Annotated in this window: 47 protein-coding genes, 1 tRNA gene and 2 pseudogenes (2 of these 50 running past the window's edge); 35 read left to right on the top strand and 15 right to left on the bottom strand. The window is 68.5% G+C overall.

Translation table 11 applies throughout. From position 1 onward, the window contains the following. A protein-coding gene (locus ABD210_RS26335; RefSeq protein WP_344115110.1) for an AAA family ATPase crosses the window boundary here: on the bottom strand, positions 1-21 show its beginning. 933 nt of this gene lie to the left of the window's left edge; the window shows 21 of its 954 coding nt (coding positions 1-21); its start codon is at positions 19-21; the stop codon falls past the left edge of the window. Positions 22-322: 301 nt separating this feature from the next. On the opposite strand from ABD210_RS26335, the gene mraZ reads away from it, so the two are divergent. The 18 genes and pseudogenes from mraZ (at position 323) to ABD210_RS26245 (ending at position 20,374) form a co-directional block, all read left to right on the top strand. Next, complete coding sequence (gene mraZ, locus ABD210_RS26330; protein WP_344114810.1) at positions 323-754, top strand: division/cell wall cluster transcriptional repressor MraZ; 432 nt, start codon at positions 323-325, stop codon at positions 752-754. A 310-nt stretch (positions 755-1,064) separates the two neighbouring features. Beyond that, entirely contained in the window at positions 1,065-2,039 is a 975-nt protein-coding gene (rsmH, locus tag ABD210_RS26325) for a 16S rRNA (cytosine(1402)-N(4))-methyltransferase RsmH (RefSeq protein ID WP_344114808.1), read from the top strand. Next, the gene (gene ftsL, locus ABD210_RS26320; protein WP_344114806.1) at positions 2,039-2,701 is read left to right on the top strand and encodes a cell division protein FtsL; all 663 of its coding nucleotides are present in this window, start codon (positions 2,039-2,041) and stop codon (positions 2,699-2,701) included. The genes rsmH and ftsL overlap by 1 nt, the downstream gene beginning before the upstream one ends. A gap of 271 nt (positions 2,702-2,972) precedes the next feature. Continuing rightward, positions 2,973-5,006, top strand: a complete 2,034-nt coding sequence (locus ABD210_RS26315; protein WP_344114805.1) for a peptidoglycan D,D-transpeptidase FtsI family protein — start codon at positions 2,973-2,975, stop codon at positions 5,004-5,006. 50 nt (positions 5,007-5,056) lie between these two features. After that, positions 5,057-6,580, top strand: coding sequence for a UDP-N-acetylmuramoyl-L-alanyl-D-glutamate--2,6-diaminopimelate ligase (locus ABD210_RS26310; RefSeq protein ID WP_344114803.1), 1,524 nt, complete (start codon positions 5,057-5,059; stop codon positions 6,578-6,580). 68 nt (positions 6,581-6,648) lie between these two features. Further along, positions 6,649-7,983, top strand: coding sequence for a UDP-N-acetylmuramoyl-tripeptide--D-alanyl-D-alanine ligase (locus ABD210_RS26305; RefSeq protein ID WP_344114801.1), 1,335 nt, complete (start codon positions 6,649-6,651; stop codon positions 7,981-7,983). Beyond that, entirely contained in the window at positions 7,980-9,041 is a 1,062-nt protein-coding gene (gene mraY, locus ABD210_RS26300; protein WP_344114799.1) for a phospho-N-acetylmuramoyl-pentapeptide-transferase, read from the top strand. Before ABD210_RS26305 ends, mraY begins: the two co-directional genes overlap by 4 nt. After that, positions 9,038-10,486, top strand: coding sequence for a UDP-N-acetylmuramoyl-L-alanine--D-glutamate ligase (murD, locus tag ABD210_RS26295; RefSeq protein WP_344114797.1), 1,449 nt, complete (start codon positions 9,038-9,040; stop codon positions 10,484-10,486). Before mraY ends, murD begins: the two co-directional genes overlap by 4 nt. A 15-nt stretch (positions 10,487-10,501) precedes the next feature. Beyond that, the gene (gene ftsW, locus ABD210_RS26290; RefSeq protein ID WP_344114795.1) at positions 10,502-11,788 is read left to right on the top strand and encodes a putative lipid II flippase FtsW; all 1,287 of its coding nucleotides are present in this window, start codon (positions 10,502-10,504) and stop codon (positions 11,786-11,788) included. A 5-nt stretch (positions 11,789-11,793) separates the two neighbouring features. Then, positions 11,794-12,882 (top strand): undecaprenyldiphospho-muramoylpentapeptide beta-N-acetylglucosaminyltransferase, encoded by a 1,089-nt coding sequence (gene murG, locus ABD210_RS26285; RefSeq protein WP_344114793.1) that lies wholly within the window; start codon positions 11,794-11,796, stop codon positions 12,880-12,882. Between the two features lie 7 nt (positions 12,883-12,889). Further along, positions 12,890-14,329, top strand: a complete 1,440-nt coding sequence (gene murC, locus ABD210_RS26280) for a UDP-N-acetylmuramate--L-alanine ligase (RefSeq protein WP_344114791.1) — start codon at positions 12,890-12,892, stop codon at positions 14,327-14,329. 21 nt (positions 14,330-14,350) lie between these two features. Continuing rightward, positions 14,351-15,091: a cell division protein FtsQ/DivIB gene (locus tag ABD210_RS26275; protein ID WP_344114789.1), complete on the top strand. Its 741-nt coding sequence runs from the start codon at positions 14,351-14,353 to the stop codon at positions 15,089-15,091. A 224-nt stretch (positions 15,092-15,315) separates the two neighbouring features. Next, positions 15,316-16,518: pseudogene (gene ftsZ / locus ABD210_RS26270) on the top strand (cell division protein FtsZ); the annotation flags it as partial. Between the two features lie 513 nt (positions 16,519-17,031). Beyond that, entirely contained in the window at positions 17,032-17,763 is a 732-nt protein-coding gene (gene pgeF / locus ABD210_RS26265) for a peptidoglycan editing factor PgeF (protein WP_344114788.1), read from the top strand. Further along, a complete protein-coding gene (locus tag ABD210_RS26260) occupies positions 17,760-18,470 on the top strand; it encodes a YggS family pyridoxal phosphate-dependent enzyme (protein WP_344114787.1) in 711 nt (236 codons plus the stop codon). The genes pgeF and ABD210_RS26260 overlap by 4 nt, the downstream gene beginning before the upstream one ends. 71 nt (positions 18,471-18,541) lie before the next feature. Next, entirely contained in the window at positions 18,542-19,063 is a 522-nt protein-coding gene (locus ABD210_RS26255; RefSeq protein WP_344114786.1) for a cell division protein SepF, read from the top strand. 37 nt (positions 19,064-19,100) lie between these two features. Beyond that, positions 19,101-19,406, top strand: a complete 306-nt coding sequence (locus tag ABD210_RS26250; protein WP_344114784.1) for a YggT family protein — start codon at positions 19,101-19,103, stop codon at positions 19,404-19,406. A gap of 197 nt (positions 19,407-19,603) precedes the next feature. After that, positions 19,604-20,374 (top strand): DivIVA domain-containing protein, encoded by a 771-nt coding sequence (locus ABD210_RS26245; protein ID WP_270130925.1) that lies wholly within the window; start codon positions 19,604-19,606, stop codon positions 20,372-20,374. A gap of 143 nt (positions 20,375-20,517) precedes the next feature. On the opposite strand, the gene ileS is transcribed toward ABD210_RS26245, so the two are convergent. Next, a complete protein-coding gene (gene ileS / locus ABD210_RS26240; protein ID WP_344114783.1) occupies positions 20,518-23,700 on the bottom strand; it encodes an isoleucine--tRNA ligase in 3,183 nt (1,060 codons plus the stop codon). Positions 23,701-24,029: 329 nt separating this feature from the next. Between ileS and ABD210_RS26235 the strand changes: the two genes are divergently transcribed. After that, the gene (locus ABD210_RS26235) at positions 24,030-24,305 is read left to right on the top strand and encodes a DUF167 domain-containing protein (RefSeq protein ID WP_344114781.1); all 276 of its coding nucleotides are present in this window, start codon (positions 24,030-24,032) and stop codon (positions 24,303-24,305) included. A gap of 161 nt (positions 24,306-24,466) precedes the next feature. Here ABD210_RS26235 and ABD210_RS26230 read toward each other — a convergent pair whose 3' ends face one another. Continuing rightward, the gene (locus ABD210_RS26230; protein ID WP_344114779.1) at positions 24,467-24,628 is read right to left on the bottom strand and encodes a hypothetical protein; all 162 of its coding nucleotides are present in this window, start codon (positions 24,626-24,628) and stop codon (positions 24,467-24,469) included. Between ABD210_RS26230 and ABD210_RS26225 the strand changes: the two genes are divergently transcribed. The 7 genes from ABD210_RS26225 to ABD210_RS26195 all read left to right on the top strand — a co-directional run bounded on the left by ABD210_RS26225 (position 24,627) and on the right by ABD210_RS26195 (position 33,816). Further along, positions 24,627-25,082 (top strand): TraR/DksA family transcriptional regulator, encoded by a 456-nt coding sequence (locus ABD210_RS26225; protein WP_344114778.1) that lies wholly within the window; start codon positions 24,627-24,629, stop codon positions 25,080-25,082. The genes ABD210_RS26230 and ABD210_RS26225 overlap by 2 nt on opposite strands. Then, positions 25,055-25,855 carry a signal peptidase II gene (lspA, locus tag ABD210_RS26220; protein WP_344114777.1) on the top strand — a complete coding sequence of 267 codons (801 nt, stop codon included), beginning with the start codon at positions 25,055-25,057 and terminating at the stop codon, positions 25,853-25,855. The genes ABD210_RS26225 and lspA overlap by 28 nt, the downstream gene beginning before the upstream one ends. Before the next feature lie 20 nt (positions 25,856-25,875). After that, positions 25,876-26,784 (top strand): RluA family pseudouridine synthase, encoded by a 909-nt coding sequence (locus tag ABD210_RS26215; RefSeq protein ID WP_344115108.1) that lies wholly within the window; start codon positions 25,876-25,878, stop codon positions 26,782-26,784. A 48-nt stretch (positions 26,785-26,832) separates the two neighbouring features. Then, positions 26,833-27,390, top strand: a complete 558-nt coding sequence (locus tag ABD210_RS26210; RefSeq protein WP_344114775.1) for a hypothetical protein — start codon at positions 26,833-26,835, stop codon at positions 27,388-27,390. A gap of 129 nt (positions 27,391-27,519) precedes the next feature. Continuing rightward, the gene (gene dnaE, locus ABD210_RS26205) at positions 27,520-31,065 is read left to right on the top strand and encodes a DNA polymerase III subunit alpha (protein ID WP_344114773.1); all 3,546 of its coding nucleotides are present in this window, start codon (positions 27,520-27,522) and stop codon (positions 31,063-31,065) included. Positions 31,066-31,111: 46 nt separating this feature from the next. Next, entirely contained in the window at positions 31,112-31,816 is a 705-nt protein-coding gene (locus tag ABD210_RS26200) for a hypothetical protein (protein ID WP_344114771.1), read from the top strand. Between the two features lie 47 nt (positions 31,817-31,863). Next, positions 31,864-33,816: a DUF3352 domain-containing protein gene (locus ABD210_RS26195; protein WP_344114769.1), complete on the top strand. Its 1,953-nt coding sequence runs from the start codon at positions 31,864-31,866 to the stop codon at positions 33,814-33,816. 74 nt (positions 33,817-33,890) lie between these two features. On the opposite strand, the gene ABD210_RS26190 is transcribed toward ABD210_RS26195, so the two are convergent. Beyond that, entirely contained in the window at positions 33,891-34,730 is an 840-nt protein-coding gene (locus ABD210_RS26190) for a CPBP family intramembrane glutamic endopeptidase (RefSeq protein WP_344114768.1), read from the bottom strand. Between the two features lie 320 nt (positions 34,731-35,050). Here ABD210_RS26190 and ABD210_RS26185 point away from each other — a divergent pair, with 320 nt between their 5' ends. Both ABD210_RS26185 and ABD210_RS26180 read left to right on the top strand, forming a co-directional pair. Next, positions 35,051-36,781, top strand: a complete 1,731-nt coding sequence (locus ABD210_RS26185) for a sensor histidine kinase (protein WP_344114766.1) — start codon at positions 35,051-35,053, stop codon at positions 36,779-36,781. After that, positions 36,772-37,416, top strand: a complete 645-nt coding sequence (locus tag ABD210_RS26180; protein WP_344114764.1) for a response regulator transcription factor — start codon at positions 36,772-36,774, stop codon at positions 37,414-37,416. The genes ABD210_RS26185 and ABD210_RS26180 overlap by 10 nt, the downstream gene beginning before the upstream one ends. 108 nt (positions 37,417-37,524) lie before the next feature. Here ABD210_RS26180 and ABD210_RS26175 read toward each other — a convergent pair whose 3' ends face one another. The 4 genes from ABD210_RS26175 to ABD210_RS26160 all read right to left on the bottom strand — a co-directional run bounded on the left by ABD210_RS26175 (position 37,525) and on the right by ABD210_RS26160 (position 41,682). Beyond that, positions 37,525-38,289, bottom strand: coding sequence for an SDR family NAD(P)-dependent oxidoreductase (locus ABD210_RS26175; protein WP_344114762.1), 765 nt, complete (start codon positions 38,287-38,289; stop codon positions 37,525-37,527). A 236-nt stretch (positions 38,290-38,525) separates the two neighbouring features. Further along, positions 38,526-40,373, bottom strand: coding sequence for a DNA helicase RecQ (gene recQ, locus ABD210_RS26170; RefSeq protein WP_344114760.1), 1,848 nt, complete (start codon positions 40,371-40,373; stop codon positions 38,526-38,528). Between the two features lie 26 nt (positions 40,374-40,399). Next, a complete protein-coding gene (locus ABD210_RS26165) occupies positions 40,400-40,846 on the bottom strand; it encodes a VOC family protein (RefSeq protein WP_344114759.1) in 447 nt (148 codons plus the stop codon). Next, positions 40,843-41,682 (bottom strand): AraC family transcriptional regulator, encoded by an 840-nt coding sequence (locus ABD210_RS26160; protein WP_344114757.1) that lies wholly within the window; start codon positions 41,680-41,682, stop codon positions 40,843-40,845. The genes ABD210_RS26165 and ABD210_RS26160 overlap by 4 nt, the downstream gene beginning before the upstream one ends. Before the next feature lie 178 nt (positions 41,683-41,860). On the opposite strand from ABD210_RS26160, the gene ilvD reads away from it, so the two are divergent. Then, complete coding sequence (gene ilvD, locus ABD210_RS26155; protein ID WP_344114755.1) at positions 41,861-43,711, top strand: dihydroxy-acid dehydratase; 1,851 nt, start codon at positions 41,861-41,863, stop codon at positions 43,709-43,711. Between the two features lie 1,110 nt (positions 43,712-44,821). On the opposite strand, the gene ABD210_RS26150 is transcribed toward ilvD, so the two are convergent. After that, entirely contained in the window at positions 44,822-45,190 is a 369-nt protein-coding gene (locus ABD210_RS26150; RefSeq protein WP_344114754.1) for a hypothetical protein, read from the bottom strand. Positions 45,191-45,211: 21 nt separating this feature from the next. On the opposite strand from ABD210_RS26150, the gene ABD210_RS26145 reads away from it, so the two are divergent. Further along, on the top strand, positions 45,212-46,648 hold the full coding sequence (locus ABD210_RS26145) for an HNH endonuclease signature motif containing protein (protein WP_344114753.1): 1,437 nt from the start codon (positions 45,212-45,214) through the stop codon (positions 46,646-46,648). 345 nt (positions 46,649-46,993) lie between these two features. Here ABD210_RS26145 and ABD210_RS26140 read toward each other — a convergent pair whose 3' ends face one another. From ABD210_RS26140 to ABD210_RS26120, 5 genes are all read right to left on the bottom strand, one after another. Further along, positions 46,994-47,302, bottom strand: coding sequence for a type II toxin-antitoxin system PemK/MazF family toxin (locus ABD210_RS26140; protein WP_344114752.1), 309 nt, complete (start codon positions 47,300-47,302; stop codon positions 46,994-46,996). After that, entirely contained in the window at positions 47,302-47,538 is a 237-nt protein-coding gene (locus ABD210_RS26135) for a ribbon-helix-helix domain-containing protein (RefSeq protein ID WP_344114751.1), read from the bottom strand. Before ABD210_RS26135 ends, ABD210_RS26140 begins: the two co-directional genes overlap by 1 nt. Before the next feature lie 516 nt (positions 47,539-48,054). Next, on the bottom strand, positions 48,055-50,031 hold the full coding sequence (locus ABD210_RS26130) for a SelB domain-containing protein (protein WP_344114750.1): 1,977 nt from the start codon (positions 50,029-50,031) through the stop codon (positions 48,055-48,057). A 4-nt stretch (positions 50,032-50,035) separates the two neighbouring features. Further along, entirely contained in the window at positions 50,036-51,328 is a 1,293-nt protein-coding gene (gene selA / locus ABD210_RS26125) for an L-seryl-tRNA(Sec) selenium transferase (RefSeq protein WP_344114749.1), read from the bottom strand. A 20-nt stretch (positions 51,329-51,348) separates the two neighbouring features. Continuing rightward, positions 51,349-51,443 (bottom strand) — tRNA-Sec (locus ABD210_RS26120). A 132-nt stretch (positions 51,444-51,575) separates the two neighbouring features. On the opposite strand from ABD210_RS26120, the gene ABD210_RS32580 reads away from it, so the two are divergent. The 5 genes and pseudogenes from ABD210_RS32580 (at position 51,576) to selD (ending at position 57,553) form a co-directional block, all read left to right on the top strand. Continuing rightward, positions 51,576-52,136, top strand: coding sequence for a hypothetical protein (locus ABD210_RS32580; RefSeq protein WP_486326948.1), 561 nt, complete (start codon positions 51,576-51,578; stop codon positions 52,134-52,136). Between the two features lie 12 nt (positions 52,137-52,148). Continuing rightward, positions 52,149-54,770, top strand: a pseudogene (gene fdh / locus ABD210_RS26115) (formate dehydrogenase); the annotation flags it as partial. Continuing rightward, positions 54,757-55,650: a 4Fe-4S dicluster domain-containing protein gene (locus tag ABD210_RS26110; RefSeq protein WP_344114747.1), complete on the top strand. Its 894-nt coding sequence runs from the start codon at positions 54,757-54,759 to the stop codon at positions 55,648-55,650. The pseudogene fdh and the gene ABD210_RS26110, both read left to right, overlap by 14 nt. Next, positions 55,647-56,564 carry an NrfD/PsrC family molybdoenzyme membrane anchor subunit gene (gene nrfD, locus ABD210_RS26105; protein WP_344114746.1) on the top strand — a complete coding sequence of 306 codons (918 nt, stop codon included), beginning with the start codon at positions 55,647-55,649 and terminating at the stop codon, positions 56,562-56,564. Before ABD210_RS26110 ends, nrfD begins: the two co-directional genes overlap by 4 nt. Positions 56,565-56,569: 5 nt before the next feature. Beyond that, the gene (selD, locus tag ABD210_RS26100; RefSeq protein WP_425552745.1) at positions 56,570-57,553 is read left to right on the top strand and encodes a selenide, water dikinase SelD; all 984 of its coding nucleotides are present in this window, start codon (positions 56,570-56,572) and stop codon (positions 57,551-57,553) included. Here selD and ABD210_RS26095 read toward each other — a convergent pair whose 3' ends face one another. Beyond that, positions 57,554-57,671, bottom strand: partial view of an LON peptidase substrate-binding domain-containing protein gene (locus ABD210_RS26095; protein WP_344114744.1) — the final stretch only. The gene runs 551 nt beyond the window's last position; only the last 118 of its 669 coding nucleotides appear in the window; the start codon falls outside the window, past its right edge — the gene reads right to left on this strand; the stop codon is at positions 57,554-57,556.

Here is a 57,671-nt window from a genome sequence, read left to right as displayed (position 1 = left end):
CGTCAGCTCGTCGAAATCCATGGCCGAGCTGGTCGCGGTGGTGCTCACCCTAGGTCCTCCCCATTGGTTGATGGCCGAATCATTCTGACCCGCTGCCGGGGTCGGGCCTAGACCCCCGGGCTTTTCGTTACCAGTCGTTTCGGAGTTCATCGAAATGGCCCTCACCCGCCGTTGCCGATCCGTGACCTCCAGCTTACGGGGGAGCGAAACGGGGCGAATTTGGTTGACGGTGGGGCAAAGTGGAGTAAGGTGGAGCGCAGTGGTACTGAAATGGTGGAGACAGCTCACCTGAGACGGCGAGTCCGCAACGGGGAGGTGGAGCGTGTTCCTCGGAACTCACTTCCCCAAGCTCGACGACAAGGGGCGGCTGTTCCTGCCGGCGAAGTTCCGGGAGGAGCTCGCTGAGGGCCTGGTGATCACGCGCGGACAGGAGCGTTCGCTGTTCGTGTGGCCCGAAGCCGAGTTCGTCCAACTGACCGAGCAGCTGAAGCAGGCACCGATCACCAACAAGGGTGCGCGGGACTACCTGCGGATGTTGTTCGCCGGCGCCTCGAACGAGGTACCGGACAAGCAGGGCCGGGTCACCATCCCGCCGATGCTGCGCGATTACGCGGGACTGGATCGCGACTGTGTCGTCATCGGGGCGATGAACAGGGTGGAGATCTGGAACACGGAGAGCTGGAACCGGTACTCCGAGGAGCAGGAGCAGGCGTTCGCCGACCTGTCCGAGGAGGTCCTGCCCGGCATCTTCTGATCCCGCGACAGCTACAACCGCACGAACCGCAGTCGCACGAGCCGGAGCAGTCCGTCCGGTGAGATCACGGGTCCGACTTCCGACCTCGGTGTTGGCGCCACTTCCCCGGCGCCAAGACGAAGAGGTACTTCCCCGGAAGGCGTACCCGCGATCTGACCGGACGAACTCCGCACACTCCACTCACCGCCCCACCGCAGGACCGAACGGCAAGGCAGTCACAACCTGCGGGGGCAGGGTCGCTCCCGCGGCTATCGGAGGGTCGAGATGAGCGGTGCTGAGCGCGGTGCGCAGGGATCGGTGGGCTGAGCCCATGCCGAACCCCGACCCGTCCTCGCGCCACGTCCCGGTGATGCTCGACCGCGTCGTCGCCCTGCTGGGCCCCGCGCTCGAACGCCCCGGTGCCGTCCTCGTCGACGCCACCCTCGGCCTCGGCGGTCACTCCGAGGCCTTCCTGCAGACCTTCCCCCAGGCGCGGTTGATCGGCCTCGACCGGGACCCCGAAGCCCTGCGCCTGGCCGGCGAGCGTCTCGCGCCGTACTCCGAGCGCATCACCCTCGTGCACGCCGTGTACGACGAACTGCCGCGAGTGCTCGACGAGCTCGACATCCCCGCGATCGACGGGATCCTCTTCGACCTGGGCGTGTCCTCGATGCAGCTGGACGAGGCCGACCGCGGCTTCGCCTACGCGCAGGACGCGCCGCTGGACATGCGGATGGACAACACCGCGCCGACCACGGCCGCGGACATCCTGAACTCCTACAGTTCGGCCGAGCTGGCCCGGATCCTGTTCCAGTACGGCGAGGAGAAGTTCGCCCGGCGGATCGCGGACCGGATCGTGCGCGAACGCGAGATCGAGCCCTTCACCAACAGCGCCCGGCTGTCCGAGCTCGTCCGCGACTCGATCCCGCAGGCGGCCCGCCGGACCGGGGGCCACCCGGCCAAGCGGACCTTCCAGGCGCTGCGGATCGAGGTCAACGGCGAGCTGGACGTACTGCGGCGCGCCCTGCCCGCGGCGGTCGAAGCACTCGCGCTGCACGGCCGGATCGTGGTGATGAGCTACCACTCGCTGGAGGACCGGATCTCCAAGCAGACGCTCGCGGCCGGCACCAAGTCCGACGTACCCGACGACCTGCCGGTGATCCCGGCCGGTCACGAGCCCTACCTGAAGTTGCTGACCCGTGGCGCCGAGAAGCCCACAGCTGAAGAGGTCGCGGCGAATCCGCGGGCTGCTTCCGCGCGCGTCCGGGCGGCCGAGCGGGTGCGGGAGAAGGGACTGGTGGCCTGATGAGCACAGTCTTCAGTCCGTCCAAGGCGCGGGTCACTCCCGCGCCGACACAGCGGCCCGAGCCGAAGCTCCGGGTCGTCTACGGCGCGCCGTTCCGGCCGCCGCGGATGCCGTTCGTCATCTTCGTGGTGTCGCTGCTCGCGGCCGGCCTGGTCGGCCTGCTGCTGCTCAATACCGAGCTGCAGCGCGGCACGTTCCAGGTGACGGCACTGAACCAGCAGGCAGGCCAGCTGCGGGACCAGCAGGAACAGTTGGAGCGTCAGGTCCGCACGTTGGAGTCGCCGCAGAACCTGGCCGACCGTGCGCTGCGGATGGGAATGGTGCCGAACCCCAACCCGGTGTTCCTGCGGCTGTCCGACGGCCAGGTCCTGGGCGTGCCGGCCGAGGGCAAGGCCGGAACCGGTACGGCGATGTTCGGCCCGGGCACTCCGACAGGGGCCAAGCCGGCCACCCCGAAGCCGCCAGTAGCGCCTCCCGCCGGCACTCCGGGGACGCCGAAGCCGCCGGCAAACACGACCAAGCCGCCGGCAAACACGACCAAGCCGCCCGCGAACACGACCAAGCCGCCGGCCAACACCACGAAGCCGCCGGCCAACTCGACCAAGCCGCCGGCGAACACCAAGCCGCCGACGACGGGAAACATCACACCGACCGGGGGATGATCGGATGACGGAGCGACGGGGAAGTGAACCGCCACGCAGACGTGGCGGTGAACCGGAGCGGGATAGCCCGCCCCGCAAGTCTCCGTCCCGTCGTCCGGCCGCTACCGACAGCGGCCGCTCCAGCTCCCAGCGTCCCGCCGACCGCGGCGCCCGCCCACGAAAGGCCGCGCCCCAGACTTCCGAAACGCGTAAGGCCGCGCCGCGGACTCCCGACACGCGTAAGGCCGCGCCGCGCAAACCCGACCTACGCAAGGCGGCGCCCCGCAAGGCGGTGCCTGCCGACCCGCGGCCGCGGAAGACAGCAGTCGGCGATCCCCGGCGTGCGGCGAAGAAGGCTGCTGCCAGTCCCCGCAAGGCCGCAGGTGCTGGCAGCGCCCGCCCGGCGCTCCGGCGTACGGGTCCTGATGGCAGGCCGTTGAAGGCGGTTGCCAAGAAGGGGGTTGCCAAGAAGGCGGTTGCCAAGAAGGCCGCGGCGCCCCGCAAGCGGCCGCCGCAGAACAGGCGACCACCAGTGCCCCGGAAGCCCAAGCCGAAGCGGCCGCCGAGGACGCTGAAGCTCGGTCGTCCCGCGCTGCGGCTGCGGGTGACGTTCGGCGTGATGGCGTTCGTGCTGTCGTTGTTCGCGGGCCGGCTGATTCTGCTGCAAGGTGTCGACCCGAACTCGTACGCGCTGGCCGCGACCAAGGAGAACACCAAGCCTTTCGTTCTGCACGCCTCGCGCGGCGACATCGTCGACCGCAACGGCGTTCCGCTGTCGGTGTCCGATGACGCGGTGGCGATCACCGCGGACCCGTCGCAGACCAGCAAGGTCGCCGGCGACCTGGCTGCCATCCTGTCGCCGAAGCTGTCCGGTACGACGTACGACAAGTTGGTCGCGACGTTGAGCCGCAAGGGCCGGTTCGTCTACGTGGCCCGGCAGGTCAGCCCGCAGACGTGGAATCAGATCGACGCCGCGATCAAGGCCCAGAACAATGACCGGGCGAAGGCCAAGCAGCCGCTGCTGGTCGGGCTCTACACCGAAGCGGACCCGGTCCGCAACCACCCGAACGGCACCATCGCCGCGAACGTCGTCGGCGTCGTCAGCGCCGAGGGCAAGGGCCAGTCCGGGCTGGAGCAGGGGCTGAACGACAAGCTGTCCGGACAGGACGGCAAGGCGATGTACGAGGTCGATGCCAAGGGCAACAAGATCCCGAACGCCGACCACACCGTCGAGGAGCCGAAGCCCGGCGTCGGCGCGCAGCTCACCCTGGACGCCGACCTGCAGTGGTTCGCCGAGAAGCGGATCGAGCAGGCGGTCAAGCAGTACAAGGCGGAGTCGGGCGCGGTGGTCACGATGGACGTCAAGTCCGGCGAGATCGTCGCGATGGCCAACTACCCGACCTTCGACCCGAACCAGCCGGTCAAGGCGGACGCGCTGAAGAACCCCGCGCTCGAGCAGGTCTACGAGCCGGGCAGTGTGCAGAAGGTGGTCACGATGGCGGCGCTGGCCGACGCCGGGCTGATCTCGCTCGACACCAAGCTCAAGGTGCCGGGCGGCATCTCGGTCCAGCGCCGGACCATCAGGGACCACTTCGACCACGGCGTGCTGAACCTGACCATCGCAGGCGTGATCGCCAAGTCGTCGAACGTCGGCACCGTCATAGCTTCCCAGCAGATGCCGATCCAGGACTTCGTCCACTACCTGAAGAACTTCGGCTTCGGCGAGAAGACCGGGCTGAACTTCCCCGGCGAGAGTCGCGGCCTGATGCCACCAGGTGACGAGTGGAGCGAGCTGACCCGGTCGAACGTCGCATTCGGCCAGGGGCTGTCCGCGAACGCCGTCCAGATGACCGCCGCGGTCAACGCGGTCGCGAACGGCGGCGTGTACGTGCCGCCCAAGCTGGTGAAGAACTACGTCGACGCGAACGGGAACTCGATCCCCAACCCGTCGGGCGCGTCCCGCCGGGTCGTGAGTGAGTCCGCCGCCAAGCAGGTCTCGACGATGATGGAGGCCGTCACCGCCAAGGGCGGCACCGCCACCCAGGCCGCGATCCCGGGCTACCTGGTGGCAGGAAAGACCGGTACGGCGCAGGAGGTGGACTCGTCCTGCGGCTGCTACCGCAAGTGGGCGACCTCTTTCGCCGGATTCGCCCCAGCGGACAACCCGCGCTTCGTTACCTACGTCGTACTCCAGAACCCGACGAACGGGCGTGGCGGTGGTTTCCAGGGAGGTCCGGTGTTCCACGATGTGATGAGTTACGCGCTGCAGAAGTACGCCGTACCGCCTACCGGTGCGAAGCAGCCCGTCGTCCCGCTCACCTGGTGACGCAGGGTCAGGTAGGTGTCACAGGGCCCGGAGCGGTAGCCTCTGGGCCCGTGTCCACCCCTACCGCCGCAGGCGGAGCCGTAGCCGCGATCAGGCCGCGGCACACTGTGCCGATCAGCCTCGCCGATCTGGCCGCGACCGCCGGTGCGCGGGTCCCGGCGGCCGGCGTCGAGGTGACCGGTGTGTCACTCGACTCGCGCTCGATCCTCCCCGGCGACCTGTACGCCGCGCTGCCCGGCGCCGTCACTCACGGTGCCGCCTTCGCCGAGAAAGCACGGGCCGCGGGAGCGGTCGCAGTACTGACTGATCCCGCCGGTGAGGAGCGAGCCCGAGCCGGCGGCCTGCCGGTCCTCGTGGTCCCGAAGCCGCGCGACGTGCTCGGAGCGGTGGCGTCCAAGATCTACGGCGAGCCCACCAGCGAGCTGCGGCTGCTCGGGGTGACCGGCACCAACGGCAAGACCACGACGAGCTATCTGCTCGATTCCGTACTACGCACGCTCGGTGAGGCGGCGCTGATCGGCACGATCGAGACGCGGATCGGGGACGAGGTCGTCAAGAGCGTCCGGACCACGCCGGAGGCCACCGATTTGCAGGCGCTGTTCGCGGTGATGCGGGAGCAGGCGGTCGCCTGGTGCGCGATGGAAGTGTCGAGCCACGCACTGGCGATGGGCCGGGTGGACGGCGCCCGGTTCGCGGTCGCCGGGTTCACCAACCTGACCCAGGACCACCTGGACTTCCACAAGACTTTCGAGGACTACTTCGCGGCGAAGGCCTCGCTGTTCACCCCGGAGCGGTGCGAGCTGGCGGTGGTGAACATCGACGACGAGTACGGCCGCCGCCTCGCCGCCCAGACGGTGGTCCCGCTCGTCACGGTGTCGACCACGGGTGACGCGGACTGGAAGGTGAGCTCGGCACACCAGTCCGAGCACGGCACCACGGTCCTCGACATCGAGGGGCCGGAGGAGTCTCTGACGGTCGAGATCTCGCTGCCCGGCGACTTCAACGTTGCCAATGCCCTGCTGGCGGTCGCGATGCTGCGGCAGGTCGACGTACCGGCTGCCGTGATCGCGGCCGGGCTGCGGACGGCCAGCGTGCCGGGGCGGATGGAGACCTTCACCCGGGTGGACGGACTGACCGTGATCGTCGACTACGCGCACACGCCGGACGCTGTCGAGCTGGCCCTGCGCGCGGCCCGTGGCGCGACCAAGGGCAGACTGTTCGCGGTGGTCGGCTGCGGAGGAGATCGGGACCCGGGCAAACGACCCGCGATGGGAGCGGCCGCGGCCCGGGCGGCGGACGTGGTGATCGTGACCGACGACAACCCGCGCAGCGAGGATCCGGCGGCGATCCGTGCCGCCGCGATCGAGGGCGCGCGGGCCGCGGTACCAGAGGTGGACCTGCGCGAGGTCGGCGACCGACGTGCGGCGATGGCCACGGCGATCGAGCTGGCCGGTCCCGGGGACACCGTCGTGGTGCTGGGAAAGGGCCATGAGACAGGCCAGGAGATCGACGGCGTGATCCACCCGTTCGACGACCGCGAGACCGTGCGTGAGCTGTTGGAGGCAACCCGGTGATACCCCTCAGTTGCGGCCAGATCGCTGAAGCGGTCGGCGGTGAGCTCGTCGGCGTCGACCCTGCCGCCATGATTCGGGCCACAGGGGACGCGGCAGTCGTGATCGACTCGCGCAAGGTCACGCCGGGGGGCCTCTTCGTCGCGCTGCCGGGCGAGAACGTGGACGGCCACGACTTCGTGCCGGCGGTCACCGAGGCCGGCGCGACCGCCTCGCTCACCACGCGGCCCATCGAGGGCAGCCCGTGCATCGTGGTGGCCGACGCCCAGGCGGCACTCGGCGAGCTGGCGCGGCTGGTGATCTCGCAACTGCCCGAGCTGGTCGTGATCGGGTTGACCGGCTCGCAGGGCAAGACCAGCACGAAGGACCTGATCGCCCAACTGCTCAAGCCGTACGGCGAGACGGTGGCGCCGGTGGGTTCGTTCAACAACGAGCTCGGCCATCCCCTCACCGCGCTCCAGGCGGACCTGAACACCCGCTTCCTGGTCGCCGAAATGGGCGCCCGGCACGTCGGCGACATCACCTACCTGTCCCGGATCACGCCGCCCAAGGTCGGCCTGGTCCTCAATGTGGGCTACTCGCACATCGGCGAGTTCGGCAGTCAGGACGCGATCGCCGTCGCCAAGGGCGAGCTGATCGAAGCGGTCCTACCCGGCGGGACCGCGGTGCTCAACGCCGATGATCCCCGCGTCGCCGCGATGGCGAGCCGGACCCAGCAGACGGTGAAGACCTTCGGTGAGGCCCCCGACTCCGATGTCCGGGCCAGCGGCATCAAGCTCGATGCCGGCGGCCGCCCCGGCTTCACGCTGCACATCGACGGCACCGAGCACCAGGTCCAGTTGCAGTTGGTCGGCGAGCACCAGGTGTCGAACGCCCTGGCCGCCGCGGCCGCAGTACTGGCTGTCGGGTTGACGCCGGAGCAGGTGGCCGAAGGGCTGAACGCCGCGACCACCGTCTCCAAGTGGCGGATGGAGGTCACCGAGCGCGCGGACGGCGTGACGGTGATCAACGACGCGTACAACGCCAACCCTGACTCGGTGAAGGCGGCGCTCAAGGCGCTGGTCGCGATCGGCCGGACCAGGCGAGCACGGACCTGGGCGGTGCTCGGCGAGATGCGCGAGCTCGGTGACACCGCGATGCAGGAGCACGACGCGGTCGGGCGCCTCGCAGTACGGCTGGATGTGAACCGGCTGGTCGCGGTCACGCCGGCAGCCCGGCCGATCCATCTCGGCGCCTCCCTGGAAGGATCGTGGGGCAACGAGTCGGCGTATGCCGAGACCATCGACGAAGCGCTCGACCTGCTTCGCAAGGAACTGCAGCCGGGTGATGTGGTGCTGGTGAAGGCCTCTCGCGCGGCCGGTCTGGAGAGACTGGCCGCGGCCCTGCTCGAGGAGGCTTCGCAGTGATCTCGATCCTGCTCGCGGGTGCCGTTTCGATGGTGCTCACGCTGTTGGGGACCCGGCTGGCGATCAACCTGCTGTCCCGGCGCGGCTACGGCCAGCTGATCCGCGACGACGGCCCGACCTCGCACCACACCAAGCGCGGCACCCCGACCATGGGTGGTGCGGTCTTCATCATCGCCACCATCGTCGGTTACTTCGCGGCGAAGCTGTTCACGATGACGACGCCGACCGCCTCGGCGGTGCTGGTGCTGTTCCTGTTCGCGGGGATGGGCGCGGTCGGTTTCCTGGACGACTTCATCAAGATCTTCCGGCAGCGCAGCCTCGGTCTGCGAAGCAAGGCGAAACTGGCCGGCCAGACGCTGGTCGCGGTCGCGTTCGCGGTGCTCGCGCTGCAGTTCCCCGACGAACGTGGTCAGCGCCCGGCCTCGCCGTTCATCTCGTTCATCCGCGACATCAGCTGGCTGCACCTGGTGCCCGTGCTGGTGGTCATCTGGGTGCTGCTGCTGATCGCCGGCATGTCGAACGGGGTGAACCTGGCCGATGGCCTGGACGGGCTGGCGACCGGCGCCTCGATGATGGTGTTCGGCGCCTACACGCTGATCTGCATCTGGCAGTTCAACCAGAGCTGTGCGACCTCGCCAGGCGCGAAATGCTACGAAGTACGAGATCCGCGTGATCTCGCGGTGGTGGCAGCGGCACTCACGGGGGCGTTGTTCGGCTTTCTGTGGTGGAACGCATCGCCGGCGAAGATCTTCATGGGTGACACCGGTTCGCTGTCGCTCGGCGGGGCGCTGGCCGGAATGGGCATCATGACCCGGACCGAGCTGCTGGTGCTGCTGCTCGGCGGCCTGTTCGTGATCATCACCGCCTCCGTCATCCTGCAGGTCGGCTACTTCAAGCTCACCAAGGGCAAGCGGCTGTTCCGGATGGCGCCGCTGCACCATCACTTCGAGATGCTCGGCTGGGAACAGGTGAACGTGGTGATCCGGTTCTGGATCATCTCCGGTCTCTGTGTCGCCACCGGCCTCGGTCTGTTCTACGCGGAATGGGTGGCCACATGAGCCTCGCGACACGCACCGACGACGGCTGGTCGACGACCCGCTTCGTCGTCCTCGGCTTCGGTACCGCGGGTTACGCCTGCGCGGATTCGCTGCTGCAGGCCGGGGCCGAGTTCGTCACCGTGCTCGACGACCGGGACACCGAGGCGCTCCGGGAGAAGGCGCAGATCCTCGAGACGCTGGGTGCCACCATCAAGCTCGGCCCGGGCAGCACCGCCGAGCTGCCTGCTGAGGTCGATGTCGTCGTCACGTCACCGGGGATTCCGCCGCACGCGCCGCTGCTTGCTGCCGCGGCTGAACGCGACCTCCCGATCTGGAGCGAGATCGAGCTCGCCTGGCGGCTGCGCGACCCAGCCAACGCAGCTCCCTGGCTGTGCGTCACGGGTACCAACGGCAAGACGACGACCGTCCAGATGCTGACTTCGATCCTGCAGGCGGCCGGTCACCGAGCCGTTGCCGCGGGCAACGTGGGGCTGCCGCTGCTGGAAGCCGTGATGGATCCCGAGCCGTACGACGTGATCGCGGTCGAGCTGTCCAGCTACCAGCTGCACTTCACCCACTCGATGTCGGCGCATTCGGCGGCAGTGCTGAACGTCGCGCCGGACCACGTCGACTGGCACGGCTCGATGGAGGCGTACACCGCCGACAAGGGCAGGATCTACGAGAACTGCCAGATCGCCTGCGTCTACAACGTGGCCGACCCGGCGACGGAACAGTTGGTGATGGACGCGGACGTGATCGAGGGCTGCCGGGCGATCGGCTTCACCCTCGGTACGCCCGAGATCTCGATGGTCGGGCTCGTCGACGAACTGCTGGTCGACCGCGCCTTCGTGGAGCAGCGCGCGTCCTCGGCGCTCGAGCTCGCCACGCTCGACGACATCACCCCGGCGGCTCCGCACAACGTGGCGAACGCCCTCGCGGCGGCCGCCCTGGCCCGGGCGTACGGCGTACCGGCGATGGCTGTCCGCGACGGGCTGCGGAGGTTCCGGCCGGACGCGCACCGGATCGCGCACGTCGCTGAAGTTGCCGGGGTCAACTATGTGGACGATTCCAAGGCGACCAACCCGCATGCGGCGCAGGCCTCGCTGCTCGCCTACGACCATGTCGTGTGGATCGCGGGCGGTCAGGCGAAGGGCGCGACCTTCGACGACCTGGTGATCGCGGTGGCGCCCCGGCTGCGAGGTGTGGTGCTGCTCGGGCAGGACAAGCTGCTGATCGCGGAAGCACTTGCCCGACACGCACCGGATGTGCCGACGATCACTGTGGAGACCGCAGACACTGGACCTGTGACCAATATGGAGACCGTGGTGGGGGAGGCTGCGAAGCTCGCACAGGTGGGGGACACCGTGCTGCTCGCACCTGGCTGCGCTTCTTGGGACATGTTCGCCAACTATGGAGCCCGCGGAGACGCCTTCGCCGAAGCCGTCCGTCGGCTGGGCGACAGCTGACCCGGAGGTGATCGCATGACGACGATCACTGACAGGCCGGACGACCGGGCCGCGCGCGAGTCGGAAGGCACCGGATGGCTGGCTTCGGTGAAGAACGTGCTCGACCGCCCGCTCACGTCGTACCACATCCTGCTCGGCGCCACCGGCCTGCTGCTGGTGCTCGGCCTGCTGATGGTCCTGTCGGCGTCCAGCGTGTTGTCGTACAAGGTCAACCACGGCAACCAGTACGCGATCTTCTACCGCCAGCTGATCTGGGTCAGCGTCGGCCTGCCGATGGCGTACGTCGCCTCGCGGATGACGCCGCGGCACTTCCGGATGCTCGCGTACGTCGCGTTGCTGGGGTCGGTGTTCCTGCTCGTCCTCACCTATGTGCCGGGCCTGGGCAAGAACGTGAACGGCAACACCAACTGGCTGTCGTTCGGCGGTCCGCTGCAGATCCAGCCGAGTGAGTTCGCGAAGCTCGCGCTGGTGATGTGGTGCGCCGACCTCTACGCCCGCAAGCAGAAACTGCTGACCCAGTGGAAGCACCTGCTGGTCCCGATGGTGCCGGTGTGTGGTCTGGTGATCGCGCTCATCATCGGCCAGCACGACCTCGGCACCTCGCTGGTGTTGATGGCCGTCATGATCGGGATGATCTGGATCGTCGGCGCCCCGACCCGGTTGTTCGTCGTGCTGCTCGCGTCGGTCGGCACGATCGGCGGGTTCTTCGTCAGCCAGGAGAGCTACCGGATGCAGCGGGTCGCCCAGTTCATGGACCCCTTCGCGGATCCGAGCGGCGTCGGCTGGCAGGCGTACCACGCGTTCTACGCGCTCTCCACCGGAGGCTGGTGGGGGGTCGGGATCGGCAACAGCCGGCAGAAGTGGGGCAACCTGCCCGAGGCGCACACCGACTTCATCTTCGCGGTGATCGGCGAGGAGCTCGGGCTGATCGGGTCACTCACCGTGCTCGCCCTGTTCCTCACCCTGGCGTACGCCGGTGTCCGGATTGCGACCAGGACGACCGAGCCGTTCGTCCGCTACGCCGCGGCCGGGATCACGGTCTGGATCATGGCCCAGACGCTGGTCAACCTGGGTGCCGTGATCGGACTGCTACCCATCGTGGGTATCCCGCTCCCGCTTTTGTCGTACGGTGGGTCCGCACTGCTGCCGACGCTGATCGCGATCGGCATGCTGTTGTCCTTCGCGAAGGCCGAGCCCGGCGCGCAGGCCGCCCTGAAGGAGACCCGGCGGCCTCTGCTCGGGTGGATGTCTTCGTGGCGTACACCTGGCCGAACCGGCCGCGAGAACACGCGGGAGCGTTGAAAGCTGTGCCCAGCATCGTCCTGGCCGGCGGCGGTACCGCCGGCCACACCTCACCCCTGATCGCCACCGCCGACGCCCTGCGGCGGATCGACCCGACCATCGAGATCATCGCCCTCGGCACCGAGCGCGGTCTCGAGACGCGGGTCGTCCCCGAGGCCGGGTACAAGCTGGAGCTGATCCCGCCGGTCCCACTGCCGAGGAAGCCGACGCCCGCGTTGTTCGCAGTACCGGGCAAGATGCTCAGCTCGGTGAACGCGGCCCGCAAGGTGCTCGACGAGGCGAAGGCCGACGTGCTGGTCGGTTTCGGCGGCTACGTCTCGGCCCCCGCGTACGTCGCCGCGTGGCGCCGCAAGACGCCGATCGTCGTGCACGAGGGCAACGCCGTGCCAGGGATCGCGAACAAGTTCGCGGCTCGCTACTGCACGCAGAACGTCGCCACCTCGTTCCCCGGCACCGACCTCCCGCACGCCTCGTACGTCGGGTTGCCGATCCGCCGGGCCATCTCCACGTTGGACCGGGCGGCTCGCCGGGCCGAGGCGCGGGAGTTCTTCGGCCTGGACCCGGCCGCGCCGACCTTGCTGGTGACTGGTGGTTCGCAGGGCGCCCAGCGGCTGAACGAGGCCTTCGCGGGCGCGGCCGGCGACCTGCAGGCCGCCGGCATCCAGGTGCTGCACGCGATCGGGCCCAAGAACACACTTGAAGTTTTGCCGACTGGGAACCTTCCTTATGTGGTGCTTACCTACGTCGACCGGATGGACCTCGCCTATGCCGCCGCGGACCTGGTGGTCTGCCGCTCGGGTGCGAACACGGTCACCGAGGTCTCCGGCGTCGGACTGCCGGCCATCTACGTTCCGCTGCCGCACGGTAACGGTGAGCAGGTACTGAACGCGAAGTCGGTCGTGGAGGCGGGCGGCGGGCTCCTCGTCGACAACGCGACGGTCACCGCGGACTGGGTGCGGGCGATCGTTCCGCAACTCCTGCACGACTCCGAGCGTCTAGCTCGTATGTCCACCGCAGCACAGGGCCTGATCCGAACCGATGCCGACGACCGGTTGGCGCGGATCATCCTCGATGTGGTGAGGTCTGCCTCGTGATCGTCCAATGATTGTTTCAGGCCCTGACACTAACTTCCCCGCGGAGAAGCTGGGCAGGGTGCACTTCGTAGGGATCGGCGGGGCCGGTATGTCCGGGATCGCCCGGATCATGGCGTCCCGCGGCATCGAGGTGTCCGGCTCCGACGCCAAGGACGGCACCGTGCTGGCGGCGCTCCGCGCTCTCGGTGCCACCTGCTGGGTCGGTCATGCCGCCGAGCAGGTGGCCGAGGCGGACACCGTCGTGGTGTCCACCGCGATCCGCGAGACCAACCCCGAGGTGGTCGCCGCCCGCGAGGCGGGGATCCCGATCCTGCCGCGCGCTGCCGCGCTCGCCTCGGTGATGGTGGGCCGACGGACCTTGGCTGTCGCCGGGACCCACGGCAAGACCACCACCACCTCGATGCTGACGGTCGCGCTGCAGCACTGCGGCGTGGACCCGTCGTACGCGATCGGTGGCAACCTGAACGAGTCCGGCTCGAATGCCCACGACGGCAACGGCGACCTGTTCGTCGCGGAGGCGGACGAGTCCGACAAGTCGTTCCTGACGTATGGCCCCGAGGTGTCGATCGTCACGTCGGTGGAGCCGGACCACCTGGACAACTACGGCGACGAGGCGAGCTACCGGCTCGCCTTCGAGGAGTTCTGCGACCGCGTCCTGCCCGGCGGGTTCATGGTGATCTGCTACGACGACCCGGGCGCGCGCCGGCTGGCGGAGTTCGCCCGCAACCGCGGCATCGACGTCCGCACGTACGGCGAGTCCGCGGACGCGGACACCCGGGTCACCGAGATCACCGCGACCGGGGCGACGCAGTCCTTCGTGCCGGTGTTCCGCGGCCGGAAGTTGCCGGTCGTCCACCTTCAGCAGGCCGGTAAGCACAACGCGCTGAACGCATCGGCCGCGCTGACCGTCGGACTCGGTCTGGGCTTCTCCGGTGCGGATCTGGCCGAGGGGCTCGCGTCCTTCACCGGCACCGGCCGGCGGTTCGAGTTCAAGGGCCAGGAGGACGGCGTCCGGGTCTTCGACTCCTACGCGCACCACCCGACCGAGCTGGCGGTGGACCTGACCGCGGCCCGGCAGGTGGCGGGGGAGGGGCGCGTGATCGCGTGTTTCCAGCCGCATCTGTTCAGCCGGACGCGGATCTTCGCGACCCAGTTCTCCGAGGCGCTCGCGCTGGCGGACGAGGTCGTGGTGATGGACGTGTTCGCGGCCCGCGAGGACCCCGAGCCCGGCGTCACCGGAGCCCTGATCGCCAACCACGTGCCGCTCAAGCCCGACCAGGTCCGGTTCGAGCCGTCCTGGTCGGCGGTGCCCCGGGTGGTCGCGGATCTCGCCGTACCGGGTGATCTGGTGGTCACGCTGGGTGCGGGCGACGTGACCCTGATCGGCCCCGAGGTGGTCGGCCTGCTGGCCGAGCGGGCGGCACTGAACGCCGCGATGATCGAGTGACCCGAGGGTGGGCTTGAGCCGATGAGTCAGAGCACTGACCTGGCCCGGGCACAGCAGCGGTTCGCGCGCCGGCAACGGTTGGTGCGGTGGCGCGGCTGGTTGCCCTGGGCGGTCGGCGGCTTCGTGGTGCTGCTCGGCGGGCTGACGGTGTGGATCTTCTACTTCTCGTCGGTGCTGGCGGTGACGGGCGTCAAGGTGACCGGGATCGATACGGTGCCTGAGGCAACGATCAGGCAGGCGGCGGCCGCCCCGATCGGTACGCCGTTGGCGAAGGTCGACCTGACGGCCATCGCGGACCGGGTCCGCACGGTCCAGGCCGTCGCCGACGCGCAGGTGACCAGGGCGTGGCCGAACCAGCTGGTGATCGTGGTCACCGAGCGGGTGCCGGTCGTCGTGGTGACGGACGGCACCAACTTCGAACTGGTCGACGCGACCGGGGTTTCCTTCAAGAGCGTGCCGACCAGACCCGAGGGGTTGCCCGAGGCTTTGGTGGTCGGCGCCCGGCGGGACGTCACGATCCGTTCCGTGGTGACGGTTTCGGCAGCACTGCCGGTCGCCTTGCGCGGCGAGGTGGCGTCGATCTCGGCGGCCTCGCCGGACTCGATCACCCTCAACCTCGGGTCGGGGGTGAAGGTCGTCTGGGGTAGCTCCGATGACAGTGCGCGCAAGGCCGAAGTACTCAGCGTGCTGATGCGCCGGAAAGCCAAGGTCTACGACGTGTCCGCGCCCGATCTTCCTGTCACCAAAGGCGAAAAGAAGTGACGAGTTACATCCGGAGACACGGCGGCGAGGCGCGTGGACATTGCCGGATCGACTCCGTAGCGTCGTGCGTAATCTAAAGTTGACATAACTCTAACCATCCACTTGAGGTTCAGGCTTTTCCGTGCCGGACAACGGGGATCGGTGTACGGAAGGGTCCGGGAGCAGGCGCAGCTCGGGCGGCCAACTGGCCATAACGGGAACAGAACGAGGCGAGAGGCGCGGACGTGGCGGCACCGCAGAACTACCTGGCACTCATCAAGGTCGTCGGCATCGGCGGAGGCGGCGTCAATGCCGTGAACCGGATGATCGAGCACGGTCTGAAGGGCGTTGAGTTCATCGCCATCAACACCGACGCGCAGGCGCTGTTGATGAGCGACGCGGACGTCAAGCTCGACATCGGCCGCGAGGAGACCCGCGGCCTCGGTGCGGGTGCGAATCCGGCCATCGGCCAGAAGGCCGCCGAGGACCACTCGGAGGAGATCGAGGAGGCGCTCAAGGGTGCCGACATGGTCTTCGTCACCGCGGGCGAGGGCGGTGGCACCGGCACCGGTGGTGCGCCGGTGGTGTCCCGGATCGCCCGCTCCCTCGGGGCGCTGACCATCGGTGTGGTGACCCGGCCGTTCTCGTTCGAGGGCAAGCGCCGGGCGACCCAGGCGGAGGACGGCATCGCCGCCCTCCGTGAAGAAGTCGACACCCTGATAGTCATTCCGAATGATCGCCTCCTGACCATCTCCGACCGGGCGGTGTCCGTGCTGGACGCCTTCAAGCAGGCCGACCAGGTGCTGCTGCAGGGTGTCTCCGGCATCACCGACCTGATCACCACGCCCGGCCTGATCAACGTGGACTTCGCCGACGTGAAGGCGGTCATGTCCAACGCAGGCTCCGCGCTGATGGGCATCGGCTCGTCCCGCGGTGAGGACCGCGCGGTCGCCGCGGCCGAGGCGGCCATCTCCTCGCCGTTGCTGGAGGCAAGCATCGAGGGCGCGCACGGCGTGCTGCTGTCGATCGCGGGTGGCTCCGACCTCGGCCTGTTCGAGATCAACGAGGCCGCTCAGCTGGTCTCGGAGTCCGCGCACACCGACGCGAACATCATCTTCGGCGCGGTCATCGACGACGCCCTCGGCGACGAGGTCCGGGTCACGGTGATCGCGGCCGGTTTCGACGGCGGGATGCCCAAGCGGCGCGAGCAGGCGATGAACCAAGCCCGCCCGCAGACCCGCCCGGGCAGCGACGTGGCAACGCCCGGCGCGTCGCGGCAGGCCATACCCGCACCGGACGCAGGCGGCTACGCCAACCCTCCGGTCACGCAGCAGCCGCCTTACAGCACCGGAGTTCCGCAGCAGCCCCAGTCGCAGCAGCCCGTTGCCGGTCAGCCTGTCGGCGGCGCACCTGTCCAGGCGGCACCGGTTCAGGGTGCACCGGTTCAGGGTGCACCGGGTCAGGGCGCACAGGGTCAGGGTGGGGCGCAGGGGGTTCAGCCCCCGGCCGGGACTCCGATGACGGATGACACCGTGCCGGTGCCGACCACCGACCAGGGTCGTCCGGGTGGAGGCACCACCCACTCGGCGCGTCCGCAGACAGGTGAGCCGGTCCGCACCGCGCACCAGCCGTCCAGCCAGCCGCCGGTCCCGGCATCCCCTGCGCCGACGCACGCCTGGCCGACCCAGGGCCCGAGCAACTCGCCCGCGTCGCAGCCCGCTGCGCCCCAGCGCCAGCCCCGCAGGCCCGACAATGACGACGACGACCTGGACATCCCCGACTTCCTGAAGTGAGTCGGGCCAACCCCGGCGGATGATGTCCGGGGTGCGCTCTGAGCAGAGCAGCACGCTGCCCCCGCCGACCGTGAGGCCGCGATACCGCTCGGCTGGCAACGGCGGGCCGTGAACGAGGAAGCGCGGGCGGCTCTCGAGCTCGTTGCCGTCGCTGGATAGCCTTTGGGCGTGTTCGGTTATGACGAGGTTCTCGACGGTGTCCGCTTCGCCTTCACCGATCGGTTCGGGGGAGCCAGCCAACCGCCGTACGGCGAACTGAATCTCGGCAGCGCGGCGGGGGACGAGGCAGCGGCGATCGCGGAGAACTTCCGCCGCGTCTCCGCCGAGTTCGAGGTCGAGCCGGACGCGGTGGTGCGGGTCAGCCAGGTGCATGGGCGCGACGTCCACGTGGTTGGCGCCGGGGACGAGCTGCCCCAGAAGCCGATGCCGCGTGCGGATGCCTTGGTGACCACCCGGACAGATGTCGCCCTCTGCGTTCGCGCGGCGGATTGTCTGCCGGTTCTGCTGGCCGATCCGGTCAACGGTGTGATCGGCGCCGCCCATTCCGGACGACGCGGACTGTACGCCGGCGTCGTACCGGCTGCGGTGGAGGCGATGCGCGAGCTCGGGGCCGGGCGGATCACCGCTGTGCTCGGGCCGTATGCCTGCGGCGAGTGCTACGAAGTCCCCGCGGAGATGCGGGCGGAAGTCGCCGAGCGCGCGCCCGCGTCGTACGCCGAGACGAGCTGGGGGACGCCGTCGATCGACGTGGCGGCAGGAGTTGCCGCCCAGTTGGCCGAGCTGGATTGCGACGTGATCGACGTGACGAGCTGCACGATCGAGTCGGAGGCCCTGTACTCGTATCGACGCGAGGGACCCGTGAGTGGACGGATGGCCGGCCTGGTCAGGCTGGTCCGGTGATCCGCGAGGACGAACTGCGGGACAACCTGCAGAAAGTGCGCGAGCGGATCCAGACGGCCTGTGTGGCGGCTGGAAGGCCCGAGGATGCCGTCACCCTGGTGGCGATCACCAAAACCTTCCCAGTCAGCGACGTGCACGCTCTGGCGGCGCTGGGAGTGCGTGAGGTGGGGGAGAACCGCGAGCAGGAGCTGCGGGTGAAAGCTCCCGAGTGCCCGGAGGTCGTGTGGCACTTCGTCGGGCAACTGCAGTCGAACAAGGCGCGCTCTGTGGTTCGACACGCCCAGGTGGTGCATTCGGTGGATCGGTCGTCACTGGTCTCGGCCTTGTCCAGGGCGGCCGTGGACGAAGGCCGCGTACTACGGTGCCTGCTGCAGGTGAGCTTGGCCTCGTTCGGATCGGCCGAGGCGGCTACCGGAAGGAGCCGGGGCGGGGTTGCGCCGGCCGACGTACCGGCTCTTGCCGCGGAGGTGGCGGCGGCGGACGGGCTGGAACTGGGCGGGCTGATGGCCGTCGCGCCGTTGGGCTCCGACCCCGACCAAGCGTTCGCGGGACTCGAGTCGGTAGCCTCCCGGCTACGCTCCGAACATGCCGGCGCGGACTGGATCTCCGCGGGGATGTCCGGTGATCTGGAGGCCGCGATCAGGCATGGAGCGACACACGTTCGCCTCGGGCGCGCATTACTCGGTACGCGTCCTCCTCTGGGCTAGTGTCGACATCGAGCAGAGTTTCGACTCGCTCTCGTTGACGTAACAAGACCGGACCGAGGGGCTGGAGGGCCATGAGCGGCGCGTTGCGCAAGATGGGTGTGTACCTCGGCTTGGTCGAGGACGGCGAGCGCTACAACGCGCGCTATGACGACGAGTACGACGACGGCTACGAGGAGTACGAGGACGAGGCCGTCGACGGGGAGTCCCACGAATCCAACGCGCCCGAGCCGGCGCCGGTTCGCGACGAACAGGTCGGCACGGTCAGCAAGTTCCCAGATCGGCGTGGAGTCTCACCTTCCCCGGAGGTTACCGAGTTGGCCCGCATCACCACCGTGCACCCGCGCAGCTACAACGAGGCGCGCGTGATCGGTGAGCACTTCCGCGACGGCACGCCCGTCATCATGAACCTGACCGAGATGGACCACGCGGACGCCAAGCGGCTGGTGGACTTCGCGGCCGGCCTGATCTTCTGCTGCCGTGGCTCGATCGAGCGGATCACCACGAAGGTCTTCCTGGTGTGCCCGCCGAACGTGACCGTGGCCGCCGAGGAGAAGGAGAAGATCGCCGCGGACGGGTTCTACAACCAGAGCTGAGGCCCGGTTTCGCCGGTCTTCTACACTCATCGTTGACATGGTTGCTCTCGTGCTGGTCCTCAGTGTTCTCAGCTGGGTGTTGCTCGCCTTCTTCCTGATGTTGGTGGCGCGCTTCGTGCTCAGTCTGATCGTCATGTTCGCGCCGCAGTGGCACCCGAAAGGGCCGCTCCTGTTGCTGTTCGAGCTGATCTACTCGGTCACCGACCCGTTCCTGCGGCCGCTGCGGCGGATCCTGCCGCCGATCGGAGCCGGTGGCATCCGGATCGACCTGTCCATGCTGATGTTGTTCGTGCTCGTCACGTTGGCGATGTCGATCAACTCGACCGCGATCAACTCGCTGTGATCGCGGCGTGAGACGGTGATCACGAGCGTGAGGACGGGACCAGCTGGGTAAGACCAGACCGGACATCGGGGCAGCCGAGCACCGTTATCGCCCGCCCGGATTCCGTCAGAACACAACGAAGCGATAACGTGATCTACTGAGTCGCCGAGGTCAAGGCCACGGGGACTCCGCCAAGACACAGACAAACGAGGTGAAAGATGCCGCTGACGCCGGATGACGTCCGCTCGAAGCAGTTCACGCCCGTCCGATTGCGGGAGGGCTACGACGTCACAGAGGTCGACTCCTTCCTCGACGAGGTGGAGGCCGAGCTCGAGCGACTTCTCGCCGAGAACGAGGAGCTCCGCGCCAAGCTAGCGGCGGCCCAGCGCGCCGGAAGCGGGCAGGACCGCCCGGTGGTCGACCAGACCGCCGCGCTGCCGCCCGTGGTGCAGCAGCCGAAGCCGGCCCCAGTCGTTGTCGAGAAGCCGGAGGAGAAGCCGCCGCCAGTCGTCGCTCCCCCTGTAGCGGCCGCGGGGGCTGCTGCGGCAGCAGGAACCGTCGGCGACGCGTCCAGCTCGGCCGTGCGGCTGCTGGAGATGGCGACCAAGCACTCCGACGACCTGGTCCAGGAGGCGAAGGACACCGCCGACAAGATCATCGGCGAGGCCCGCGCGAAGGCCGAGCGACTGGAGAACGAGGCTCGCGGCAAGGCCGACCGGATGACCGGCGAGGCCCGTGCTCGCGCCGAGAAGCTGGACGGCGAGATCGCCGAGCGCCGCGCCCAGATGCTGGGCACGCTGGAGAAGCAGAAGGGTCAGCTCGAGCGCACCATCGATGACCTGCACGCTTACGAGCGTGAGTACCGCAGCCGGTTGAAGACGTACTTCACCGAGCAGCTGAAGGCACTCGGCAACGGCGATGACACGCTGAGCCCGCGCAACGGCTTCCGCCCGGAGGCCCGCGCCCAGGCTCACGGCCACGGCGTCTAAAAACCACAGACTCAGAGGCGGTGCTAATCCGGCAGCACCGCCTCTTCGTCATGTCCGGACAAAATTGACGGACAGTGGTCCCCCGATGACGTTGCGTCCGAAGGACCCGGGGTCAGACCCCACGGTCCTTCGGACGCAAGGATTCAGGCCTTCGTCAGCCAGTAGGTGAGGCCGAGGTCGGGGTCGGTGCCGGTGGCAAGGTTGTCGGTTGCCGAGGGCTCCGACTGGGTCAGCGAGGTGGCGAGGACCTCGCGGGCGATCTCGTCGGCATGCTTGCCGAGGGCATCGGCGAGTTCACCGTCCGTCGCGCTCAACCAGACGGTGATGCGGTCCGACACCTCCAGACCCGCGTTCTTGCGGGCCTCCTGAAGGGTCCGGACCACCTCGCGGGCCAGGCCGGCCCGCCTGAGCTCCGGGGTCACCTCCAGGTCGAGCGCCACCGTCTCACCCTGCTCGTTCACCACGGACCAGCCCTCGCGCGGGCGCTCCGACAGCAGCACCTCGTCAGAGCCGACCTCGACGTTCTCGCCGTCGACCACCACGGTCGCCGTACCGGTGGCCTTGATCGACGCGGCCAGTTCGGCGGCGTCGGCGGCGGCGATCGCGCCGGCGACCACCGGCGTCTGCTTGGCGAAGCGCTTGCCGAGCTCGCGGAAGTTGCCCTTGGCGGAGTACTCGACCAGGTCCGCGCCTGCCGAGGAGAGCGGTTCGACCGAGCCCACGTTCAGCTCATCGGCGATCTCCTTCAGCAGTTCGTCGTCCAGGTCCGCGATCGCCGCGGAGCCCACCAGCGCGCGGCCGAGCGGCTGCCGGGTCCGGACCTTCGCCTCGGCCCGGGCCGACCGGCCCAGCTCGACGACGCGCCGGGCCATCGACACGTGCACCGCGAGGGTGTCGTCGATCAACGACTCGTCGTACTGCGGGAACGTGGTCAGGTGGACCGACTCGGCCAGGTCGGGCGTGACCGGGCGGAACACGTCCTGCCAGACCCGCTCGGTCACGAACGGCGTGAGCGGCGCCATCAGCCGGGTCAGCACCTCCAGGGTCTCGTGCAACGTGGCCAGCGCACCCGCGTCGCCCGCCCAGAACCGACGGCGCGAGCGGCGTACGTACCAGTTGGAGAGCACGTCGATGAACTGACTGATGACCGAGCCGAGCTTCTGCGTGTCGTAGTTGGTGTAGGCCTCGTCCGTGTCCCGGACCAGCCGGTGCGTCTCGCTGACCAGCCAGCGGTCCAGCACCGAGCGCTCAGCGACCGGCGGCGCCTCGGCCGTCGGGTCCCAGTCGGCCAGCCGTGCGTAGAGCGAGTGGAAGGCGACCGTGTTCCAGTACGTCAGCAGCACCTTGCGAACGATCTCGTTCAGCACGGTCGGCCCGATACCGCGCGCCTTCCACGGCGAGCCGGAGCAGGCCATGAACCAGCGCACCGCGTCAGCGCTGTAGGTCTCCAGCAGCGGGATCGGCTCGAGGATGTTGCCCAGGTGCTTGGACATCTTCCGGCCGTCCTCGGCCATGATGTGCCCGAGGCAGACGACGGTCCGGTACGACGACTCGTCGAACACCAGCGTGCCGATCGCCATCAGCGTGTAGAACCAGCCGCGGGTCTGGTCGATCGCCTCGGAGATGAAGTCGGCCGGGTAGGCCCGCTCGAACTTCTCCTTGGACCCCTCGACCCACGGGTAACCCCACTGCGCGAACGGCATCGAGCCGGAGTCGTACCAGGCGTCGATCACCTCGGCGACCCGGCGCGACTCCTCGCCGCAGGTCGGGCAGGCGAAGGTGATGTCGTCGACGAACGGGCGGTGCGGATCCGTCGAGCTCACGTCCCGGCCGGCCAGGTCGCTGAGTTCGGCGAGTGAGCCGACGCAGACCTGGTGGTCCTCGGCGCAGCGCCAGATCGGCAGCGGAGTACCCCAGTAGCGTGACCGGGAGACCGCCCAGTCGATGTTGTTGCGCAGCCAGTCGCCGTACCGGCCCCACTTCACCGACTCGGGGATCCAGTTGGTCTTCTCGTTCTCGCGAAGCAGCGCGTCCTTCACCTGGGTGGTGCGGATGTACCAGGACGGCAGCGCGTAGTACATGACCGGCGTGTGGCAGCGCCAGCAGTGCGGGTACGGGTGCTCGTAGGGCACGTGCTTGAACAGGACGCCTCGCGCGGCGAGATCCTTGACCAGGTCCTCGTCGGCCTTCTTGAAGAACTGCCCACCCACCAGCCCCACGTCGGTCGCGAACCGCCCGTCGGGCTCGACCGGGTTCACCACCGGCAGGTTGTAGGCCCTGGCCACCTGGAGGTCGTCCGCGCCGAACGCGGGGGACTGGTGAACCAGACCGGTGCCGTCCTCGGTGGTCACATACTCGGCCAGTACGACGTAGTGCGCCGGCTCGGGGAACTCCACCAGCTCGAACGGGCGCTGGTAGGTCCAGTACTCCATCTCGCGACCGGTGAACCGCTCGGTGATGGTCCAGCCCTCGCCCAGAACGCTGCTGAACAGCGGCTCGGCCACCACCAGCGACTCGTTGCCGTCGGTTGCGACCACATAGTCGACGTCGGGGTGCACCGCGACGGCGGTGTTGGAGACCAGCGTCCACGGGGTGGTCGTCCAGACCAGCAACGACACAGGCCTGCCCGCGCCGTCGGCCAGTGGCCCGGAGGTCAGCGGGAACCGCACATAGACCGAGGGGTCGACCACGGTCTCGTAGCCCTGGGCCAGCTCGTGGTCGGACAGGCCGGTGCCGCAGCGCGGGCAGTACGGCGTGATCCGGTAGTCCTCGACCAGCAGACCCTTCTCGTGGATCTGCTTCAGCGACCACCAGACCGACTCGATGTACTGCGGGTCCATGGTCCGGTAAGGGTGTTCCAGATCGACCCAGTAACCCATCCGGGTGGTCAGCTCGGCGAAGGCGTCGACGTGCCGCAGTACGGACTCGCGGCACTTCGCGTTGAACTCCGCGATGCCGTAGGCCTCGATGTCCTTCTTGCCGTTGAAGCCGAGCTCCTTCTCCACCGCGACCTCGACCGGAAGGCCGTGGCAGTCCCAGCCGGCCTTGCGCTCGACCCAGTGCCCCTTCATCGTTCGGTAGCGGGGGAACACGTCCTTGAAGACGCGGGCCTCGATGTGGTGGGTGCCGGGCATGCCGTTCGCGGTCGGCGGCCCCTCGTAGAAGGTCCAGGGTTCGCCGCCGGCCGACTGTTCGAGGCTCTTGGCGAAGGTGTCCTGCCCGTCCCAGAGCTGGAGCACCTCGCGCTCGATCGCGGGCAGGTCGACCTGCGCCGGGACCTGCTTCCACGGTGTCTTAGCGGTTGGCGTGCTGGAGTTGTCCGCCATCTGTTCGTCCTTCGTCGCCGAGCCTGTCGCTTGCTGACGAAGGGACGAGGCGCCGGCGCTGTCGCCGGGCTCCGCGGTACCACCCTCCTTGGTGAGCCTGACCGGATGATTTCGCCCTACCGCCCCGGTCAAGGGGTCACCCACTTCGTTTCGCTCCGCTGCCGGTTCTACTGAGTCCTGACGGACCGTTCTTCCGGCGGCTCCGGGGTGATGGCCCCATCACTGCCTTGCGGTGACAAGTCTGAAGTGTACGACTTCGTTCCACTGCACTACGAATCGTTAATGGCGGTTAATGGGGGTTAGTGGGGTGGTCAAGGGAGAATTCCTCCGTGAGAATTCTGGTGCGGGTGAAGCCGGGGGCTTCCAGAACGCAGGTCGGCGGCCGGTACAACGGTCCGTCCGGGGCGGCGCTGGTGGTCGCGGTGGCGGCCCGCGCGGTCGAGGGACAGGCAACGAAGGCTGTCCTGGTGGCGGTGGCGGACGCGCTGGGGGTCAGACGCTCGGCGATCACGCTGGTGCATGGGACAACCAGCCGCGACAAGCTGCTGGAGGTGGTCGGTGATGAGGCCGAGATCGGGTCGAAGCTGAAGCAACTGCTTGCGTGAATGGTGTCCGAAATATGGCCGTGACGCGCGGAACATCGAGTGGGCTTGAAGAACCGACTACCGTATGTCCACGGTCTGCGCGTCGGGCTGGCACGTGGCCTCCACGTGACCTACTGTCTTGCGACCAGTCCACTTCAGTCCCCGACGAAGGCAGGGGGTAGTCAGACAATGGCTACATCGGCTCCGAAGAAGTCCGCCCCCCAGCGATCCGCCGCGGCCGAGAAAAGTGCCGCCAAAAACGCCGCGAAGTCCACCGAGCCGGCCAAGAAGGCACCGGCGAAGAAGAGCCCTGCCAAGCAGACATCGACGAAGAGGGTGGCCATGAAGACGAACGAGAACCGCGCCCCGGCGACGGCGCCGGCCAAGGCGCCCGTGAAGAAGGCAGAGACCCTCACGGTCAAGGAAGGTGAGACTCCCTGGACCGCCGCGGAGATGGAAGAGCTGCGCGGTGAGCTGGAGGCCGACGCGGTGCACCTGAAGGAGGAGATCCGCGGCGCCGAGCAGGAGATCGTCGGACTGCTCCGCGACGGTGGCGACGGAGCCGGCAACGACCAGGCCGACGTCGGCTCGACCACGCTCGAGCGCGACCACGAGATGTCGCTGGCGAACAACGCCCGGGACATGCTGGACCAGATCGAGCGGGCGCTGTCCCGGATCGACGACGGCACCTACGGCGTCTGCGAGAGCTGCGGCAAGGCGATCGGCAAGGGGCGGTTGCAGGCGTTCCCGCGTGCGACACTGTGCGTGTCATGCAAAGAACGCGAAGAACGCCGCTGAACGAACCAGAGCCGTCCCGCCTGCCAGGGGACGAGTCAGCTGAAGACCTGACGGAACCGGCCGACCTCGAGTCGGCCGGTTCTCCGTCGTCTCAAGACACTCCCGCCGCCTCCGCTCCCGCGCCGGGGTCCGACTCCGCCGGGACCGATTCGGCTCACAGCGGCACGGCCGAGGGTGTCACGGGTGAGGCGGTGGCCGAGCGGCCGCGGGCGCGGCGGCTCGTGTTGCTGTTCGCCGGCGTCGGGCTGGTGGTGCTCGGGCTGGACCAGTTGACCAAGGCGCTGGCGCTGCAGCATCTGACCCCGGGTGAGCCGGTGAACGTGATCGGTTCGTTGCTCAAGTTCAACCTGATCCGCAATCCGGGCGCCGCCTTCAGCCTCGGTACCAGCTACACCCCGGTGATCAGCGCGATCCAGATCATCGTCGCGGTCGGCGTGGTCTGGCTGTCCCGCAAGCTCGGCTCGGTCGGCTGGGCAGTCGCCTTCGGCTTCCTGTTCGGCGGCGCGGTCGGCAACATCACCGACCGCATCTTCCGCGAGCCGTCGCCGTTCCACGGCCACGTGGTGGACTTCCTGCAGACGCCGCACTGGGCGATCTTCAATGTCGCCGACATGGCTGTCACTTCCGCGGCCGCATTGCTGGTGATCCAGACCCTGCGAGGCGTCCACCTGGACGGCACCAAGGACAGCACGAAAGGCGCTGCCAAGAAAGCCGCACAGGACAGTGCTGGAGACGGCAGCGAAGACGGCGCGCGGGGGCGGGCGGAGAAGTGAGCGGCGATTCGCGGACGGTGATGGTGCCGGACGGCCTGGCCGGGGAGCGCCTCGACGCGGCCCTGTCCCGCCTGTTCGGGGTCTCCCGAACGAAGGCCGCCGAGCTGATCGAGTCCGGACTGGTCCAGGTCGACGGAGCCACGGCGCTCAAGTCGGCCCGCGTCTCGGCCGGAGTGATGCTGGACGTCGAACTGCCTCCGCCGCCTGGTGAGATCACCGTCGTACCGCAGACCGTCGACAACCTGCGGATCGTGCACGACGACGACGAGATCGTGGTGGTCGACAAACCCGTCGGAGTGGCGGCCCACCCGTCCCCGGGCTGGACCGGACCGACCGTGATCGGTCACCTGGCCGGCGCCGGCTTCAACATCTCCACCAGCGGCGCCGCTGAGCGCAAGGGCATCGTGCACCGGCTCGACGTCGGCACCTCCGGGCTGATGGTGGTGGCGAAGACGGAGTACAGCTACACCGTGCTCAAGCGCGCCTTCAAGGAGCGCACGGTCAAGAAGATCTACCACGCCCTCGTGCAGGGTCACCCCGACCCGTTCACGGGCACGGTGGACGCGCCGATCGACCGGCACCCGCACCACGACTACAAGTTCGGCGTCGTTGCCGGCGGCAAACCGAGCGTCACGCACTACGAGACGCTCGAGGCGTTCCGGTTCGCGACGCTGCTGGAGATCACCCTCGAGACCGGGCGGACGCATCAGATCCGCGTCCACATGTCGGCGATCGGGCACCCCTGCTGCGGCGACCTCACCTACGGCGCCGACCCTGTGCTCGCCGAGCGCCTCCAGCTGTCGCGGCAGTGGTTGCACGCTATGCGCCTCGGCTTCACCCATCCGGGTTCCGGCGAGTATGTCGAGTTCACCTCGGAGTACCCGGCCGACCTCGACCACTCCCTGGACCTCCTCGCAGACGCCCAGTAATGACGCCCAACAATGACGCCCAACAATGACGCCCGGTAAAGACGCCGCGTGAAGCTCTACCTCTCGTCCTTCCGCCTTGGTGATCACCCGGAGCGCCTGGTCGACCTCTTGCCCGCCTCGCCGCGGGTGGCGGTGATCGCGAACTCCATCGACAACGAGGACCCCGAGCTTCGGGGGGAGAAGGTCGCGGCCGAGCTCACCGGGCTGACCGACCTCGGCCTGCGCGCCGACGAGCTCGACCTGCGGGACTACTCGGGCGACTCAGCTGGGTCCGGCGGCCCGGGCGACTCGGCCGTGTCAGCCGGCTCGGGTGACGAGCTGAGGGCCCGGCTTAGGCAGTACGACGGAGTGTGGGTGCGTGGCGGGAACGTCTTCGTACTACGGGTCACCTCGATTCGCCGGGGCATCCGGAGACGGAGCTGCTGGACAAGGTCGTCGACCTGTACGACCGGACCGGCGTGGCCTAGCTGCCGATGCGTGACGGTCAGGCCCTTGTCGTCGACGGGCCCACTCGCGAACTCGTCCAGTGAGTGCGCCCGGGACGGGACCGGAACATTTCTTCGGGATCGCTCACTCCTGGCGGTCCGCTCAGCCGCGGTGGGCTGAGTTCGACCGGATATCGGGCAGCCGGAGTGGCCGTCGGAGAGGCGCTTCGGAAACTGTCCCAGCCGCCGATTAGGCTGACCGGCAGCTTCACCGTCCCGCTCACTCACGCCCTGGGAGGTCTGCGAAGACATGGCGTCCAGCGACAGTTTCGTGCATCTACACGTGCACACCGAGTACTCCATGCTGGACGGCGCCGCGCGGATCGACGAGTTGTTCAAAACCGCCCAGGAAATGGGCATGCCGGCGATCGCGACCACCGACCACGGCTACGTCTTCGGGGCGTATGAGTTCTGGAAGACCGCGAAGAAGTACGACGTCAAGCCGATCATCGGCGTCGAGGCTTACCTGACTCCGCACACCCACCGCAGCGAGCGGAAGCGGGTCAAGTGGGGCGACGCGAACTCCGGCCGCGACGACGTCTCCGGCAGCGGTGCGTACACGCACATGACGCTGCTCGCGAAGAACACCAGCGGCATGCACAACCTGTTCAAGATGTCGTCGCTGGCCAGCCTCGAGGGCTACTACTTCAAGCCCCGGATGGACCGCGAACTGCTGCAGACCTACGGCAAGGGCCTGATCGCGACCACCGGCTGCCCGTCGGGTGAGGTGCAGACCAGGCTGCGGCTGGGGCAGTACAAGGAGGCGGTCGAGGCGGCCGCGGAGTTCCGCGACATCTTCGGCGCGGAGAACTACTACTGCGAGTTGATGGACCACGGGCTCGGCATCGAGCGCAATATCCAGGGCGACCTGCTGAAGCTGGCCAAGGAGCTCGGTCTGCCGCTGGTCGCCACCAACGACCTGCACTACACCAAGCCCGAGGACGCGGTCGCACACGCGGCGCTGCTGTGCGTGCAGTCCGGCTCGACGCTGTCCGACCCGAACCGGTTCAAATTCGACGCGAACGAGTTCTACGTCAAGACCGCCGCCGAGATGCGCGAGGTCTGGAAGGACCTGCCGGAGGCGTGCGACAACACGCTGCTGATCGCCGAGCAGTGCGAGGTGACGTTCACCGAGGGCGAGGGCCGGTTCATGCCGCGCTTCCCCTGCCCGGACGGCCACAACGAGGAGTCCTGGTTCATCGCCGAGGTCGAGACCGGCCTGCACAAGCGCTATCCGGCCGGTGTGCCGGACCACGTGCGGAAGCAGGCGGAGTACGAGATCGAGGTCATCGTCTCCAAGGGGTACGCGGGCTACTTCCTGGTTGTCGCGGACTTCATCAACTGGGCCAAGAACAACGGCATCCGGGTTGGTCCTGGCCGTGGCTCCGGCGCCGGCTCGATGTGCGCGTACGCGATGCGCATCACGGACCTGGACCCGCTGCGCCACGGTCTGATCTTCGAGCGGTTCCTGAACCCGGAACGGATGTCGATGCCCGACTTCGACATCGACTTCGACGACCGTCGCCGGCCGGAGGTGATCCGCTACGTCACCGAGAAGTACGGCGACGACCGGGTCGCAATGATCGTCACCTACGGCACGATCAAGGCCAAGCAGGCGATCAAGGACGCCGGCCGGGTGCTCGACTACCCGTTCGCGATGGGCGACCGGATCACCAAGGCGATGCCGCCCGCGGTGATGGGCAAGGACGTGCCGTTGTCCGGCATCTTCGACCCGGAGCACAAGCGGTACTCCGAGGCCGGCGAGTTCCGTCAGCTGTACGAGTCGGACGCCGACGTGCGCAAGATCGTCGATACCGCGCGCGGGCTGGAGAACCTGAAACGCCAGTGGGGGGTGCACGCGGCCGGTGTGATCATGTCCAGCGAGCCGTTGATCGACCTGATCCCGATCATGCGCCGCGACCAGGACGGCCAGGTCATCACCCAGTTCGACTACCCGAGCTGCGAGACGCTCGGCCTGGTCAAGATGGACTTCCTGGGCCTGCGGAACCTGACGATCATGGACGACGCGGTCAAGAACATCGAGGCCGCGCGCGGCTTCACTGTCGACCTGGACGCGCTCGGCGACACGCTGGACGACGCCCCCACTTTCGAGTTGCTGGGGCGTGGCGACACGCTCGGTGTCTTCCAGTTCGACGGTGGCCCGATGCGGGCGCTGCTGCGGCTGATGAAACCGGACAGCTTCGAGGACATCTCCGCCGTCGGCGCGCTCTACCGACCCGGCCCGATGGGCGCGAACTCACACACGAACTACGCGCTGCGTAAGAACGGCCAGCAGGAGATCACCTACCTGCACCCGGAGCTGGAGCAGGCGCTGGAGCCGATCCTCGGTCCGACGTACGGGCTGATCGTCTATCAGGAGCAGGTGCTGAAGATCGCCCAGGAGCTGGCGGGCTACAGCCTGGGCAAGGCGGACCTTCTCCGCAAGGCGATGGGCAAGAAGAAGAAGGAAGTGCTCGACGCCGAGTACGTCGGCTTCGAGGCCGGCATGAAGGATCACGGCTTCAGCGCCGCCTCGATCAAGGCGCTGTGGGACGTTCTGGTCCCGTTCTCCGACTACGCGTTCAACAAGGCCCACTCCGCGGCGTACGGGCTGGTCTCCTATTGGACCGCCTACCTGAAGGCGAACTACCCGGCGGAGTACATGGCCGCGGTTCTGACGTCCGTGAAGGACGACAAGGACAAGATGGCCATCTACCTGAACGAGTGCCGCCGGATGGGCATCAAGGTGCTGCCGCCGGACGTGAACGAGTCCGACTCGAACTTCACCCCGGTCGGCACCGACATCCGCTTCGGCCTGTCCGCGATCCGCAACGTCGGCGTCAACGTGGTGGCCGAGATCGTCGCGGCCCGCGAGTCCGACGGCCGGTTCACCGACTTCGTCGACTTCATCGACAAGGTGCCGTTGCCGGTCTGCAACAAGCGGGTCATCGAGTCACTGGCCAAGGCCGGCTCGTTCGACTCGATGGGGCACGCTCGGCGCGCGGTAGTCGCGGTGCACGAGCAGGCCGTGGACGAGGCGATCGACCTCAAGCGGAACGAGGCGCACGGGCAGTTCGACCTGTTCAGCATGGGTGACGACTCCGGCGAGGGCGAAGGCAACAGCCGGCTGACCGTGACGGTCCCGGAGATCGAAGAGTGGGACAAGGCGACCAAGCTCGCGCACGAGCGCGACATGCTGGGGCTGTATGTGTCCGACCACCCGCTGTTCGGCGTCGAGCACGTGCTCACCAACGGCACCGACTGCACGATCGGCCAACTGCTCGCCGACGAGGACCGCCCGGACGGCACCCAGGTGACCATCGGCGGGCTGGTCACCGCGGTGCAGCGCAAGGTGAACAAGCGGGGCGACATCTACGCGATCGTCACCATCGAGGACCTGGAAGGTTCGATCGAGGTGATGATGTTCTCCTCGGCGTACCAGCTCGCCGCCCACCTGCTGACGAACGACGCGATCATCCTGATGAAGGGCCGGCTGCGCCGCCGCGATGACCGGGTCGAGCTGAGCGGGTCAGACGTGACCGTGCCCGATCTGACCGAGGGCCCGAGCGGTCCGGTCGTGATCTCCATGCCGGTCAACCGCTGTACTCCGCCGCTGGTCGACCAGTTGCGTGACGTGCTGCAGGCTCACCCGGGGATGACCGAGGTCCAGTTGCGGCTGCAGGCCCGGCAGAAGACGACGGTGATGCGGATCGGCGATCGGTTCCGGGTCACCCCGACCTCGTCGCTGATGGCGGACCTGAAGGCGCTGCTCGGCCCGTCCTGCCTGGCCGGCTGAGGCACCGGTGACCGATCGCCCTTCGCCGGTGCGTCACACTGGCCCCGTGAGTCAGCCAGTTCAGCCCCAGCCCTACGGCGGGCCCCCGTTCGGTGAGCAGCCCGTCGGTCGGCAGCCCGCAGGTCAGCAACCGGTCGGTCAGCCCGTTGGCCAGCAGCAGGTGGGTCGGCCGCCGGCCGGCCTCCAGCCGAGCGGAAGATTCGCACCGCTCGAGCCGGAACCGAAGATGCCGTGGGCCAAGGCGATCGCCCTGACTGTGGCTGCGTTCCTCGTCGTGGGTGCGATCGCGGGCTGGGCGTGGCAGCAGTTCTCCCCGCTAGCGCAGTACACCGTGGACCAGAACGGTGGCTCGCTCGGCGAGGAGCAGATGACCAAGATCTTCGGGCCCGACGGCACCTTCACTGCGATCGGCTTCATCGCGGGGCTCGTCGTCGGCGGCGCGCTGTTCCTGTGGTTGCGGAACTACGGTCCGTGGTCGGTCGCCATCGTCACGCTCGGCTCGATCCTCGGCTCTGGCGTGGCGTGGGGCGTAGGCATGCTGCTCGGCCATGACCCGCTGCAGCCGCGTCTGGAAGCGGCCAAGCCCGGCGATCTCCTCGCTGCGCCGCTCGAGCTGCACACGTGGACCCCGCTGGCGGCCTGGGTGGTCGGTGCTGCGCTCGCGGCCGCGATCATCGCCGCCTCGTCATGGCGCAGCGAGCCCGTTGCAACCACTGCGCCTCCGGTCCCGTCTGACACCTCGCCGCACTAACCTGTTGCGGCCCGGTGGTGAGGCCACCGGCGACGCGAGGGGGGCAAATGTCCGACCAAACCAATCCGCCCAACAGCCAGCACCGCCCGGGTGCAGCAGGCGGACCCCAAGGCCCTTACACCGGCCCACCCCAGAACCACCCCAACCCGTACGCCGGTCCGCAGGGCCCGGGAAATCCCGCCCAGCCGCAGCCCGGGCAGTACCTGCCGCCCCAGCAGCACCCGTCGCACGGTCCGGGGCAGCTGAACCAGCCGGGGCCGGGGAATCAACAGGGTCCTTCGTATGGACCTGGCGCTGGGGACCAGCCTGGGCCGGGGGCGCTCTGGCCGCAGGCGGGTCAGCCTGGTTCGCCGGATTACCCGCAGCAGGGGTCGCAGTACGGGCCGGGCGCGGGAGGCTCGCAGTACGGGCCGGGCGCGGGGCAGCCGCAGTACGACGGGGGACACGGGCAGCATGGCGCGGGACAGCCGCCTTACGGCGCGGGCGGGGGACAGGGGCAGTACGGCGGGGGACAGCCGCCGTATGGGGCGGGGTACCCGTTGGCGCAGGAGTGGGAGCCGGAGCCGAAGAAACGACGCGGCAAGCTGATTCCGCTGGTCGCGGTGCTCGCCGTGCTGGCGGTCGTCAGTGGCGGTGCGGTCTTTGCCTACGCGAGGCTCAACGGCGGTGACCAGCCGGCGGCGGTGCTGCCTGGTAGCGCGGTCGCGTATGCCCAGATCGACCTGAACCCGTCGGCCGGGCAGAAGGTCGCCGCGCTGCGGTTCCTGATGAAATTCCCGTCCGCCAAGGAGCAGATCGGGCTCACCAGCGACAAGGACGACCTGCGCCTGAAGCTCTTCGAGCTGATCAAGAAGGACGCCGGCGACAACTTGGCCGACGTCGACTTCGACAAGGACATCAAGCCGTGGCTTGGCGATCGGGCCGGTATCGCCGCGCTGCCTGGGCAGGACAAGCCGGAAGTCGTCGTCGCCGTCCAGGTGAAGAACGAGGACGAGGCAACCAAGGGAATCGACAAGCTGTTCGCCGGCGAGCAGGACAAGCCGAAGCGAGCTTTCGCCAAGGGGTACGTGCTGCTGTCCGACCAGCAGGCTCCCGTCGACGCGGCTGTTGCCGCCAGCAGGAAAGACTCGCTGCAGGACAACGCGAAGTTCCACAAGGACATGTCCGCGCTTGGTGAGCAGGGATTCGCTTCCTTCTGGGCAGACACGAAGGGCCTTGGATTGGCGAGCGGCAACCGGCTCACCGACGAGCAGCGCGCGGCATTGCCGGAGGGAAGCGCGGCCGCGGCCCTGCGGTTCGACTCGCAGTACGTCGAGCTGAAGGGCGTTGTGCACGGTGACCGGAGCCTCAAGGTGAGCAACTCCGAAGCGGGTGATGTCGTCGCGAAGCTGCCGGACACAACGGCCGGCGCGTTGGCACTGTCGGACGGCTCGAACCTGGTCAGCACGATCTGGGCGCAGTTGGAGAAGTCGACCGGCACTGCCGGGATCAACCTCGGCGAGTTGACCAAGAACTTCACCGACGAATACGGGTTGGTCCTGCCGGATGACCTCAAGCCGCTGCTCGGCAAGAACCTGGCGATCTCGATCGACAAGGAGACCGCCAACGGGCCCAAGGTCGCCGCACGGATGGAGACCGACCCGGCCAAGGCCGAGGAGGTCGTGAAGAAGGTCACCGACCTGATCCGCACCCGGAGCCCGGTGAACGTGCCGATCGAGCAGGCCAAGGACGAGGACACCCTGGTGATCTCGACCCAGCAGGGATACGCCGAGGAGGTGCTGAAGGGCGGCAACCTCGGGCAGTCCGAGAACTTCAAGCAGGCCATCCCGGACAGCAAGGGTGCCGTGATGGTCGGCTACGTCGACTTCGAGGCAGCCGCATCCCTCAGCGACAGGCTCACCTCGGACAAGGACTACACCGCCCTCCGCTCGGCCGGCTACACCGTCCGCGCCGCCAACGACGGCGAGGCCGACTTCACCCTCCGAGTAGTCGCGAAGTAGCTGTAGCGAAGAAGGCCCGGACGGCATCCGCAGAGCCGTCCGGGCCTTCTCCGTGAACCAACAGCGTCGCGGTCCTACGCGGCAGAGTGGGTGGACCGCAGTGGGGACGAGGCCGGCGTTTCGAGACGGACCGCCTCGTTGGGTGCGGTGCGCCACGCCTGGCGGTCGAGCACGATCAGGCTGAGGGCGACCACGGACCAGGCCACACACTCCATCCACTCCTGCTGGCTCAGGTAGGCACCCTCGATGCCGAGATCGCTGAAGACGATGGCGCCCTGAGCACTGTGGAACAGCAGGGTGAGCAGCACGCTGCCGCGGGTGTGGTTGAACAGCCAGACGTACACGATGGTGATCGAGAACGTGCTGACCAGACCGATGGCCCCGACATCGCCGGCGAAGACCAGCGGCAGATGCCAGCCGGTTGCCAGTACCCCGAGGATCAGGGCTGAGCTCAGTGGCGATCGTGCGGCCTGTAAGCGGGGTACGGCGAATCCGCGCCAGCCGGGCTCTTCACCGAGCGGTCCGTCCAGCGGGTTGACCAGCCGCACCAGGAACACGATGGCGAAGCTGGACCACGCGAGCCCGGACCAGTCGGGATCCGGCGCGCCACCCGGCCCGCTGTTCACCAGAGTAGCTACGCCCCGGACTGCCAGCGGCAGGCCGAGCGCGACGACGTACCAGTACCACGCCACTCGCCAGCGGATCATCCGCGCGCCGAGGTCACGGAAGCCGGCCCTGCCCTCAGCCACCGCGATGACCACGATCGCCGCCGCGAGCGGACCGATGGCGAAGAACATGAATTCGGGCAGGATGCCGAGGCCGTACAGCGGCCACGGCCACCAGGCGAACAGATAGCTGAGCACGAAGAACGCGGCCAGGCGGTGGTTCCTGATCCACGAGGTGATGACGGTCATGGGAGTCTCCTTGCGGGCTGGTGGTGAGTTGTCTGGGTCCGGCCGGTCCTGGATGATCCGGGTTTTCATGGCGGGCTCCCTGATGGATGGATGGAGGGTTGTCCACCACGCTGTCAGCCGGCGGAGCGGGCGGTAAGGCGGTCAACTGGCCGACCAGGGGGCCGGTTTTCTGGTGCATGCGGCTGGTGGAGGTGTTCTGGTCGTCACCCAACCGGCGTAGCTTGAAAGCGCGCCCCTGCTCCTCGTGGGCTGTCGGCATCGATTCGCTTCGCAGGGTTGCGCCGATGTGACCGCCGGGGGGCGGTCGGAGAGTAGGGCCGATGTCGTCGATGTCGTCCCAGCGGGCTCCGGGCCGGGAACCGGCGGCAGTCGTGCTGGTGGCGATCGCCACCGCCCTGCTGGCCGGCGTCGCCGCGGCGGCCGTCCTGGCCGCGACCGGTGAGGTGGGTGCGCCGCACGCCGCGCTGATCCTCTGGATCTCCTCGGCCTACACGCTGAGCGGCCTGGTCGCCTGGTGGCGCCGACCAGACAACCGTTTCGGGCCACTGATGATCGTCACCGGGTTCGTCACCTTGGCCACCTCGCTCGTCTGGGCCGACAACGAGGTTGCCCGAACCGTCGGGCAGGCGTTGGACCTGCTGCCGTTGGTCCTCGTCGTTCACGTCTTCCTGGCCTTCCCGACCGGTCGTCTGCACGGGCCGGCCGAGCGTGTCGTCGTTGCCGCCGGGTACGTCTTCGCGATCGGCGGCCAGCTCACCGTGATGCTGCTCGGTGGGCTGGAACCCGGGCACCTGCTGGGGCGCATCGACAAGCCTGAACTGGCCGGGTTGCTGCACACGGTCGAACTGGTTGTGCTCAGCACCGTCGCGCTGGTGGGTGTCGCCCTGCTCGCTGCTCGACGTCGGGCAGGTGGAAGGCCGTTGCGACGATCGCTCGCGCTGCTGGTCGACGCCTTCGCGCTGGGCCTGCTGATGACCGCCGTACTGCTGCTCGTCGGCGTTTCCGGAGGACCAGCCTTCCCGACTGTCCAGGAGGTCAGCCTGGCCGTGATCGGTCTGGCGCCGATCGCCTTCCTCGGCGGCCTGCTGCAGGCAAGGCTGGCGCGCTCAGCCGTGGGGGATCTGGTGGTCGCACTCCAGGCGGAACCGGCCGATCTGCGGGCTCCTCTCGCCCGGGCCTTGCGGGATCCGTCGCTGTCGCTGGTGTACTGGCTGCCGCAGTTCGGTAGTTGGGCCGATCAGGAAGGCCAGCCGGTTGAGCTGCCCAGCGATCCAACCCGGGTGACGGTGATAGCGCGTGACGGCGAGCAAGTGGCCGCGCTGGTGCACGATCCGGCGTTGACGGAGGAGCACGATCTGCTCGACGCGGTCAGCGCTGCGGCAGCCATCGCCCTGGAGACCGGCCGGCTGCACGCCGAGCTTCGGGCCAACGTCGACGAGCTGCGCGGATCGAGGTCACGGGTGATCGAGGCAGGCCAGAAGGAGCGGCAGCGGCTCGAGCGCAACCTGCACGACGGCGCCCAACAGCGACTCGTCGCGCTGTCGCTCGATCTAGGCATGCTCGAGAGCAGGCTCGGAGGGGACACAGAGGCCAAGGCCCTGCTGCGAGCGGCCCGGGAGGAGATCGCGGTCTCACTGGCCGAACTGCGTGACGTCGCGCGCGGCCTGTATCCGGCCGTGCTCAGCGCCCACGGACTCGCGGTCGCGCTCGAGTCGCTGGCGGCCCACGCACCGGTGCCGGTCCACTTGAGAGTCGAGGCGGATGGCCGACTCGCGGACGCTGTCGAGGTCGCGGCGTACTACGTGGTCTCCGAGAGCCTGACCAACATCGGCAAGCACGCCCGGGCTGCGTCGGCCACGGTTGCCGTCATCCGCGTCGGAAATCTGCTGGTGGTCGAGGTCTTGGACGACGGTGTCGGCGGCGCCGATACCGAGAGCGGCACCGGGCTGCGTGGTCTGGCCGATCGGGTGGAGGCGCTCGGAGGCCGCCTGCGGGTCTGGACGCCGCCGGGTGGCGGGACCAGGGTGAGGGCGGAACTGCCATGCGGGTAGCGATCGCCGAGGACAGCGTGCTGCTGCGCGAAGGCCTCGCCCGGCTCCTCGTCGACGCCGGGTTCGACGTGCTCGCCCGGTGCGGGGACGCCGACGAGCTCCTCCGCGTACTGCGGAGCCTCCTTCCTGACATCGTGATCGTCGATATCCGGTTGCCGCCGACGCATACCGACGAGGGTCTTCGAGCGGCCGTGCGGATCAGGGCCGACCATCCCGGCGTCGGGGTGTTGGTGCTCTCGCAGTACGTCGAGTCGGGCCTGGCCATGAAGCTGCTCGCGGACTCGGCCGAGGGCGTCGGGTATCTGCTCAAGGATCGAATCAGCGACGTACCGGACTTCCTTGAAGCTGTTAAGCGGGTAGCGGCAGGCGGATCGGCGATCGACCCCACCATCGTGTCGACCCTGCTGTCGCGGCGGCGCAGTGACGACCCGCTAGCTGCCCTGACCCCCAGGGAACGCGAGGTGCTCGAGCTGATGGCCGCGGGGAACTCCAACCAGGGCATCGCCGACCGGTTGGTGATCACGCTGCGCGCCGTCGAGAAGTACGTGTCCAGCATCTTCGGCAAGCTCGGAATTCCCGCCACCGGCAGCGAGTCCCGACGCGTGCTGGCCGTGCTGCTGTTCCTGCGCAGCTGAGTCGCCGACGACCTCCTCAGCTGGCCCGGCGTCCTACCCATGTTCACCTTCCGGGACCAGGACGACAACAAACTCTTCATCAGTCAGAAATGACGCCGCTGCTCGACGTCAGGTGGCGGGGAGTTCGACGCCCGTGAGGGAGGCGCAGGCGTCGAGGAGGCCGTCCTGGACGGCGGGGTCGGAGGCAGCGGGATGGGTTCGGTGCGGGCGGCGGTGGTAGAAGTACTCGCCGCTCGGCGGGGCCGGGGCGGTGGCGAGCCAGACCTGGGTCTCCCCGGCTTGATCGAGGTCGCCGGGTGCGCCTCGGCCGCCCATCCTGGTCGGGACCCAGCCGGGGTCGACAGCGTTCGACGAGGCGTCGGGCCACAGACGAGCCACCGCGAAGGCGAGGACCACGTCGTACAGCTTGGAGTCCGAGTACGCCTGCGCGCCGCTCCAGCGGCGGCGTACCCACTGCAGGTCGTCCAGCGCGACCTCGCCCCCGAGGTGCATGCCGGAGCTGAGGTAGATCAGCCGGCTGGGCCGCTCGATCAAGGCGGTCAGCAGGTAGGGCGCGAGGACGTTGATCTGGAAGACGTGTTCCAGCCCGTCGACGGTCTCGATCCGCGGCTCGCGATAGCCGACCGCGGCGTTGTGGACCACTACGTCGAAGCGCCCGGACGCGTTGGCCTGGCTCGCAAGGTCCCGCGTCTCGGCGATGCTGGACAGATCGCCGGTCAAGGCACCGCTTGCCCCGGGCAGTGCGTCCAGCGCGTCGTGGGCCCTGGACTCGTTGCGGGCGTGCAGGACGACCTCGTGGCCTTCCTCCAGCAATCGTCCGGCAGCCAACTGTCCGAGCCCGTCGCCGGAACCGGTGATGAAGATGCGCGACACGGTGGTCTCCCTTCCCTGTACGCCGTCCACTCTGCCCGCTCGAGAGGGCCGCGTTCCATGGCGAGAAGCCGCAGCCGCCGGTTGCGGAGGACCGGAACCCGGTCTGCGGCAAAGCGGTGGACGGATTCGTGCCGAGTCGCGATCCCGGACCACCTCGCGGTCTCCAGCTTGCTTGCTGACAGCAACAAGAATTTGAACCGGTGGTGACTGACCTGATCACGGCGATCCAGCCGCTGCTAGGCCACTAGCGCTTCCAGCACGCCCTCGCCGTATTTCGCGAGCTTGTTCTCACCGACGCCGCTGATCGTGCCGAGCTCGGCGAGGGTGCCGGGGACCTCGGTCGCGATCTGCCGCAGCGTCGCGTCGTGGAAGATCACGTACGCCGGGACGCCCTGGTCCTTGGCGGTCGCGGCTCGCCAGGTGCGGAGTCGCTCGAAGACCTCAGCCGCCTCGGGTGACAGGTCGGCGACGGCCGCCTTCTTCTTGCTGACGGACGAGGACCGGGAGGACCTGCCGACCCGCTCGGGTTCGCGCCGCATCATCACCTCGCGGCGACGGCCGAGCACCTCGGCGCTGTCCTCCGTCAGCAGCAACGTGCCGTAGTCCCCTTCGACAGCGAGCAGGCGCTGGGCAAGCAGCTGCCGGATGACGCCGCGCCACTCGGTGTCCTTGAGCTCGGTGCCGATGCCGAACACCGTCAGCTCGTCGTGCCGGAACTGGGTGACCTTCGGCGTCGTCTTGCCGAGCAGGATGTCGATGACCTGGCCCGCGCCGAACTTCTGGTTGCGCTCATGCTGGAGGCGGTAGACCGTCGAGAGCAACTTCTGTGCCGGGATCGTGCCGTCCCAGGACTCCGGGGGTGTCAGGCAGGTGTCGCAGTTGCCGCAGGTCTCGCCGGTCTGGCCGAAGTACGCGAGCAGTTGGGTGCGGCGGCACTGCACGGTCTCGCACAGCGCCAGCATCGCGTCGAGGTGGGTGCCGAGCCGGCGGCGATGCGCGGCGTCACCCTCGGAGGTGTCGATCATCTTGCGCTGCTGGACGACATCCTGCAGCCCGTACGCCAGCCAGGCGGTGGACGGCAGTCCGTCGCGGCCCGCGCGACCCGTCTCCTGGTAGTAGCCCTCGACCGACTTCGGCAGATCGAGATGCGCGACGAAGCGAACGTCCGGCTTGTCGATGCCCATGCCGAAGGCGATCGTCGCAACCACGACCAGGCCGTCCTCGCGGAGGAAGCGGGACTGGTTCCGCGCGCGCAGCCGGCTGTCGAGTCCGGCGTGGTAGGGGACTGCTTCGATGCCGTTCTGGGTGAGGAAAGTGGCGGTCTTCTCGACGCTGTTGCGCGACAGGCAGTAGACGATGCCCGCATCGCCTTCGTGCTCTGTGCGGAGCAGGTCGAGCAGTTGCCGCTGGGGGTTGTCCTTCGGCACGATCCTGTACTGGATGTTCGGCCGGTCGAAGCTGGCGACGAAGTGCTTGGCCTCCGTCAGGTTCAGCCGGGTCGCGATCTCGCGGTGCGTCGCCTCCGTCGCTGTGGCGGTCAACGCGATCCGCGGCACGTCCGGCCAGCGTTCGTGCAGCTGCGAGAGCATCAGGTAGTCGGGCCGGAAATCGTGTCCCCATTGGGAAACACAGTGCGCCTCGTCGATCGCGAACAACGAGATCTTGCCCTGATCGAGCAACCGCACGGTCGACTCGACCCGAAGCCGCTCCGGAGCCAGGTAGAGCAGGTCGAGCTCGCCCGAGAGGAACGCCTGCTCCACCTCGCGGCGTTGCTCGAAATCCTGGGTGGAGTTGAGGAATCCGGCCCGCACGCCGAGCGCGGTCAGCGCGTCGACCTGGTCCTGCATCAGCGCGATCAGCGGCGAGATGACCACCCCGACGCCCGACCGGACCAGCGCCGGGATCTGGTAGCACAACGACTTGCCGCCACCGGTGGGCATCAGGACGAGCGCGTCACCACCGGCGACGACGGTCTCGATGATCTCGCCCTGCTGGCCGCGGAAGGTGGCGTAACCGAACACGCGGTGCAAGACCTCCAAGGCCTCGCTCGCGCTGTCGTCCAGTGGCTGGGTCGTCTCGGTCACCTGGCGATTCTACGGAGATCGCGTCGTCATTGGTGGCTGCCTGTGGATGACGCTCCGATCTCGCCGCGATAGGTGCCGACGCTCCACACGTTGCCTTCTGGATCCGCGACGCTGAAGCCTCGCGACCCGTAGTCCTCGTCGCGCAGCTCCCGAACTACGGTCGCGCCGGCCGCCATCACCTCGGTGAACAATGCGTCCGGATCGTCGTGCACCAGATACACCGCGGCGGTCCGGTCGACGAGCTTGTCGAACTCGTTCGGCTCGGAGTTGCGGTCGACCGAGCTGACCATCACTCCACCACCGACGGGCCACGCCAGCTCGGCATGGGCGATCGACCCTTCGGCGGCCCCGGCGTACGAGGCGACGAGGGTGAATCCCAGGCCTTCGGTGAGGAACTTCAGCGCGGCTTGCCCGTCGCGGTAGATCAGCGTCGGCCAGACCCCGATCACGGTCTCTTTCGTTGTCGTGTTCATACCCCCGACTCTGTCAGCGCTTCACCCGGCGCGTCTTGAACAGATGGGAGCTCCTCGGCCATCCACTGCCGCGGCGAACACCCGGCGATCGAGTGCCACTCGCGGGTCAGATGCGCCTGATCGGAGTACCCGAGATCGGCCGCGAGATCCGCCAGCCTGGTCCCTGGCTGCCGCTTCAACCGGCCCACAGCCTGCTCGAACCGCATCACCCGGGCCACGACCTTGGGAGCCAACCCGTACTCCGCGCGGAACCGCTCGCTGAGATGCCGCCGACTCCACCCGACCTCCCGCGCCAACACCTGTACGCCGACGCCGCCCGCCGTTTCACACAGCCGCCGCCAGACCCAACTCAGCTCGGCGCGTGGCTGAGGCGCGGGCTCGTCGCGCCAGGACGTCAGCAGGAGGTGTTCGAGGAGGTCGAACCGCCTACTCCAACTTTCCTCCGCGCGGAGCTGCTCGGCCAGCAGACGCGCGGGCCGGCCGAGCACGTCGTCAAGGTTGATCACCAGCGAACCCAGCTCGCCAGGTGGGACTCCGAGCAGTGCGCGTGAACCGGCCGGGGTGAGCGCGAGCTGGATGCCGGCGGTGTTGGGGGAGTTGCCGATCCGCACCGCGATGGAATGCAGCCCGCCGACCAGTGTGTGGAACTTGTCGACCGGCTCGCCCGGCCAGGCCACCCCGAGGGGTTCGTCGAGGCTGATCACGATTGTCAGGTAGCGCGAGGGCAACCCGCGATGCAGCTCCGGCGGCTCGCCGCGATACGCGTATCCCGTCAGGGCGCCGAGGAACGGCCGCAGTGCCGGCACCGCACGGCGGGCGTGATACTCGAACTCCATGAACTCAGGCTAGGACCTGCAGCCGACAGTTCTGAGGTGTTCCGGCCGCCGGTGGACCATTCCCTCGCGCCACGGGGACCGCAGTACCGGCACTGCTCCGCGATGCGGGACCGCAGTACCAGCATCCGGACGTCCGTGGCACGATGTTCGGGCTGTCCGAAACCAAGGAGAGATCGTCGTGCCCGAACTGAGGTCCCGTACCGTCACCCACGGCCGCAACATGGCCGGCGCCAGAGCACTCATGCAGGCGTCCGGCGTCGCCCGGGAGGACTTCGGCAAACCGATCATCGCGGTGGCGAACAGCTTCACGGAGTTCGTGCCCGGCCACACCCACCTGCAGCCGGTCGGCCGGATCGTCTCGGCGGCGATCCACGCGGCCGGTGGGATCGCCCGCGAGTTCAACACGATCGCGGTCGACGACGGCATCGCGATGGGACACGGCGGCATGCTCTACAGCCTGCCCTCACGGGACCTGATCGCCGACTCGGTCGAGTACATGGTCGAGGCGCACTGCGCCGACGCGCTGGTCTGCATCTCGAACTGCGACAAAATCACCCCTGGCATGCTGATGGCAGCCCTGCGGCTGAACATCCCGACCGTCTTCGTCTCAGGCGGCCCGATGGAGGCCGGCCGGGCCACGCTGGTCGACGGCACCGTGCGCAAACTCGACCTGATCGACGCGATGTCCGAGGCCGTCAACGAGAACGTCTCCGACGCGGACATCCTGCGGATCGAGGAGAACGCCTGCCCGACCTGCGGATCCTGCTCGGGCATGTTCACCGCGAACTCGATGAACTGCCTGACCGAGGCGATCGGCCTCTCGCTGCCCGGCAACGGTTCGGTGCTGGCCACCCACACCGCCCGCAAGGCGCTGTACGAGAACGCCGGCCGCACGGTCGTCGAGATCACCAAGCGGTACTACGACCAGGACGACCTGACCGTGCTGCCCCGGACGGTGGCCTCGCGTGCCGCCTTTGAGAACGCGATGGCGCTCGACATCGCGATGGGTGGTTCGACCAACACGATCCTTCACCTGCTGGCAGCGGCCCAGGAGGCCGAGGTCGCCTTCGACCTAGACGACATCAACGCGGTCTCGCGCCGGGTGCCGTGCCTGGCGAAGGTCGCACCGAACGTGGCGCCGGGTGGCACGTACTACATGGAAGACGTGCACCGGGCCGGCGGTATCCCCGCGATCCTCGGCGAGCTCTACCGGGCCGGACTTCTCAACGAGGACGTGCACACCGTGCACAGCGCCTCGATCGACGAGTGGTTGAAGAACTGGGACCTGCGCGGCGGTTCCCCGTCCGCCGAGGCCATCGAGCTCTGGCACGCGGCGCCCGGCTGTAAGCGCTCCGCGACCGCGTTCTCGCAGTCCGAGCGCTGGGCGACCCTCGACACGGATGCCGCAGGTGGTTGCATCCGGGACCGCGAGCACGCGTACTCCGTCGACGGTGGTCTGGCGGTTCTGAAGGGCAACCTCGCCCTCGACGGCTGCGTGGTGAAGACCGCGGGCGTGGACGAGTCCATCTGGACCTTCCAGGGCCCGGCAGTCGTCTGCGAGTCGCAGGAGGAGGCGGTGGAGAAGATCCTCGCCAAGGCGGTCCAGCCGGGCGACGTGGTCGTCATCCGGTACGAGGGGCCCAAGGGTGGTCCGGGGATGCAGGAGATGCTCTACCCGACGTCCTTCCTGAAGGGCCGCGGCCTCGGCAAGGTCTGCGCCCTGGTCACCGACGGCCGTTTCTCCGGCGGTACTTCGGGTCTGTCCATCGGCCACGCTTCCCCGGAAGCCGCCTCGGGCGGAACCATCGCGCTGGTCCAGGACGGCGACCAGATCCGCATCGACATCCCGAACCGGTCGATCGACCTCCTGGTCGACGAGGACGAACTGACCACCCGCCGCGAGGCCCTCGGCGGCGTCTATGCCCCCAAGGCCCGCGACCGCAAAGTCTCCCAGGCTCTTCGCGCTTATGCCGCGATGGCAACCAGCGCCGACAAGGGCGCAGTACGAGACGTCACCAAGCTCGGCTGAGGCGACCCGGCGAGGCTGACATCACGGCTGGGTCGACGACCCGAAGATTGGCTTCCTCGCCGCCGAGCCAGTGTGTCGCCTGTCGGAGCGTCGGTCACGACGTAGTGCTCGGTTCGTCCGGCGTTCTCGGACGTCAGCGGGCATTCTCCAATGTCAGCGGGCGTTCTCGGGACCACCGCTTGCAGGCCGGTATCCCTTCGATTTCTCGCGACTCCCGCCCAGCAACCAACCCATGCCGAATAGTCCTCAAGACAACTCGACCATCCACCACCTCGCGCGTCAGCGAAATCACCACCCGCAAAGCCAGCCGAGCCGTACTGCGCAAGCTGCGCCGGGCTGAGCCGAGTCGAGCCGAGTCGAGCTGCGCCGGGCTGAGCCGAGCTGGCCGAGTCGAGCTGCGCCGGGCTGAGCCGAGTCGAGCTGCGCCGGGCTGAGCCGAGCTGGCCGAGTCGGCTGAGCTGGGGCTGCGTGAACCGAACCGAGCCGAGCCGAGCTGTGCCGAGGTGCGCCGAGCCGGCTGAGCTGGGGCTGCGTGAACCCAAGCGAGCCGAGCGGACCTGAGCTGGGCGGTGCGAGCCGATCAGAGCTGCGCCGAGTGCGCCGTTCCGAGCCCGCCTGGGCTGGGGCTGCATGAGCCGGGCCGGGTCGAGCCGGGCCTTCTGTCCATCGGCTTGTTAGCCGATGGACGTCATGTGCTCAGCGGCGCGTCTTCTGCAAGGGAACAGTGCGGTCTACTTGCAGCTGTGCCACCTGCCTTCGTCGTTGACGCATGGCTCTGGCTGGTGGCTGTCGTCCTGAATGTGTTCCGGTTCTCGTTTTGTTGTGGATAACCGGGTCGGATGCGGCGTGTTGGTGTCCACAGGCGGGGGTTGTTGTGGACAACGTGACCGGATCCGTCCGGTCACGGAATCCCTTATTTATAACGGGTTCCGGGGCCCGGAAACTGTCGGTGGCCTGATCTAGAGTCATCGGTATGGAACTCGTGGAGGTGCGGCCGGTGTGGTCGATGAGCGACAGCGAAAAGCTGTCGGCTCTCGACGCGCTGCACGACGAGTCCGCGCGCCGTGAGACCTACCGGCTGCAGTTGATGGCGGCGCTGGAAGAGACCGGCTATGCCCGGCAGCTCGGCGCCACCGATATCGCCGGCCTGCTGGCGGCCCGGCACCGGCTCAACGCCGCCCAGGTCCGTGCCGACCTCAAACTCGCCACCACCTTGGCCAGGTACCCGCTGGTCGCCGCGGCGCTGCCCACCCCCTTCGACCCATCACCGACGACATCACCGACCCCATCACCGGCGGTGTCGCCGACGACAGCACGGACGACATCACGGACGACAGCACGGACGGCATCACGGACGGCATCACGGACGGTGTCGCCGGCGGTGTCGTGGACGGTGTCGCCGGCGGCGGCATTGTCGGCGCGGTCGAGGACCCACCCGATGCCGACCAGGGGGTTTCGCGGCCGCCGGTGTGGTTGCATGTCGGTCAGGCGAGGGCGATCGTGGCGGTGTTGGACAAGGTGCCGGTGGAGGATGTGGTCGTGGCCGAGGAGCAGTTGGTCGAGGCCGGTCGTGAGTTCAGTCCGGTGGAGTTGCGGCGGCTCGGCCGGCAGGTTCTGGACATTCTGGACCCCGATGGTCGCGAGCCGGGCGAGGACAGGGCCTATGACCGTGAATCGCTGCAGTTGCGGAAGACCGATCATGGGGTCAGGTTCCACGGTTATCTTGCCAACGAGAACGCCGAGGTGTTCAACGCTGTCATCTTCGACAACGCCAAGCCGCACAAGACCATCGACGGCCGGCCGGATCCTCGTTCCAAGACCAAGCGGCAGGCCGACGCGTTGACCACCGCGATCACCGTCGCGGCCGACAGTGGCCAGACCGGTAACAGCGCGATCAAGCCCCACATCAGCGTCACCATCGACTACCACGCCCTCACCGGCGCCCTCACCGGCACGCTCACCGGCACGGCGCCCGGCGAGGTAGCCGGGCATGCACCGGCCGGCACGAGCCGGACCGGCCCTCTGCCCGGGATCGACCTGCTCGCCGGCCTCACCCCGACCGGGCGGCTCGGTGGGATTGGGCGGCTGGGCGGGGGCGGCGTGCGGGCTGGGGGGTGTGGTGAGTTGATCTATGGGGGGAGTCTGTCGGCGTCGGCGGTGCGGCGGCTTGCGTGTGATGCGGGGATCTTGCCGGTCGTGTTGGGGTCGAACTCGCGTCCGTTGGATGTCGGTACCGAGAAGCGTTTTGTCACCGATGCGTTGCGGCAGGCTCTGATCGTGCGTGATCGGGGCTGTGTGGTGTGTGGGGCGCCGCCGATCATGTGCGATGCGCACCATCTGGTCCATTGGGCCGAAGGCGGGCCGACGACGCTGGACAACCTGGTCCTGCTCTGTAAGCACGACCATCGCGGCACCCATAACGGCTATTGGGATATCGCGATCGTCGACGGTGTGGTCAGTGTCGCGCGCCCGGACTGGGCCGACCCCGCCCCGGTCCGCCTCCGGCCACGCCGACCACCACCGGCACCGCCGGACCCACCCGCATCCTGCCCGGGCGCCGAATGCACCCCGGCCACCGACACGACCACCGACACGGCCGCGGCCACGGAGACGGCCACGGGCACGGCCACGGACAGCTTGTTGCCGTCGACAACCGATCGGGCCCGGTCGGCTCAGCCTGCCCGGGCATGGCCCTACACCACGGACATCGCCTGGATCAGCGCCGAGGAAACCGCCCGCCTCAACCCCTGGGGCGACGACGAACCCCACCAGCCCACACCCCCGCGCCCCCGAGCACGCCCCAAGACCGATATCACTACCTGCACCTCACCGTGGGGCGACGAACACGACCCCCCAACCCCCGGCCCGGAACCCCGATCGGCTGCTGCACCGGCGCCGTGGGGCGACGAGCACGAGTCCTCAACCCCCGGCCCCTAGCCCGGAACCCGGACCGGCAGTTACACCGGCGCCGTGGAGCGACGAGCACGAGTCCTCAACCCCCGGCCCCTAGCCCGGAACCCCGCTCGGCGGCTGCACCGGCGCCGTGGAGCGACGAACACGACTCCTCAAGCCCCTAGCCCGGAATCCCGATCGGCAGCGCCGTCCCGCTGTCGCGGCTGCGATCGCCGGCCAGGCCGGTGTCACTAGCGCCTACCGCGACAAGCTTGCTCTGCCGATTCGCCCGCTTCGACACCTCCGCCGAGGAGGGGGACGTATTCGAGACCGTGCTTGCGCCGTTGGATGACAGAAGCCGGTCTTGGACGATCACGGCGGCCCTGCCATTCAGAGGGAGAATTCCAGGTCGAAGGCGAGGGTGATGGCTTCGGCCAAGTGGGGTTCCTGATCGGGGAGGAGATACCCGATCAGGCGGCCGAGCTGGATCTTGGGAATCGTCTGGATGTTGTCGCAGCTGATCGCGCTGGGGTGGTCGAGGCCGTTCTCGGGACCGACCAGAACCTCGGTGGACAGGCCGCGGATCGTGCTGGTGATGGGGGCGACCGTGACGTTGGTCAGCCTGGGACGAATCAGTTCACGGGTGAGAACGACCACCGGGCGCGGCTTGTCCAGCCGCGCGATGTGAATCGGGCGCATCAGTCAAGGTCGGACAGGACAGTTCCACCGGCCGCGGCCGCGAGTCCTTCGAGATCGGGGTAGTCGCCGTGCTGGGCGAGAATCGCAGCATCCCTGGCGGCAAGCTCCCGGCGACGCTCACGCTCCATTGCCCGCGCCACCACAGACGCCCGGCTGGACGCCTTGTTGTCGTCGACGAGCCGGTCCATGAACTCCACGAGCTCGTCCGGCAACCGCACAGTGATCTGCTTACTCATACCAAGATCATACCGCTTCGGGATTCATTGCCATACCACGGATGACGCCCTAGGCTGCCGACGTGCAGATCAAGACGGGGCCCTCGTCCTGGATGTCAGTGGAACGATCCTGTTGATCGAGCTGATCGGCGGCCCGCCGGAGGTCACGGCTGGTGCGACGGTGCAACTCCCGGAAGTCCCTCTCGCCGCCTACCCGTCCGGCGTCTGAATGCGTGCCCCGCCGGCCACCTCACTGCGGCAGGCGCTATCGGGCATCTGAAATGGGTGAACACGTCGATCCATCCCAGCCAGGCTCCCGATAGCCGCTCCGGCGTCCTCGACGGTCCCGATGCGTCATCGAGTGTCCGGGGTGTGCGAATGAGTGTGCGAACCATGCCGCCAGCAAGCGCTTGCCGACGGCAAGGTTCGCACACTCGAAGACGCACCGCCCGCACGCGGACGGGCTGGAGGTGGCGGGGAAGAGGCGGAGGAATTCGGGGAAGAGGCGGGGGATTGAGGGTGAGGGGGTGCGGGGGGTCAGGTTGGTACGACCAGGCGGCGGTCGTCTGCTAGGCGGCGAGTGAGGCCGAGGCGGTCGAGGCGTTCTAGCAGGGGGATGACGACACGTCGGCTGCTGTTCAGGCAGCGGCGGGCTTCGCTGGTGGTGAATGGTTGCGGCAGGTCACTGAGGGATTGGGCAGCGGCTGTCTCGACGCCGGGCAACAGGACGACGTTTTCGGCGAGCCGGATGAGTAGGCCGGCTCGTTCTGCAGCGGCCAATGACTTGCGGTCGAGCCCGGCGTCTCGCAGCCGGTCGCCCTCCGGTGCCTGGAATGGGTTGCCGCGGAGCTCCTTCACGATCTCCGCGATGGCGTCTGACAGCGCCGCGGGAAGCCCGGAGTCGGCAGCGGCGAAGACCTGACCCGCGGACAGTCGAAGGGGCTCGGAGATCAACGCCGCGACGATTTGGGCGGAGGGCAGTCGCAAGGCCCCCGCCGCCGCTTGAACAGGCAGGCCGGGGTCAAGCGGGTGCTGCTCAGCGTGCGACCGCACCACCTCCGCCAGGCGGTCCCGGAGTACAGCCGCTCTCTCGCCGTCAATCAGCCAGTCCCCAGCCCGCACTACCGCCGTATCGACTGGGTCTGGGGCGACTCCGATGCGGCGAAGGAGGGCGGTGCGGACTATGCCTCGGCGGCGTACTTCGGAGGCCAGGTCGGGGTGGCCGTCGGCATCTTCGAGGTCTGCGGCTCGGCGGGTGGCCGATCCGCGGCGTTCGAGAGGCGGCGGTACAGGGTCGACCACTGTGATGCCCCACAGCCGACGGCTACCCGGGTCGCGGAGGATCGCGCGGTCGCCGACTCGCAGAGGAAGCGGGTGGCGCAACAGCACGCGACCGTGGGTGTCGCCGAGCGGGCGGTAGTGCACGGTCTCCGCTACTGCGCCGACGTGCAGCACTAGCCCAGCCCGCCCCGACACAGCCACGCCAGATCCGTCCCGCATCCGAGCGCCGGATCCGTCCCGCCGACCGCCGCCGGATCCGTCCCGCCCGCCAGCGCCGGATCCGTCCCGCCCGCCAGCGCCGGATCCGTCCGGCCCACCGGCGCCGGACCCGTCCTGCCCACCGGCGCCAGATCCGTCCCGCCCACCAATGCCTGAGTCGGAGTGCACCGTCTTGCCGGAGCCGCCTCGCATTGCGACCGGGGGGTGGACAACGACGTCTACGGAGGTGGTCCAGTGCCAGTGGTCGGGGGTTACCAGCACGCTGTCGCGGCGTAGCGCTTCTGGGACTTTGCTGCCGAGGTTGAGGGCGACTCGGGCCACGCCGCTGACCTGCTCGCGCGTCCGACCGAGTGCCTCGATGCCGCGTACTCGGACCAGGTCGTCGCCGACTGCGAGGCGGTCGCCTACCGCGATCGTGCCTGCAGGCAGGGTTCCGGTGACGATGGTTCCGGCGCCGTGGACCGTGAAGCGGCGGTCGACCCAGAGCCGGACATCCGCGTCAGGTGCCGGAGTGCTGAGCGTCCCGGTCAGCGCCGCCAGCGCGCTCCGCAACTCCGGTAGACCGTCGCCGGTCATCGCGCTGACGGGGATCACCGGAGCGCCGCGCATTGACGTCCGGGCGAGCTCTGCGGCGGCGCGTTCTGCAGCGGGCATCGGATCGGCGAGGTCGGCGCGGGTGACGGCGACCACTGCGTGTTCGACGCCGAAGGCATCCAGCGCGGCCAGATGCTCGGCGGCTTGCGGCATCCACGAATCGTCGGCGGCGACCACGAAGAGCACCGCGGGCACCGGTCCGACGCCGGCGAGCATCGTCGAGATGAAGCGCTCGTGCCCGGGCACATCGACGAACGCGACCTCACCGACGCCGGGCAGGTCGGTCCAGCAGTATCCGAGCGCGATCGTCAGCCCGCGACGCCGCTCCTCCTCGAGCCGGTCGGGGTCGGTCCCGGTGAGGGCCCGGACCAACGTCGACTTGCCATGGTCGACGTGGCCGGCCGTCGCCACGACGTACACGGAATCAGCCGTCCTTGGCGACCCGGCGTACCGCTTCGACGATGGCTTCGTCGAACTCCGCCGGTACGGCGATCAGGTCGAGGAGTAGCCGGCCGCGGACGACGTGACCGACGACGGCTGGATCGAGTTGCCGCAGGGGCGCGGCCAGATCGGCAGGCAGCGAGACCGCCGCACTTTCCAGAACGACGCCAGGTGCGCCACCGCCACCAACCGCCGCTTCAGACCTGACTGCAGAGGCGTCGTGCTCTGTGAGCGCCGAGGCGATCGCCGAGGCGCGCAGCAGCAGATCCTCGGGTCGGCTGGCGAGCGCCGCAGCCACGGGTGTCGGGGGACCGGTCAGCGTTGCTTCCAGTGCGGCCAGGGTTAGCTTGTCGACCCGCACCGCCCGGGCGAACGGGAATCGCCGCAGCCGGTCCACGAGGTCGCGGTCTCCGAGTAGCAAGCCGCACTGCGGGCCACCGAGCAACTTGTCGCCGGAAGCGGTGACCAGGCTCGCGCCGGCACGCAGTACGGTCGCGGCGTCGGGCTCGTCAGGCAGCCGGGGATGCGGTGCCAGCAAGCCGGAGCCCAGATCGACGATGACCGGCACCGGCAAGGTCGAGAGTTCGCTGATCGGCACGGACGAGGTGAAGCCTTCGACGCGGAAGTTCGACGGATGCACCTTGAGGACGAAGGCCGTCGACTCGTCGATGGCGTCGCTGTAGTCGCTAAGCCGGACCCGGTTCGTCGTACCGACTTCGCGCAGCGTTGCGCCCACAGATTCCAGCAACTCGGGGATCCGGAAGCCGTCGCCGATCTCTACTAGTTCGCCGCGGGCGACCACCACCGTGCGGCCCATAGCGAGGGCACAGGTGGCCAGGGCCAACGCGGCCGCGCCGTTGTTGACGACATGTACTTCGCCCGCGTCAGGCACCGCCGCTGCCAGCGCGGCCAGCGTCGCCGCACCTCTGCGTCCTCGCCGGCCGGTCGCCAGATCGAGCTCGACGTCGTTGGTTCCAGCTGCCACCTGCAACGCCTCACGGGCAGCATCGGAGAGCGGTGCACGGCCGAGATTGGTGTGGACCACGACCCCGGTCGCGTTGATCACCGGCCGGAGGGACGTCGGATACAGCGGTAGTGCGGCAAGTGCCACACCGACGACCTGGGAAGCATCGACCTCGCCGGTCCGGCAGCGCTCGAGGGCTGCCGTCACAGCACGCTTCACCACCGGGCGGCCCAGCCTGGTCACCGCCGCGGCGACCTGCGGGTCGGCGAGCACCTGGTCGGTCCGCGGCGTCGCCCGGCGCGGATCCTGCACGGACACCTCCTGCGAGCGTGTGGCGGAGGCGGACGGGAATCGAACCCGCCTGACCGGGATGCCCGGTCACAACGGCTTTGAAGACCGCGCCCATCACCAGACGAGGTACGCCTCCGCTGCTCATCGTAGAGGTCACCCTCGCCGCGCGACGTCAAGAACAGGCCGCGCGACGTTAAGAACAGGCTGCGTTGTGGTCAAGAACGCGGGGCGACGTGCGTGACGCCGCTTGATCGGTAAGACTGGGTGCATGGCGGTCGATCGGCTTCCATGGCCAGTGCTGCGGCAGCTCCGCGGCACGGATCGTCTTGGCCGGGGCAAGGCCGCACAGTCAAAGCGCAGCGCCGAACTCAAGGCGCGGACCGCTGACGCCGACCGGGTGGTCGGCTCGATCTGCCCGTACTGCGCGGTCGGCTGCGGCCAGCGGGTCTTCGTCAAGGACGAGCAGGTCATCCAGATCGAGGGCGATCCGGCCAGCCCGATTTCGCGCGGACGGTTGTGTCCCAAGGGCAGCGCGAGCAAACAGCTGGTCACCTCGTCGCTGCGGGAGACCCGGGTCAGGTACCGCAGGCCGTACGGCACCGAGTGGGAGGACCTCGACCTCGACACGGCGATGGAGATGATCGCCGCGCGGGTGCTGAAGACCCGCGAGCAGTTCTGGGAGTGGGACAAGGACGGCCGGCGGGTCCGCCGGACGATGGGCATCGCCAGTCTCGGAGGAGCGACCCTCGACAACGAGGAGAACTACCTCATGAAGAAGCTGTACACGGCGATGGGCGCGATCCAGATCGAGAACCAGGCCCGTATTTGACACTCCTCCACGGTTCCCGGTCTGGGGACCTCGTTCGGGCGCGGCGGCGCCACCGGGTTCCAGCAGGACCTGGCCAACGCAGACGTGATCCTGATCGAGGGTTCGAACATGGCCGAGTGCCACCCGGTCGGCTTCCAGTGGGTGATGGAGGCGAAGCAACGGGGTGCCACCGTGATCCATGTCGACCCGCGGTTCACCAGGACCTCGGCGGTGTCCGACCTGCACGTCCCGATCCGGGCCGGTACGGACATCGTGTTCCTCGGCGCGCTGGTCAACCACGTGCTCAGCAACGAGCTGGATTTCCGCGAGTACGTCGTCAACTACACCAACGCGGCCTCGATCATCACCGAGGAGTTCCGCGACACCGACGACCTCGACGGGTTGTTCTCCGGCTTCGACCCGGAGAAGGGCTCGTACGACCCGGCGTCGTGGCAGTACGAGGGCGCCGAGCGGGGTGACCGCGACAATCATCAGCGCCACGAGGCTGCGCGGTCGGAGACGCACGGCTCGGGCGGTCCGGCGGTCGAGTCAAAGGGCCTCCGCGACGAGACACTGCAGCATCCGCGGTGCGTCTACCAGATCCTGAAGCGGCATTTCGCCCGTTACACCCCCGAGCACGTCCAAGAGGTCTGCGGCATCTCACCGGCAAAGTTCCGCGCGGTCGCCGACGCGATGACCCGCAACAGCGGCCGTGACCGCACCGGCGCGATCGTGTACGCCGTCGGCTGGACGCAGCACACCACCGGCGCGCAGAACATCAGGACAGCGTCGATCCTGCAGCTCCTGCTCGGCAACATCGGCCGGCCCGGTGGCGGCATCATGGCCTTGCGCGGCCACGCCAGCATCCAGGGTTCGACCGATCTCCCGACGCTGTTCAACCTGCTGCCGGGATACCTGCCGATGCCACACGCCGACCAGCATCAGAACCTCGCCGAGTACATCGCGGAGGACGTCGGCAAGGCCGGGTTCTGGGGCAACATGAAGTCCTACACGGTCAGCCTGCTCAAGTCCTGGTGGGGCGACGCCGCGACCGAGGCCAACGACTACTGCTTCGACTATCTGCCCAGACTCACCGGCCACCACTCGACGTACGAGACCGTGGTGGGGCAGCTCGAAGGCCGGGTGAAGGGCTACTTCCTCGTCGGGGAGAACCCGGCCGTGGGGACGACGAACGGCAGGATGCAGCGCTTCGGGCTGGCGAACCTGGACTGGCTGGTGGTCCGCGACCTGACCATGATCGAGTCCGCGACGTTCTGGAAGGACGGGCCCGAGATCGAGACGGGCGAGGTGAGCCCGGAGACGATCGGCACCGAGGTGTTCTTCATGCCGGCTGCCGCGCATACGGAGAAGAGCGGCTCGTTCACCAACACCCAGCGGATGCTGCAGTGGCACCACAAGGCGGTTGAACCGCCCGGCGACGCCCGCAGCGACCTGCAGTTCTACTACGAGCTCGGCCGTCGGCTGCAGGCCAAGCTGGCCGGCTCCAGCGACGAGCGGGACCGGCCGCTGCTCGACCTCACCTGGGACTACCCGGAGGAAGGTCCGCTGCGCGAGCCCAGCGCAGACGCAGTACTGCGTGAGATCAGCGGTACCAAGGACGACCAGGCGCTGTCGGCGTATACCCAGCTGAAGGACGACGGCAGCACTCGGTCCGGGTGCTGGATCTACTGCGGGGTGTACGCCGACGAGGTCAACCAGGCGGCTCGGCGCAAGCCCGGCAGCGAGCAGTCCTGGGTGGCGCCGGAGTGGGGCTGGGCCTGGCCGGCCAACCGGCGGATCCTCTACAACCGCGCCTCCGCCGATCCGGACGGGCGGCCGTGGAGTGAGCGAAAGGCCTACGTCTGGTGGGATCCGGACCAGGGGAAGTGGACCGGTCACGACGTGCCCGACTTCATCCCCGACCGCGCGCCGGACCATGTGCCGGCGGACGACGCGAAGGGCCCGGATGCGATCGGTGGGCGGGACCCGTTCATCATGCAGACAGACGGGAAGGGCTGGCTGTTCGTACCGGTCGGGCTGGCGGACGGGCCGATGCCCGCGTTCTACGAGCCGCCCGAGTCGCCGGTGCGCAACCCGATGTACGGCCAGCAGAACAACCCGGCGCTGGTCAACGTCGACCACCCGACGAACCCGATGAACCCGTCGCTCAGCGAGGTGTTCCCGTTCGTGTTCACCAGCTACCGGCTGACCGAGCACCACACCGCCGGCGGCATGAGCCGCACACTGCCGTACCTGTCCGAGCTGCAGCCGGAGATGTTCTGCGAGGTGTCGTCACGACTCGCGCGTGATCGCGGGCTGGTCAACGGAGGCTGGGCAACGATCGTCACCAGTAGGACCGCGATCGAGGCGCGCGTGCTGGTCACCGATCGGATCCCGTCGTTGCGGGTGGCCGGTCAGGTGGTCGAGCAGGTCGGCCTGCCGTACCACTGGGGCGGCAACGGATTGAGCACCGGCGACTCGATGAACGACCTGGTCAACGCCAGCCTGGACCCGAACGTGTACATCCAGGACAAGGTGGGCACCTGCGACGTGCAGCCGGGTCGGCGCCCGCGCGGTCCAGACCTGCTCGCGTACGTCGAGGAGTACCGTCAACGTGCGGGGATGGACGGAGGGAGCGGCGATGGCTCTGGCTGACCGGTTGTTCGGACCGTTGTCGGACGTGACCGCCGACGCTGGGTACGAAGAGCACCCGCCGCGGATGGGCTTCTTCACCGACACCTCGATCTGCATCGGCTGCAAGGCCTGCGAGGTCGCCTGCAAGGAATGGAACGAGGTTCCCGAGGACGGCCTGAACTTCACCGGGACGTCGTACGACAACACCGTCGCCCTGAGCGCCGACACCTGGCGGCACGTCGCGTTCGTGGAGAAACCGGCCGCTCCCGAGAAGCCGACCACGACCGTCGATCTGGGACTGCCGCGGATCGGACCGCCTGAGGATCAGGACACTGGCATCGAGTGGCTGATGTCTTCGGACGTCTGCAAGCACTGCACGCACGCCGCGTGCCTGGACGTCTGCCCGACAGGCGCGCTGTTCCGCACCGAGTTCGGGACAGTCGTCGTGCAGCCCGACGTCTGCAACGGCTGCGGCTACTGCATTCCCGCCTGCCCGTACGGCGTGATCGGCCAGCGCAAGGGTGATGGCCGCGCATTCAAGTGCACGATGTGCTACGACCGGCTCAAGGTCGGGGAGGAACCCGCCTGCGCGAAGGCGTGCCCGACCGACTCCATCCAGTTCGGGCCCCTCGACGAGCTTCGGGAGCGGGCCGACAACCGGCTCGCCGACCTCCACGAGCAGGGCGTCGACGCGGCCCGCCTGTACGGGGCCGACCCGAACGACGGGGTGGGTGGCGACGGCGCGTTCTTCCTGCTGCTCGACGAACCGGAGGTCTACGGCCTGCCGCCGGACCCGGTGGTCACCACTCGCGACCTCGGCTCGATGTGGAAGCACGCCGGCGCGGCGGCGGGTGCACTGGCCGGGATGGCCCTGGCGTCGTTCCTGGGGAGGCGCCGGTGAAGGAACGCCGGATGGTGCCGGAGCCGGAGTTCACCTCGTACTACGGACGGCCGATCCTCAAGGAGCCGACCTGGAAGCAGCCGGACGTCCCGCTCTACTTGTTCCTCGGCGGCATGGCCGGCGCTTCGGCATTGCTGGCCGAAGGTGCCGAGCTGAGCGGTCGGCCGGCCCTGGTGCGGGTGGCCAGGGTGGCCGCGGCCGCTGGCTCGGGTGCGGGTTCCGCCCTCCTGGTGCATGACCTTGGCCGACCAGCGCGCTTCCTGAACATGCTTCGGGTGTTCAAGGTGACTTCACCGCTGTCCGTCGGGTCCTGGATCCTCGCGCCCTTCAGCGGTTTGGCCGGTGCGGCCGCGGCCTCGGAAGTCACCGGACGGCTACCGATCATCGGTCGCCTGGCAGGCCTGGGAGCCGGAGCCCTCGGACCGGCGCTCGCCACCTACACGGCCGTGTTGCTTGCCGATACCTCTGTGCCGGCCTGGCACGAGGCACACCGCGAACTGCCGTTCGTCTTCGCCGGCAGTGGCGCCGCCGCGGCCGGTGGCCTCGCGATGGTGGCGACCCCCTTGGACGAGGCCGGCCCAGGTCGGCGGATGGCGATGGTCGGGGGTGTGGTCGAGTTGGCCGCGACCGAAGCGATGCTGCGGCGGATCGGCCTGCATGCTGAGGTCTACCAGAAGGGTCGTCCTGGAGTGTTGCTCAAGGTAGCCCGGGCTCTGACAGCGGTCGGCGTGGCGCTGACTCCGTTCGGCCGGCGGTCGCGGCTCATCTCGACCGTGGCGGGTGCTTCCTACCTCGGCGGATCCGTGCTGACCCGCTTCGGAGTGTTCCAGGCAGGGCTGGCCTCGGCCCGCGACCCGAAGTACGTCGTCGTACCGCAGAAGGACCGAGTGTCGCGCAAGGAGAGCAGCTCGTGACGGGTGTGGAAGCCGCGGTCCGCCTCACGCAGTACGCGGCCGGTGGCGGGTGCGCGTGCAAGATCCCGCCTGGCGAGCTGGAGCGGATCGTCGGCGGCCTGCCCGCGGGCCGGGCCACAGGGGATCTGCTGGTTGGCGTCGAGCACGGTGACGACGCGGCTGTGGTGCGGATCGATGGAGATCGTGCGGTGGTCGCGACTGCCGACTTCTTCACTCCGGTTGTGGACGACGCCTACGACTGGGGGCGGATCGCCGCGACCAATGCGCTGTCCGACGTCTACGCGATGGGCGGCGATGCGCTGGTGGCGGTCAATCTGCTCTCCTGGCCGCGAGACAGGATCCCGTTCGAGCTGGCCGGCGAAGTACTTCGTGGCGGGGCCGACGTCTGCGCCGCGGCTGCGACCCACTTGGCAGGCGGCCACAGCATCGACGACCCGGAGCCGAAGTATGGCTTGGCGGTGACCGGGCTGGTTAACCCTGATCGGCTGCTGCGCAACGACTGCGGCCGCGCCGGTGTGCCGCTCACGCTGACCAAGCCGCTCGGGCTCGGCGTCCTCAACAACAGGCACAAGGCGACCGGCGAGGTGTTCGAGCAGGCGGTCGCGACGATGACCACCTTGAACCGTGACGCCTCCCACGCGGCGGTCGCCGCCGGTGCGGTCTGTGCGACCGACATCACCGGGTTCGGGCTGCTCGGTCACCTGCTCAAGCTGGTCCGCGCCAGCGGCGTCGGCGCTGTCATCGACGCTTCCGCGGTTCCCTATCTGGACGGGGCGCGGCAGGCACTGACCGCAGGCTTCGTCCCTGGCGGCAGCCGCCGCAATCTCGACTGGGTCCGGGACTCGCTGACCGCCTCCGTGTCCGAGGACGAACTGCTCCTGCTCGCTGACGCCCAGACCTCTGGCGGCCTGCTCGTCGCCGGCGAACTCCCGGGCCACCCGGTCATCGGCGAATTGGTCGCCGGCCCGCCCGGGATTGTCGTCCGCTGATCAGTTGGGGGACATCTCGGACCAGGGGAGGTCCGTGGCGGGGAGGGACGGAAGAGCCGCGATGGCGGCCAGTTCGCTGTCGAGGAGCCCGACCAGGGTCGCCAGGCGGGTGGTGGTG

It is taken from the genome of Kribbella alba (genome assembly GCF_039529635.1).
In the GTDB taxonomy this organism is placed as follows: domain Bacteria; phylum Actinomycetota; class Actinomycetes; order Propionibacteriales; family Kribbellaceae; genus Kribbella; species Kribbella alba.
This window is presented reverse-complemented; position numbering and strand designations above follow the sequence as displayed.

What these genes read in the sequence shown, in the direction of transcription:
- ABD210_RS26185 (WP_344114766.1), top strand. Translation starts at nt 35,051, where the DNA reads ATGTCGTCGATGTCGTCCCAGCGGGCTCCGGGCCGGGAACCGGCGGCA.
- ABD210_RS26215 (WP_344115108.1), top strand. Translation starts at nt 25,876, where the DNA reads ATGGTGCCGGACGGCCTGGCCGGGGAGCGCCTCGACGCGGCCCTGTCC.
- rsmH (WP_344114808.1), top strand. Translation starts at nt 1,065, where the DNA reads ATGCCGAACCCCGACCCGTCCTCGCGCCACGTCCCGGTGATGCTCGAC.
- ftsW (WP_344114795.1), top strand. Translation starts at nt 10,502, where the DNA reads ATGACGACGATCACTGACAGGCCGGACGACCGGGCCGCGCGCGAGTCG.
- murC (WP_344114791.1), top strand. Translation starts at nt 12,890, where the DNA reads ATGATTGTTTCAGGCCCTGACACTAACTTCCCCGCGGAGAAGCTGGGC.
- lspA (WP_344114777.1), top strand. Translation starts at nt 25,055, where the DNA reads ATGCAAAGAACGCGAAGAACGCCGCTGAACGAACCAGAGCCGTCCCGC.
- ileS (WP_344114783.1), bottom strand. Translation starts at nt 23,700, where the DNA reads ATGGCGGACAACTCCAGCACGCCAACCGCTAAGACACCGTGGAAGCAG.
- ABD210_RS26225 (WP_344114778.1), top strand. Translation starts at nt 24,627, where the DNA reads ATGAAGACGAACGAGAACCGCGCCCCGGCGACGGCGCCGGCCAAGGCG.
- ABD210_RS26180 (WP_344114764.1), top strand. Translation starts at nt 36,772, where the DNA reads ATGCGGGTAGCGATCGCCGAGGACAGCGTGCTGCTGCGCGAAGGCCTC.
- ABD210_RS26135 (WP_344114751.1), bottom strand. Translation starts at nt 47,538, where the DNA reads ATGAGTAAGCAGATCACTGTGCGGTTGCCGGACGAGCTCGTGGAGTTC.
- ABD210_RS26190 (WP_344114768.1), bottom strand. Translation starts at nt 34,730, where the DNA reads ATGACCGTCATCACCTCGTGGATCAGGAACCACCGCCTGGCCGCGTTC.
- ABD210_RS26230 (WP_344114779.1), bottom strand. Translation starts at nt 24,628, where the DNA reads ATGGCCACCCTCTTCGTCGATGTCTGCTTGGCAGGGCTCTTCTTCGCC.
- ABD210_RS26165 (WP_344114759.1), bottom strand. Translation starts at nt 40,846, where the DNA reads ATGAACACGACAACGAAAGAGACCGTGATCGGGGTCTGGCCGACGCTG.
- ABD210_RS32580 (WP_486326948.1), top strand. Translation starts at nt 51,576, where the DNA reads ATGGCGGTCGATCGGCTTCCATGGCCAGTGCTGCGGCAGCTCCGCGGC.
- ftsL (WP_344114806.1), top strand. Translation starts at nt 2,039, where the DNA reads ATGAGCACAGTCTTCAGTCCGTCCAAGGCGCGGGTCACTCCCGCGCCG.
- ABD210_RS26255 (WP_344114786.1), top strand. Translation starts at nt 18,542, where the DNA reads ATGAGCGGCGCGTTGCGCAAGATGGGTGTGTACCTCGGCTTGGTCGAG.
- dnaE (WP_344114773.1), top strand. Translation starts at nt 27,520, where the DNA reads ATGGCGTCCAGCGACAGTTTCGTGCATCTACACGTGCACACCGAGTAC.
- ABD210_RS26275 (WP_344114789.1), top strand. Translation starts at nt 14,351, where the DNA reads ATGAGTCAGAGCACTGACCTGGCCCGGGCACAGCAGCGGTTCGCGCGC.
- murD (WP_344114797.1), top strand. Translation starts at nt 9,038, where the DNA reads ATGAGCCTCGCGACACGCACCGACGACGGCTGGTCGACGACCCGCTTC.
- ABD210_RS26140 (WP_344114752.1), bottom strand. Translation starts at nt 47,302, where the DNA reads ATGCGCCCGATTCACATCGCGCGGCTGGACAAGCCGCGCCCGGTGGTC.
- ABD210_RS26195 (WP_344114769.1), top strand. Translation starts at nt 31,864, where the DNA reads ATGTCCGACCAAACCAATCCGCCCAACAGCCAGCACCGCCCGGGTGCA.
- ABD210_RS26245 (WP_270130925.1), top strand. Translation starts at nt 19,604, where the DNA reads ATGCCGCTGACGCCGGATGACGTCCGCTCGAAGCAGTTCACGCCCGTC.
- ABD210_RS26160 (WP_344114757.1), bottom strand. Translation starts at nt 41,682, where the DNA reads ATGGAGTTCGAGTATCACGCCCGCCGTGCGGTGCCGGCACTGCGGCCG.
- ABD210_RS26150 (WP_344114754.1), bottom strand. Translation starts at nt 45,190, where the DNA reads ATGCAACCACACCGGCGGCCGCGAAACCCCCTGGTCGGCATCGGGTGG.
- ABD210_RS26305 (WP_344114801.1), top strand. Translation starts at nt 6,649, where the DNA reads ATGATTCGGGCCACAGGGGACGCGGCAGTCGTGATCGACTCGCGCAAG.
- ABD210_RS26250 (WP_344114784.1), top strand. Translation starts at nt 19,101, where the DNA reads ATGGTTGCTCTCGTGCTGGTCCTCAGTGTTCTCAGCTGGGTGTTGCTC.
- ABD210_RS26110 (WP_344114747.1), top strand. Translation starts at nt 54,757, where the DNA reads ATGGCTCTGGCTGACCGGTTGTTCGGACCGTTGTCGGACGTGACCGCC.